The sequence below is a fragment of the Pseudomonas sp. 5Vm1k genome (genome assembly GCF_056161485.1).
Map to the genome: position 1 here is coordinate 1 of NZ_JBSPCZ010000020.1, position 57,671 is coordinate 57,671.

At 59.8% G+C, this 57,671-nt stretch carries 47 protein-coding genes; 8 read left to right on the forward strand and 39 right to left on the reverse strand.

Features of this window, described 5'->3' with window-relative positions:
• Positions 1 to 81: 81 nt before the first annotated feature.
• From ACWIKB_RS28125 to ACWIKB_RS28165, 9 genes are all read right to left on the reverse strand, one after another.
• Positions 82 to 1,110 carry a DUF3322 domain-containing protein gene (locus ACWIKB_RS28125; protein WP_475270761.1) on the reverse strand — a complete coding sequence of 343 codons (1,029 nt, stop codon included), beginning with the start codon at positions 1,108 to 1,110 and terminating at the stop codon, positions 82 to 84.
• Positions 1,107 to 4,469 carry an ATP-binding protein gene (locus ACWIKB_RS28130; RefSeq protein WP_475270763.1) on the reverse strand — a complete coding sequence of 1,121 codons (3,363 nt, stop codon included), beginning with the start codon at positions 4,467 to 4,469 and terminating at the stop codon, positions 1,107 to 1,109. Before ACWIKB_RS28130 ends, ACWIKB_RS28125 begins: the two co-directional genes overlap by 4 nt.
• Before the next feature lie 69 nt (positions 4,470 to 4,538).
• Positions 4,539 to 5,192 carry a DUF4194 domain-containing protein gene (locus ACWIKB_RS28135; protein ID WP_475270764.1) on the reverse strand — a complete coding sequence of 218 codons (654 nt, stop codon included), beginning with the start codon at positions 5,190 to 5,192 and terminating at the stop codon, positions 4,539 to 4,541.
• A gap of 2 nt (positions 5,193 to 5,194) precedes the next feature.
• Complete coding sequence (locus ACWIKB_RS28140) at positions 5,195 to 6,646, reverse strand: DUF3375 domain-containing protein (RefSeq protein ID WP_475270765.1); 1,452 nt, start codon at positions 6,644 to 6,646, stop codon at positions 5,195 to 5,197.
• A 472-nt stretch (positions 6,647 to 7,118) separates the two neighbouring features.
• Entirely contained in the window at positions 7,119 to 7,391 is a 273-nt protein-coding gene (locus tag ACWIKB_RS28145) for a hypothetical protein (protein ID WP_475270766.1), read from the reverse strand.
• A gap of 20 nt (positions 7,392 to 7,411) precedes the next feature.
• Positions 7,412 to 8,035 carry a hypothetical protein gene (locus ACWIKB_RS28150; RefSeq protein ID WP_475270767.1) on the reverse strand — a complete coding sequence of 208 codons (624 nt, stop codon included), beginning with the start codon at positions 8,033 to 8,035 and terminating at the stop codon, positions 7,412 to 7,414.
• A complete protein-coding gene (locus ACWIKB_RS28155) occupies positions 8,032 to 8,613 on the reverse strand; it encodes an RNA polymerase sigma factor (RefSeq protein ID WP_054050248.1) in 582 nt (193 codons plus the stop codon). The genes ACWIKB_RS28150 and ACWIKB_RS28155 overlap by 4 nt, the downstream gene beginning before the upstream one ends.
• A 17-nt stretch (positions 8,614 to 8,630) precedes the next feature.
• Entirely contained in the window at positions 8,631 to 10,349 is a 1,719-nt protein-coding gene (locus ACWIKB_RS28160) for a vWA domain-containing protein (protein ID WP_475270768.1), read from the reverse strand.
• Between the two features lie 89 nt (positions 10,350 to 10,438).
• Positions 10,439 to 10,999: a YbhB/YbcL family Raf kinase inhibitor-like protein gene (locus ACWIKB_RS28165; RefSeq protein ID WP_475270769.1), complete on the reverse strand. Its 561-nt coding sequence runs from the start codon at positions 10,997 to 10,999 to the stop codon at positions 10,439 to 10,441.
• 141 nt (positions 11,000 to 11,140) lie between these two features.
• Here ACWIKB_RS28165 and ACWIKB_RS28170 point away from each other — a divergent pair, with 141 nt between their 5' ends.
• Positions 11,141 to 12,670 carry an FAD-dependent oxidoreductase gene (locus ACWIKB_RS28170; RefSeq protein WP_475270770.1) on the forward strand — a complete coding sequence of 510 codons (1,530 nt, stop codon included), beginning with the start codon at positions 11,141 to 11,143 and terminating at the stop codon, positions 12,668 to 12,670.
• Between the two features lie 93 nt (positions 12,671 to 12,763).
• Here the strand turns inward: ACWIKB_RS28170 and pgaD are convergent, their stop codons facing one another.
• From pgaD to ACWIKB_RS28225, 11 genes are all read right to left on the reverse strand, one after another.
• A complete protein-coding gene (pgaD, locus tag ACWIKB_RS28175) occupies positions 12,764 to 13,291 on the reverse strand; it encodes a poly-beta-1,6-N-acetyl-D-glucosamine biosynthesis protein PgaD (protein ID WP_475270771.1) in 528 nt (175 codons plus the stop codon).
• On the reverse strand, positions 13,288 to 14,640 hold the full coding sequence (gene pgaC / locus ACWIKB_RS28180) for a poly-beta-1,6-N-acetyl-D-glucosamine synthase (RefSeq protein WP_475270772.1): 1,353 nt from the start codon (positions 14,638 to 14,640) through the stop codon (positions 13,288 to 13,290). The genes pgaD and pgaC overlap by 4 nt, the downstream gene beginning before the upstream one ends.
• 1 nt (position 14,641) lies before the next feature.
• Complete coding sequence (gene pgaB, locus ACWIKB_RS28185) at positions 14,642 to 16,639, reverse strand: poly-beta-1,6-N-acetyl-D-glucosamine N-deacetylase PgaB (RefSeq protein WP_475270774.1); 1,998 nt, start codon at positions 16,637 to 16,639, stop codon at positions 14,642 to 14,644.
• Between the two features lie 12 nt (positions 16,640 to 16,651).
• Positions 16,652 to 19,132, reverse strand: coding sequence for a poly-beta-1,6 N-acetyl-D-glucosamine export porin PgaA (gene pgaA / locus ACWIKB_RS28190; RefSeq protein WP_475270775.1), 2,481 nt, complete (start codon positions 19,130 to 19,132; stop codon positions 16,652 to 16,654).
• A gap of 245 nt (positions 19,133 to 19,377) precedes the next feature.
• On the reverse strand, positions 19,378 to 20,883 hold the full coding sequence (locus ACWIKB_RS28195) for a YdgA family protein (protein WP_475270776.1): 1,506 nt from the start codon (positions 20,881 to 20,883) through the stop codon (positions 19,378 to 19,380).
• 310 nt (positions 20,884 to 21,193) lie between these two features.
• On the reverse strand, positions 21,194 to 21,829 hold the full coding sequence (locus tag ACWIKB_RS28200) for an NADH:ubiquinone oxidoreductase subunit N (protein ID WP_475270778.1): 636 nt from the start codon (positions 21,827 to 21,829) through the stop codon (positions 21,194 to 21,196).
• 82 nt (positions 21,830 to 21,911) lie between these two features.
• Entirely contained in the window at positions 21,912 to 23,360 is a 1,449-nt protein-coding gene (locus ACWIKB_RS28205; protein WP_475270779.1) for an efflux transporter outer membrane subunit, read from the reverse strand.
• Positions 23,357 to 24,244: an efflux RND transporter periplasmic adaptor subunit gene (locus ACWIKB_RS28210; RefSeq protein ID WP_123516005.1), complete on the reverse strand. Its 888-nt coding sequence runs from the start codon at positions 24,242 to 24,244 to the stop codon at positions 23,357 to 23,359. The genes ACWIKB_RS28205 and ACWIKB_RS28210 overlap by 4 nt, the downstream gene beginning before the upstream one ends.
• Positions 24,241 to 24,450 carry a DUF1656 domain-containing protein gene (locus ACWIKB_RS28215; RefSeq protein ID WP_475270782.1) on the reverse strand — a complete coding sequence of 70 codons (210 nt, stop codon included), beginning with the start codon at positions 24,448 to 24,450 and terminating at the stop codon, positions 24,241 to 24,243. Before ACWIKB_RS28215 ends, ACWIKB_RS28210 begins: the two co-directional genes overlap by 4 nt.
• Positions 24,447 to 26,519, reverse strand: a complete 2,073-nt coding sequence (locus tag ACWIKB_RS28220) for an FUSC family protein (RefSeq protein WP_475270783.1) — start codon at positions 26,517 to 26,519, stop codon at positions 24,447 to 24,449. The genes ACWIKB_RS28215 and ACWIKB_RS28220 overlap by 4 nt, the downstream gene beginning before the upstream one ends.
• Positions 26,516 to 26,944: a MarR family winged helix-turn-helix transcriptional regulator gene (locus tag ACWIKB_RS28225; RefSeq protein ID WP_475270785.1), complete on the reverse strand. Its 429-nt coding sequence runs from the start codon at positions 26,942 to 26,944 to the stop codon at positions 26,516 to 26,518. Before ACWIKB_RS28225 ends, ACWIKB_RS28220 begins: the two co-directional genes overlap by 4 nt.
• A 241-nt stretch (positions 26,945 to 27,185) precedes the next feature.
• On the opposite strand from ACWIKB_RS28225, the gene ACWIKB_RS28230 reads away from it, so the two are divergent.
• Together ACWIKB_RS28230 and ACWIKB_RS28235 are read left to right on the forward strand one after the other, a co-directional pair.
• Positions 27,186 to 27,488: a type II toxin-antitoxin system HigB family toxin gene (locus tag ACWIKB_RS28230; protein ID WP_054616627.1), complete on the forward strand. Its 303-nt coding sequence runs from the start codon at positions 27,186 to 27,188 to the stop codon at positions 27,486 to 27,488.
• Positions 27,488 to 27,847, forward strand: a complete 360-nt coding sequence (locus ACWIKB_RS28235; protein ID WP_054616594.1) for a helix-turn-helix domain-containing protein — start codon at positions 27,488 to 27,490, stop codon at positions 27,845 to 27,847. Before ACWIKB_RS28230 ends, ACWIKB_RS28235 begins: the two co-directional genes overlap by 1 nt.
• A 56-nt stretch (positions 27,848 to 27,903) precedes the next feature.
• On the opposite strand, the gene ACWIKB_RS28240 is transcribed toward ACWIKB_RS28235, so the two are convergent.
• The 3 genes from ACWIKB_RS28240 to ACWIKB_RS28250 all read right to left on the reverse strand — a co-directional run bounded on the left by ACWIKB_RS28240 (position 27,904) and on the right by ACWIKB_RS28250 (position 28,919).
• Positions 27,904 to 28,077 carry an antitoxin gene (locus ACWIKB_RS28240; protein ID WP_475270826.1) on the reverse strand — a complete coding sequence of 58 codons (174 nt, stop codon included), beginning with the start codon at positions 28,075 to 28,077 and terminating at the stop codon, positions 27,904 to 27,906.
• A gap of 15 nt (positions 28,078 to 28,092) precedes the next feature.
• Positions 28,093 to 28,338 (reverse strand): DUF2789 domain-containing protein, encoded by a 246-nt coding sequence (locus ACWIKB_RS28245; protein ID WP_475270787.1) that lies wholly within the window; start codon positions 28,336 to 28,338, stop codon positions 28,093 to 28,095.
• 119 nt (positions 28,339 to 28,457) lie between these two features.
• Positions 28,458 to 28,919, reverse strand: a complete 462-nt coding sequence (locus tag ACWIKB_RS28250; protein WP_475270788.1) for an aminoacyl-tRNA deacylase — start codon at positions 28,917 to 28,919, stop codon at positions 28,458 to 28,460.
• Positions 28,920 to 29,116: 197 nt separating this feature from the next.
• On the opposite strand from ACWIKB_RS28250, the gene ACWIKB_RS28255 reads away from it, so the two are divergent.
• The 3 genes from ACWIKB_RS28255 to ACWIKB_RS28265 all read left to right on the forward strand — a co-directional run bounded on the left by ACWIKB_RS28255 (position 29,117) and on the right by ACWIKB_RS28265 (position 30,834).
• Positions 29,117 to 29,650, forward strand: a complete 534-nt coding sequence (locus tag ACWIKB_RS28255; protein WP_475270789.1) for an NfeD family protein — start codon at positions 29,117 to 29,119, stop codon at positions 29,648 to 29,650.
• A gap of 2 nt (positions 29,651 to 29,652) precedes the next feature.
• Entirely contained in the window at positions 29,653 to 30,411 is a 759-nt protein-coding gene (locus ACWIKB_RS28260; protein WP_054050285.1) for a slipin family protein, read from the forward strand.
• Between the two features lie 222 nt (positions 30,412 to 30,633).
• On the forward strand, positions 30,634 to 30,834 hold the full coding sequence (locus ACWIKB_RS28265) for a hypothetical protein (protein WP_475270790.1): 201 nt from the start codon (positions 30,634 to 30,636) through the stop codon (positions 30,832 to 30,834).
• Positions 30,835 to 30,963: 129 nt separating this feature from the next.
• On the opposite strand, the gene ACWIKB_RS28270 is transcribed toward ACWIKB_RS28265, so the two are convergent.
• From ACWIKB_RS28270 to ACWIKB_RS28300, 7 genes are all read right to left on the reverse strand, one after another.
• Positions 30,964 to 31,908, reverse strand: coding sequence for a sulfotransferase family protein (locus tag ACWIKB_RS28270; RefSeq protein WP_475270791.1), 945 nt, complete (start codon positions 31,906 to 31,908; stop codon positions 30,964 to 30,966).
• Positions 31,896 to 32,681: an aspartyl/asparaginyl beta-hydroxylase domain-containing protein gene (locus ACWIKB_RS28275; RefSeq protein ID WP_475270827.1), complete on the reverse strand. Its 786-nt coding sequence runs from the start codon at positions 32,679 to 32,681 to the stop codon at positions 31,896 to 31,898. The genes ACWIKB_RS28270 and ACWIKB_RS28275 overlap by 13 nt, the downstream gene beginning before the upstream one ends.
• Complete coding sequence (cysC, locus tag ACWIKB_RS28280) at positions 32,678 to 33,283, reverse strand: adenylyl-sulfate kinase (RefSeq protein WP_475270792.1); 606 nt, start codon at positions 33,281 to 33,283, stop codon at positions 32,678 to 32,680. Before cysC ends, ACWIKB_RS28275 begins: the two co-directional genes overlap by 4 nt.
• Positions 33,267 to 34,784 carry a TolC family protein gene (locus ACWIKB_RS28285; protein WP_475270793.1) on the reverse strand — a complete coding sequence of 506 codons (1,518 nt, stop codon included), beginning with the start codon at positions 34,782 to 34,784 and terminating at the stop codon, positions 33,267 to 33,269. The genes cysC and ACWIKB_RS28285 overlap by 17 nt, the downstream gene beginning before the upstream one ends.
• A 42-nt stretch (positions 34,785 to 34,826) precedes the next feature.
• Positions 34,827 to 42,461 carry an Ig-like domain-containing protein gene (locus tag ACWIKB_RS28290; protein WP_475270794.1) on the reverse strand — a complete coding sequence of 2,545 codons (7,635 nt, stop codon included), beginning with the start codon at positions 42,459 to 42,461 and terminating at the stop codon, positions 34,827 to 34,829.
• Between the two features lie 53 nt (positions 42,462 to 42,514).
• On the reverse strand, positions 42,515 to 43,360 hold the full coding sequence (locus tag ACWIKB_RS28295) for a sulfotransferase family protein (protein ID WP_475270795.1): 846 nt from the start codon (positions 43,358 to 43,360) through the stop codon (positions 42,515 to 42,517).
• A gap of 176 nt (positions 43,361 to 43,536) precedes the next feature.
• Positions 43,537 to 45,129, reverse strand: a complete 1,593-nt coding sequence (locus ACWIKB_RS28300) for a glycosyltransferase family 39 protein (RefSeq protein ID WP_475270796.1) — start codon at positions 45,127 to 45,129, stop codon at positions 43,537 to 43,539.
• A gap of 194 nt (positions 45,130 to 45,323) precedes the next feature.
• Here ACWIKB_RS28300 and ACWIKB_RS28305 point away from each other — a divergent pair, with 194 nt between their 5' ends.
• Positions 45,324 to 45,947 carry a phage tail protein gene (locus tag ACWIKB_RS28305; RefSeq protein ID WP_475270797.1) on the forward strand — a complete coding sequence of 208 codons (624 nt, stop codon included), beginning with the start codon at positions 45,324 to 45,326 and terminating at the stop codon, positions 45,945 to 45,947.
• A gap of 54 nt (positions 45,948 to 46,001) precedes the next feature.
• Positions 46,002 to 46,313 carry a hypothetical protein gene (locus tag ACWIKB_RS28310; RefSeq protein WP_475270799.1) on the forward strand — a complete coding sequence of 104 codons (312 nt, stop codon included), beginning with the start codon at positions 46,002 to 46,004 and terminating at the stop codon, positions 46,311 to 46,313.
• Here ACWIKB_RS28310 and ACWIKB_RS28315 read toward each other — a convergent pair.
• The 9 genes from ACWIKB_RS28315 to ACWIKB_RS28355 form a co-directional block, all read right to left on the reverse strand.
• Complete coding sequence (locus tag ACWIKB_RS28315) at positions 46,306 to 46,824, reverse strand: GNAT family N-acetyltransferase (protein WP_475270801.1); 519 nt, start codon at positions 46,822 to 46,824, stop codon at positions 46,306 to 46,308. The genes ACWIKB_RS28310 and ACWIKB_RS28315 overlap by 8 nt on opposite strands.
• A 17-nt stretch (positions 46,825 to 46,841) precedes the next feature.
• The gene (locus ACWIKB_RS28320) at positions 46,842 to 48,938 is read right to left on the reverse strand and encodes an efflux RND transporter periplasmic adaptor subunit (RefSeq protein WP_475270803.1); all 2,097 of its coding nucleotides are present in this window, start codon (positions 48,936 to 48,938) and stop codon (positions 46,842 to 46,844) included.
• A complete protein-coding gene (locus tag ACWIKB_RS28325) occupies positions 48,939 to 50,258 on the reverse strand; it encodes an efflux RND transporter periplasmic adaptor subunit (protein ID WP_475270804.1) in 1,320 nt (439 codons plus the stop codon). It lies immediately after the preceding gene.
• The gene (locus ACWIKB_RS28330) at positions 50,255 to 51,037 is read right to left on the reverse strand and encodes an efflux RND transporter periplasmic adaptor subunit (protein ID WP_475270805.1); all 783 of its coding nucleotides are present in this window, start codon (positions 51,035 to 51,037) and stop codon (positions 50,255 to 50,257) included. Before ACWIKB_RS28330 ends, ACWIKB_RS28325 begins: the two co-directional genes overlap by 4 nt.
• Before the next feature lie 276 nt (positions 51,038 to 51,313).
• Entirely contained in the window at positions 51,314 to 52,861 is a 1,548-nt protein-coding gene (locus tag ACWIKB_RS28335) for an efflux transporter outer membrane subunit (RefSeq protein WP_475270806.1), read from the reverse strand.
• On the reverse strand, positions 52,858 to 53,922 hold the full coding sequence (locus ACWIKB_RS28340; protein WP_475270807.1) for an HlyD family secretion protein: 1,065 nt from the start codon (positions 53,920 to 53,922) through the stop codon (positions 52,858 to 52,860). The genes ACWIKB_RS28335 and ACWIKB_RS28340 overlap by 4 nt, the downstream gene beginning before the upstream one ends.
• 26 nt (positions 53,923 to 53,948) lie before the next feature.
• A complete protein-coding gene (locus tag ACWIKB_RS28345; protein ID WP_475270808.1) occupies positions 53,949 to 55,484 on the reverse strand; it encodes an MFS transporter in 1,536 nt (511 codons plus the stop codon).
• 221 nt (positions 55,485 to 55,705) lie between these two features.
• A complete protein-coding gene (locus ACWIKB_RS28350; protein ID WP_475270809.1) occupies positions 55,706 to 56,626 on the reverse strand; it encodes a LysR family transcriptional regulator in 921 nt (306 codons plus the stop codon).
• A gap of 168 nt (positions 56,627 to 56,794) precedes the next feature.
• A complete protein-coding gene (locus ACWIKB_RS28355) occupies positions 56,795 to 57,661 on the reverse strand; it encodes an ABC transporter permease (protein WP_475270810.1) in 867 nt (288 codons plus the stop codon).
• Between the last annotated feature and the right edge of the window lie 10 nt (positions 57,662 to 57,671).

Consider the following 57,671-nt stretch of genomic DNA (forward strand, 5'->3'; position numbering starts at 1 on the left):
GCGCAACCGACTCGCTATGTCTGGAACGCCAAAGGCGAAGATATCTTGAACAAAATCCAGCGCGCCCGTGAGGCAATGGGCTCATAGGCTAATGGGTAAATTATTTAGAGAACAGCACACTAGCGTTTTGCGGTCCATCAGAAAAGAATCAACATGATCAAAGCGGCGGCGAAGCTGGTTCAGAATTGCGAAGCCGTGCGTATCGATATCCCCCCAATAATGAATCGTACAGCGCGAAAGCCAACTGGCCCGGCCCACTGCTTCCCAGCCATAACCAGCGCCGAAGATCACAATGGAATTCGATATGGCAGGAAAGGCAAGAAAGTTAGTTTCGTTCTCAGTAATGAACACATGCCCTACGGATAAATCCAGCTTGGCAAAGTTGTCCGAATCCAACGTAATATCGGGCAATATTGAGCCGCGCATTAAAGCAATCCGATCATCAAGCACTCGAAAGCGAATTCGCGCCGGTTTATCTAGAAAGCCATAGCGAGCAGCAAATTTTCCGATGCCCGTTTGCTCAAGAGAAATGGCCTCTTCCGGCAGCGCCAAATCGAATAGCTCACAAAGTACTCCCCTGTACTTTTCCATGAATTTGCTATGAATCCCCGGAATGTCTACCTGCCTGAGGTAAATACCCGGACGTTGATGCTTAGTGATCCAATCAACTATTTTCAGTAAATGAGGCCACTGCGCTGCAAGCTCGATAGCGAGCAATGGTCGTGCACACAACCAATGGACCAATGAAGGTTGTTCTTGGCGTGTAAGAGCGAGCATCTTCACAAAGCTCTTTAAGTCTTCGCTCTTTCCAATCAACGCGGTTGCAGCTTCTAGGGTGTCCACCCAGACCGTGGTCGGGAGGCGTTGGACACCTAAAACCCTGTGATTGACTTCACGCCATTCAATTCGGATATAGGGAATGGCGGTGATACTGGTGAGCCACGACCTTACTGAGTCGAACTCTCCGCTTAATTCCCCAGAGCTTGGTATTTTCAGCGTTAATCGTCGTGGTATCCATGCATCACCCATCACAAGAGGGCGCAGCAAATCGCCACGCTCCCAAAGGCGTCGTAGTTGATGCTTAAAATCGTTTGACGTTGACCAGGTCATGATGAGAAGTCTGACTTATTCAATCGATACTCTTCGATCGAAAGATTGCGCAGTTTGGAGGCCTTACCACCGTCGTTCTGAACAAAACCTACACTGGAGACGAAAGGTTCAATGATATGGATTTTCTGCAAGGGTGTGACGATGAGTAGCTGCAAGTTAAGCTGCTGAAAGAGCCTCAAGCCGTATTGTGCAGACTCATCAGAACCGCGCCCAAATGCTTCATCGATAACTACAAAGCGGAACGAGCGCGAACGCACGGCTCCCCACTCCAAGCCAAATTGATACGCTAGACTCGCCGCTAGAATGGTGTAGGCAAGTTTTTCCTTTTGCCCACCGGACTTGCCGCCGGAGTCGGAGTAATGCTCATGCTCGCGGTCGTCCTCGCGCCAACGTTCACTGGCGGCAAATAAAAACCAATTGCGTACATCAGTGACCTTGGTCGTCCAGCGCCGATCTTGCTCTGAAAGCCCCTCTCGACCACGAAAACGGTCAATGATGGTTTTAACCTGCAGAAATTTAACCTCTGAGTACTGAGCGTCATCGGAACCGGTTAGTGCCCCTTCGGTACAAGCACGCAACTCAGTCTGAAAGTCTCGAATCTCGGCATCGGGACTAACCTGCGACTCAAGTACGATATAGCGCCCAGGATTGTAGTCAATCTGCCCTAAAGACTCGTTAATTCTCGCAATACGCTCCTTGATGGTTTCACGCTCCCGAGCGAGCTGGCCGTTGAAATTAGCAATCTCGTTTATGGTATTGACGTTGAGCAATTCCTTGAATCGCAGCTCAAAGCGCGGCAGATCGTCTCGGTTCAGTTGGTCAAGTAGATCTCGATATTCAGAAGCAGCGTTCAAGTCTGCGTCAAACTCACTGGTTTCGAGTTTGTAAATCTCCTTGTAGGCCGCCATCGCCTTGATGATCTTATCTCTAAGGCGCTCCAGTACCTTTGCTTCGGCGTCTATCCTTTCCTGCAGTGCCTTGCGCATCTCGCTTTCACGGTTGTCACAGGACTCAACAGAAAGCTGGTGATCGCCCAGCACATCCGTACGCAACTCATTTAACCGATTACGAGTTTCGATCAAGATGTCAGTCAGTAGATTGCTCGTTTCGAGGCGCAATGCCGTAGCGGATTCATGTTTCGACTCGATACTGCCGAGATCCTTGTCCATGTTCGATATATCGGTCTCGAGCAAATCCAACTCAGATTGCACTTTTTCGAGCTGGGCACTTAATTGCAACAAAGTGTCATTGGCAGCTTCCAACTGCGCTTTCTCATCTTGTAATCGCGCGACTACGGCAGCGCAGCTGGCCCAGTCAACATCCCGATAGTCATTAAACTCGTTGATCGCGGCCAATGCATCGAGTTGCTGACGCCATTCCTGTCGAAGTTTTTCACCTCCACCAATGTCTGAGCCGATTTTGCCCAGCAGCAACTCAAGAGTGCCTTTCGTAGCCTCCAGCGCGGCTATTTTGGCGGTATTGCTCCAACCCAGGACAAAGCGGCTACGGTCATCCAGTCGATGGCGGTCATCTTTTTCATGACGCTCCCCAGGAGCCTTGATTTGGCCGGATCTGGAGATAGCTCGAGTCTCTCGGCGAAACTGCTCTGATGTCTCACAGCAGACGAAGTTGAAGCGATGAGCGAGCTCGCGCTCTAACCAGCGGTAAAAAACTGAATCGGGTTTGACGCTTAGCCTTCTTACCAATGATTCCGGATGTATGTCTGGCGTATCACCCTGACGTGGCGACCGAACCCTGAAGTACACCAGTCGCCCAGCCAAATGAGTTCGGTCGACCCACTCCGCCACTTGGGCGTAGTGCTCGTCCGGGACCAACAAGGCCAAACCGAAATTATGCAGGACCCGTTCAATAGCACCCTCCCAGCCAAAATGCTCTTCTCGAACCTGTAGCAACTCCCCGACAAAGGGCATAGTTTCTTCATCGAATCCGAGCGCCTCGCACATAGCTGCGCGCATGTTGATCTGGATTGACGGAATATTGCTGCGCCTTGCCTTGAGACTGTTGATCTCGCCTAACAACAGGCCATGCTCACTCTTGCCTTCACGCAGTGACACGCCCCATTCAGTGATCTGATTCTGTAAATCAGCTTCCTGCTGGCTGATCTCTTCGCGGTGAACCGATGTTCGCTGCCTCAGCCGAGTGAATTCATCTTCATCATTGCCGGAAGATTCGCCTATTGCAGAAAGCAGTTGTGCATAACGTTTTGCACGTTGTTGTCGCCGATCACGTTCGCTTTCCTGCTCGCGTATTTCCGCAGCCAGTTCCTCCAGCCGCGCTCCGCCGTGATCTGCAACCGCACGCTTGAGCGACTCCACCTGTTTGCGTAGCCCGTCTCGTTGTTCAGTGCCACGTTCTTTTTTCTTGGCTAATCGCGCCAATTCCTCAGCCAGCGATTGCAACCGCTTATCCAACAAACTGAGCTTGAGCTCCGAGAACCATGGCTTAAGGGCTTCACGGCAGTCACGTAAGCTTTCATGTTCCGCTGCTTGCATTCGGTGTCGCTCACAATCCGTCACAAGAGGCACGAGCAATTCCACTTGATGCTTTGCTTTAAGCACAGCCTCATGGGCCCGACTCAAGTCATCGAAGTGAGTGATCAAAGCACTGATACGTTGCGCGGCATCGAACGGTTCTAGCATATGACTACGTACGAAATCGGTAAGATTGCCTACTGACTTCATCGACACCGTTTGATGAAAAAGTTCCAATGCTTGATCATTGTCTATACCAAGGCGGCGCCGAAACCAAGCGCCGTACTTGGGGAAACTATCCTCGATATCGGCGCCCAGAGTTCGCAGTCTCTTCCGTAGCAATACGAAATCCGAATTGAAGTTAGCAAAGTCCTTGGCGATGGACAGATCGCTTTCAGTTCCAACATAGAAGCGAGCTGGCTGACCTTGAGCCTCCTTCATCCAAAATACTTGGGCTAAGGTGACCGTCTGGTCATATCCAGCATTGCGAAATACGGCAAGAATCACCGAATAGTTGTTGTGATTGCGCAAGGCAACAGGCTTAGCCGTCCCCGTCACCTCATTGCGTTCTGACTTGTAATGTCCAAGTACGTACGAGCGTAGTGTTCGCTCCTTGTTATCGGCACCTGCAGCTTTGTTGTAGGCAATACGATGAGCAGGTACGAGTAACGTTGTAATCGCATCCACTAGGGTGGATTTTCCGGACCCAATATCACCTGTAAGCAAACTGTTTTTGCTATCGGGCGATAACGTCCAGACCCTGTTGTCGAAAGTGCCCCAGTTGAACACCTCCAACCGCTGTAGACGGAAGCCCGACAACGTATCATCGCCTACGAAGTCCAACCCTAATGATTGCGGTTCATTCATTGTGTATCTCCTTAAGTATGTACAGCTATCAGCAGGTGCACTTCCATGTCCCTCTGCACTCTCGCCTTTCTAACCCTTATCTTCCCCCGGTCTCTCGAATTCATCAGCGAGCCGAGCTTGATACTGCGCCAGTCTGTCATCGAATTCCGCCAGCCATTGAGCGTCGACGAAAGCCTTGAGAATGCGGCGTACCTCATAGTTGGCAGATCCGCTTGCCGTCCTAAGACGACGCAAAAAACCCAGTTCAACAATCTTGGTGATATGAGTCTCAATCTGGTCGAAAAGCTTCGCTTCGTTACTGCTGTCAGGCAGGAATACGCGTATTAACTCGATAATGTCGTCATGCGTCAGAATTAGTCGTGTATCACCTCCACTGGCATCGAACTCTGCAAGTTTCTTGCGCAGTAGGGCCAACAGCAGGCTGACAGGGAATGACAAAGGGCGACGAGCGACAAGACGAGGAGTCTTCAGAGCAACGTTTTCTTCGGAGAGTTCGGGGCGGCTTTTGAGAAAAGCGTAGCCCTCAGCCTCGTCGAGCATCAGGTCCAGCCCCAAAACAGCTACGTAGTCACGAATTCGAGCCTGCAATTCGAAAAGCGCCCCCCACCGCCTCTCATCGCCCTCACGGTAAATAACTCCCTTTAGTAGCGAAACCACCAGTGTTGAAAGGTCCATCTGACCAGACTGCATCGGAGTGCCAAGAGCGGCTGGCTCTTCGTTCATTCTCACCTCACAAAAATAATGCGCGGCAGCAGAGCCTGCTTGCTGACTAATGCGCCATCGCGGGCCATCGCATCCCAATCTATAGACTCAGGTGTAGTTTCATCCACCATCGTTTTGAACGAATCACTGCCTAGCTGGAGATAGGCAATTAACTCTGCCAACCCCTGCTGCAATGGCTGTAATTCGGTCAGCTCACGCAGTGTGATTTGTGAACGATCCTGCAATGCGTGACGGATATGGCTAGCTAACTTTGCAGAATCAACCACCCGCTGTGAATACAATGCACCGGCATCAACATCCTCCTCTCCAGCGTGCAGAGCTAATTCAGCAAACACGGGTTTGAGGGCTGGCGTATGCAGAGGCCGCTCCATGGTCAGCTCAATATCAGCAGCCAGTTCAGCGATGGTCATGACCTCACCCTGTGGGGGGTTATCCCGGGCATTCAAGGCTTTTGCTTCAATGCCCCGCAGGATGTCCATGATCCGACGATTCTCCAACCAAACCTGATCGTCCAGAAAGCGTCGCAGTTGTTGTGAAAGCTGTGCGACCGTTCGTTGCGTGTGCTCACCCGCCTCTAGCCAGTCGTAATGTACTCGTCGAGTGCGGATGTCTGGTTTAAGCTCAACTACGGGCGCCAATGCCAGCACCCGATCAAGCAGATCAGTCAATTCTTCTTGACGTCGACTTGACATCAGGAACCCCCAAAAAGCTCTAAAGCTACGCCCTTGATCAGAGTCCGAAATTGCATCTCGTTCTCCCATGATTTCTTCCAACAGGGCGCCTTTAGCTCCGTCCCACAATGCAATACGCTCACGTACATGCCGATCAAGCAACCGGAAGTTATGCTCGACCTCTCGAAAATCAGAGAGTAATTCTCGTGCCAACTGAGTGAACTGCTGAAAACGGTCCTTCAAGGCCGTGTCGTCTAACAACGGGATATTGCCTGCTAGGATTTGGGCAATCTCTGCATCGATATCATCACGTCGCTTTTGCAAATCGGTAATGCGCTTGCCTGGATCAGACTCACTACCTTCGCTCATTTGCTTTAGCAGCTCGAACAATGTCAATAAACGAGACTCAGTCCCTACGAAGCCGCGCTCAGCCAGTGTGTCTAACCATGCAATGGCTTTCTCGGTTGAGGGAGTCAAGTCGAATTGCGGCTCATCAGACCCCTGACGGTAAAATTTGCGCAACCAGCCCTTCTCGGGACTGGCCCATTCATTAAGATAATGCATCGCAGGCTTGGGAAAAGCATCCTCGTCCAATCGTCTGCGCAATAAGTACAGCTCATCCTCTAACGCTTCAGCCAAGTCAGCAGCGGAGATGACACGTACATTGGGAGTTACAAATACTCGGTTCAGAAAGCTAGCCACCAGCGCCGCATGGTCTGAACGCAATAATCGCCACGCTGGATGGTGCGTACGCATGGCATCTAGGGTGGCGTAATCGATCACTGATTGATTCCTGAGCGTTAACTGGCGACTCGACAATGTCGCCCCTCTGCGGAATTTACCAGCGCTGAATTGTTTCACCGTCCGTACGAATGGCGAACCGAACGATTCAAGGCACGTATCGGTTCTTGTTCATCGCCTCACGGCTTCGATTTACGCGTCCTTCCCACATTCGGTCAACCTCATGCAGTTGCGCTTCACTTGGGTCGCTATGGTCAGTTTACGGCGGAACTTCCACCTGCAAGATTGGGCCCATACTGGGCGCGCATGAAAAAGCCCCAAAGCTTAAGCGTCGGGGCCTTTTGGGTTTTAAATGTTTTAGCCTAGTGATCGACGCTGCTCGATTCGAACAGCCTGCCAATATCTCTCGCGCTATGTAGCATCCGCTCGATGTGCACATCGTTAGCGATGACGCAGTAAAAAATCAGATATCGACCATAGCGAAAACAAAAAAACCGCCGAAGCGGTTTTTTTATCATTCAGTCGTCCAATCAAACTCGTCATATTCATCGTCGTCCTCGTCCCCATCCTCCAACACCTCATCCTCAACGGTGTCTTCCTCAGGGGCGACTCCTTCCTGCTTATTCAGCAGAAATTCCTTACGACTCTCGGCAATGGCCCGTCTCAACTCCTCCCCTTTATCAGGGCAGTTGAACATTTGGGCGATGCGATCGATTTTTTTCGCCACGGCTTCCTCCAACGCATCGGCTATGCCCCGATAGTGCGCGCTTTCGGGGGTTGTTGCCAAATTGGCAGAGGCTCTTTGGCTCAGTTTTTCTTCAAGGCGTTGAGTCGCGCGGTGAGGTTTTGGTCAGGGAAACGCTTGTGCAATGTCTTCAACAGCTCATCGGCGGCTTGGGTTTGACCGGTGTTTTGCAGGCGCAGCACTTCGCGTAATTGATCATCAAGGGTTTTCACCGGAGCAGCCGCACGTTTGCTGACCTTGGCTTCGTCTGCCATTTCCGCGCTGATGGATTCGCTCTGGGCGGGCGCGGCGTAATCAGCCATTGGCGCAGCGGGTGAAGGTGCAGATAACGCGCCAGCCGGCGCGGACAACGAACGCGCTATCGGTGCAGGCGCTTCTTTCTTAGCAGCCGCAAAGGATGAAGTTTTAGACGCCGGGGCAGAGTCGAACTGCGGTTCTTGCTCCGGCGTACGCTGCACCAGCGCCAACATCAGTGCCACGCCAACGAGGCTGGCAAACGCAACTTGCCAAAGAGGTTTCTGGCAAGCCTGGACCCAACGCTGCCAAACGCTCGGTTTGCGTATAGGCGTTTCCCGGTGTGCAGCGGCCAGGATGAAGGCATCAAGATGCGTCGGTGGGCCATCGTTGCTGTGTTCACGATAGTGCTTCAACACTTCGTCTTCTTTTGTAGAACGGGCGTCAGTCATGTCAGTACCTCCTCGGCCAGCAGCCGACGCAGTTTTTGCTGGGCGTAGCGCAAGCGGCTTTTGACGGTTTCCAGCGGTGTTTCGGTGAGGGTGGCGATTTGTGGCAGGTCGAGGTCGCCGTGGGCGCGTAGCAGGAAGACTTCGCGTTGATCGGCGGGCAGGGTTTGCAGGGCGGTTTCGAGGCGCTGGGTGTCGCGGCTGAGGCTCAGCAGTTGCTCGGGGTCGGCGGCGTTGTCGATCACGGCGTGGGCCTGTTCGTCGTAGCTGTCGTGCAACGGGTTGTGGATGCCATGTTTGCGCCAGTGGTCGATCAGTCGGTTGCGGGCAATCTGGTACAGCCAGGTACGAAAATTCGCCCGGCCTTGTGGCTGACTGGTGCTGCGGATCAGGCTCAGCCAGGTGTCCTGGTAGACCTCTTCCGCCAGTTCAGCTTTGCCGCTGAGCCCGAGGAGAAATCGATAAAGACCCTGACGATGACGGGCGTACAAGATCTCGAACGCCGGCCCGTCGCCCGAGCGATAACGCGCCAGCAGCGATTCGTCGCTGCTGGCGTCGGTGCTCAATTCAGGAGCAGTCATATCAGCGATGATCCCTTTCACTCGATGCGGTTGGCATTGGACACCTGATTCGATGCCGTGGAAAGCCGCAGGCTCTGGGCCAATTCGACCAATTGCACAAACTCTGCGCGCAGGCCGAAGCGGTCATCGCCACGAGCACCGCGGGCCAGGGCTTCGGTGTCTTTCAGGCTGAAATTGCCGGTGTAGCGACCGTCCTTCAACTGCTGAGAAAACGCTGCCACTGCCGCCGCAAATCGTAGGTCATCACTCGCTTTAGCAACCGAACTGTTGCCAATAGGCCGTTCGATCAAGCGACTATTCCCACCCTCAGGCAACTGATATCGCACGCGCAGCATCGCCATTTCTTCAGACTTTCCACTAGAAACAGCCGTGGAGTCACCATACCGCAACGGCTCCAACCACCCCTTCTCGCCCTTCGGCACAATTTCATACAACGCCGTCACCGTATGCCCCGCGCCAATTTCCCCGGCATCGACCTTGTCGTTGTTGAAATCCTCACGCTTCAACGCGCGATTTTCATACCCCAACAGCCGATATTCACTGACCTGCGCCGGGTTGAACTCCACTTGCAGCTTCACGTTCTTCGCGACCACGTCGAGGGTCGAGCCGAGTTGATCCACCAAGACTTTGCGCGCCTCACGCAGGTTGTCGATGTAGGCGTAGTTACCGTCGCCGGCATCGGCCAGTTGCTCCATCAGGTGTTCATTGTAGTTATCCACACCAAAACCCAGGGTGGTCAGGGAAATGCCGGTCTTGCGTTTATCCACAGCCATTTGCTTGAGGCTGTCGAAGTCGCTGCTGCCGACGTTGAAGTCACCGTCGGTGGCCAGCAGGATGCGGTTGATGCCTTTGGGGATAAACGCCTGTTGCGCCATTTGATAGGCCAGTTCGATGCCTGAGGCTCCGGCAGTCGAGCCGCCCGCCGTCAGTTGGTCGATGGCTGTACGAATCTTCGCTTTTTCACGTCCGGAAGTCGGCTCCAGTACCACACGGGATTCGCCGGCGTAGACCACCAGCGACACCCGATCCTGTTCGCGCAGTTGATCGACCAGCAATTTCAGAGTGCTTTTGACCAGTGGCAATCCTTCACGACGGTCCATCGAACCCGACACGTCCACCAGAAACACCAAATTTGCCGGAGCCAATGACGCCACCGCACGGTCCGAAGCCTTGATGCCGATGCGCAGCAAGCGGGTATGCGGGTTCCATGGCGACGGCGCCAATTCGGTGGTCACGCCGAACGGCGAGCCATCGGTGGGCAAGGCGTAATCGTAGGGGAAGTAATTGACCATCTCTTCAAGTCGCACTGCGCCCTCGGGCGGCAAACGTCCCTGATTCAGCAAACGCCGGACATTGGCGTAGGCGCCGGTATCGACATCGGCGCTGAAGGTGGAAACCGGCGCTTCGGCGACGCTGTGGATCGGGTTGTCTGCCAGCGCTTGATACTGCTCGCGCTGCTCATCCCGATAGCCGGGCGGCGCGGCTTCAGACATCGGCGCGAAGCTGGCCATCGGTGCCGCACGCACACTGCGCTTGGCCATCGCGGTATCCGCCATGACCGCCTCAGGCTGCACCAACACTTCAGTTTTCAACTCACCTTGAGCCGGTGCCGGCGACGGTGGCGCCACGACAGCGGAATCAGGCTTGGACGAAACACCACAACCGGCAACGGCCAGCAGCAGCCCGATGGCGAAACCATGGGCGGCCGGACGGAGGAAATGCAGAGGGAGGGACATGGGGGCTGACCTCAGGAGGAAAATGATCCATTCATCCTCTGAGACGGACAGCCCGCCAGGTTCGGGTTAAACCGCTGTGAAATAAATCTTCAGCGGTGATAACGCCGTACCACGCTGCTGTTGCGCAGCACGTGATCTTTGATCTTTTCCAGCAGTTGCGCGCGGGTCAGGCCGGCCGGCAAGGCGTCCGGTGCCAGGTCCAGGGCGTAAATCTGGATGATGTAGTGGTGCGCGCTGTCGCCGGCCGGCGGGCAAGGGCCGACATAAGTCGTGGTGCCTTTGACGTTCAAGCCACCGACTCCTTCGAGGGCGTTTTTAGCACCGACACCGGCCGGGATCTGGCGGGTGGTCGCCTTGATGCCGTAATGCACCCAGTGATCGACGCCCTGGCCTTTCGCGCCGTCGGGGTCATGCATGACGATGGCGTAGCTGAGGGTGCCTGCCGGGCCGGCGGTCCAGTTCAGGGCTGGGGACTGATTATGCCCGCCACAATTGGGCGCATCGCTGGCAGCCGCCGAAGTAAACAGTCGATCGTCCGTGACACCTGGGATGTTGAGGGTGAAACGTTCCTGGGCCTGCACGGGCAATTGCACGCAAAGGGCGACTGCAACGGCCGCCAGCCAAGGGTTCAGAGAGGTCAATCGGGTCATTACCGGAGCACCTTGTGCGGGTTGGGCCGTCGTCGGCTGGCAGACTATAGCCGGACCGTTCGCGCGGTGGCAGTGGCAATTGAGCTGAACCTCGGGATAAGCGCCAAACTCAATAGAGAAACACCTGCCTGGAGAGCGCTCATGGCACTTCACCGCGTTGCCCGTTTCGCCGATGTGCCGGAAAACCGAGGCCTTGAGGTCCGGATCGATGACACCAAAATTCTCCTGCTGCGGGTCGGTGAGCAATTGCGCGCCTTCCAGGGCGAATGTCCCCACGCCGGGGCACCGCTGGCCGACGGCGCGCTGTGTCACGGACGGCTGATTTGTCCGTGGCACAAGGCTGCCTACCGAATCGAGGACGGCGCGCTGTGCGAACCGCCGTCCCTCGACAGCCTCAAGCGCTACCGGCTGGAAATACGCGAAGACGAAGTCTGGGTCGACGATCAGCCCATGTCAGATCCCCACACGCCGCCAGCGGACGATGAGCGAACCTTTTTGATCGTCGGGGCCGGGGCCGCAGGCACCGCAGCGGCGGCAGCGTTACGCGAGAAAGGCTTCGGCGGCCGGGTGCTGCTGATTGATCGAGAAAACGACGCTGGTTACGACCGCACCGTACTGAGCAAATTCGTAATCGCCGGGGAGATGCCGCCGGAAGAAGTCCCGCCCCTGCGCGAAGAGGCGTTTTATGGCGAACAACGCATAGAACGCATCCGCGGCGAAGTGGCGAGCCTCAATGCGCAGGACAAAACTTTAAAACTGGCCGACGGACAAACCCTGAGCTACGACGCCGCGTTGCTGGCTACTGGCGGCATTCCCAAGCCTCTGGAGCTGCTCGGCGCCAACCTGCCGCAAGTCTTCCTGCTGCGCTCGAAGGATCAGGCGCAGCGAATTCTCGACGCCGCCAAACCCGGTCAGCGGGCGGTAATCATCGGTGACAGTTTCATTGCCCTGGAATCGGCTTCGTCCCTGCGCCAGTTCGGGCTGGAGGTCACCGTGCTGGCCCGCCATGCCGTGCCCTTCGCGGTTCAGTTCGGCGAAGCCGTCGGCAAGGCGATTCGCGCCTTGCATGAGGCCCATGGCGTGATCTTTCACACCGACGGCGAAGCAGCATCCATTGAAGGTTCGGCCAAGGTCGAAGCGGTGCTTCTGGACAATGGCCAACGGTTACCGGCGGATTTGGTGCTGGTTGGCATTGGCGTCAGTCCGGCCACCGCGGTGTTTGCCGACCTGCCGAAGGAAAAAGACCAATCGCTGAAAGTCGATGGCGGGATGCGCGTGGCCGAAGGCCTGTGGGCGGTCGGCGATATCGCCACCTTCCCGCTCAACGGCCAGCCGCAACGGATCGAACACTGGCGCCTGGCGCAGCAACAGGCGCGGATCGCTGCCTCGAATATGCTCGGCGGCGATGAGCATTATCTCGACGTGCCGTATTTCTGGACGTGGCACTTCGGTAAAAACTACGACTATCTGGGTCATGCCGAGAGTTGGGATGAGGTGGAATTCAAGGGTGATCCTGACCATCCGCCGTTTATCGGGCTGTTCGGCAAGCACGGGGTGGTGGTGGCTGCGGTGGCTTGTGAAGAAGAGCGGGCGATGGCGATGCTGGCGGAGCGGATGAAACAGCCGCTGCCGGTGGATGAGGCGTGGCGGCTGGTTCGGGATATTGGATGAATTTGAATGTGTAGGAGCGAGGCTTGCCCGCGAAGGCGATCTTACGGGCACCTTCGCGGGCAAGCCTCGCTCCTACAGGGATCTGTGTCGAGTTTAGAGATGGCTCAACGGTTCTCTGTTGTCATCATCCTCAGCCGGCAACCGAATCACCAACGGATGCTCCAGCGGTGCCAACGGCAACGCTCGCTGTGCCTGATCAATAGGAAAATAGTGCGTAATCACATGGCTGACGTCGCCGTCCTGGTTGTTGTGAATGGTCATCGAGCCCGGTGTGCGCAATTTTTCCAGTCGATCGCCCGTCAACTTGAAGCTTTTGCTCAACCCATGATCATCCACCACCGGCGCCGGCAGGCGACGCTGGGCGAAGCTTTTGCTTTTGCGATGTTGATAACGCGCCCAGGAAATCAGGATCACCGCGTTCAACAGCGCCACCCACAAGTAAATCTGCAAAGTGCCAAGGGCGTCGAACACTGACGCATCAATACGCGGGCCGTCGTGGGTATCGATCAGCGGCCAAAGTCCGCGCACCAGTAAATAGAGCAGACCCACCCAGGCCAAAACGGTGAAAAAGACATCGAGCAGTACCAGAAAGGGCCGCTGCCGGGTTCTGATGATTTTCATTTGATGACTTCCTCCTCATCGTCCAACGGCTTGATGCCCCGGTCTGGACTGACCCAACGGGCGCGCTTCTGATGTTGGCCGAACAGCACTTTGGGGAAACTGACCAGGGTGGTGAGCAAACTGACGAACCAGAACACCAGCGGATACCAGACCACCCAGAACATGGTCTTGCCCAAGCCCTGCTCATAGCGCCGGTCGATCATGATGCTAACCGCGAACTGCAACAGGCAAACCAGTGCCAGCAACAAACCGGTAAAGGCCGGCGGCAACAGGTGATGCACGGCGATGGCATCGGGCATTTCGACAAACTTGCCCACGCCCCAGAAGATCACCGACAGCAGGAAGGTGAAGGCCCAACCGGTGGACAGGCAGTATTCGAACAGCAGCGGCCACAGGTAGCGATGGCGGTACTGCCAGATGCCGCGAATGTTCTTGAACAGCACTTCGGCACCGCCCTGGGCCCAGCGCAGACGCTGCTTCCACAGGCCGCCGAGGGTTTCCGGCATCAGAATCCAGCACAGGGCGCGGGGCTCATAGAAGATGCTCCAGTGGTCCAGTTGCAGTTTCCAGCTGATGTCGATGTCTTCGGTGATCATGTCCGGGCTCCAGTAGCCGACCCGGTTCAGCGCCGTGCGCCGGAACGCCACGATCACCCCGGAGACGGTAAAGATCCGCCCAAACACCCGTTGCGTACGCTTGATCAAACCAATGATCGACGAGAACTCGCCGACCTGCACCCGACCCACCAGCGTCGAACGAGTGCGGATGCGCGGGTTGCCGGTCACGGCGCCGAGGCGCGCGTTATCGAGCATTGGCGCCACCAGATAGGCCGCCGTGTTCGGCGCCAACAGCGCGTCACCGTCGATGCACACCAGGTATTCGCTATGCGCCGCGATGGCACCCATGCGCAGGGCCACGGCTTTGCCCTGGTTTTCCGCCAGGTGCAGCACCCGCAGGCGTGGGTCTTGCGCTGCCAGTGCGTCGAGCACGGCGGCGGTGTTGTCTTTGGAGCCGTCGTTGATCGCGATCACTTCGATGTTCGGGTAATGCTGGGCCAGCGCCGCGTGAATGGTGTCGGCGGCGTTGTCACCTTCGTTGTAGCAAGGGATCAGGATCGAAATCAGCGGCTCGCCGGCCAACGGCGGCGGCAAGGTGTCGTCCTTCCACGGCCAGTGGCGCTCCCAGTGCAGCCAGAAATACAGGCCGCCGGCGATCCACAGCCCGGACATGAACAGCGGATAAAAGAACACGAAGTCCATCAGGAATTGCCCGGTCACCAGGAAGATCAGCCCGAGGGGTATCCCGAGGACGATCGCCAGTACCAGCAGGGCCAGCAGTCTATCCAGCATGTTATGGATTCCACTTGTTGGAGAGCGCGGGCCGCACGGTGTTCAGGTCCGGCTGGTTCTCGAGGAAATTGTCCGGGTAGTAGCCGAAACTGGTGGCGCCCTGACGCTTGAGGCGGCCCATCCAGTCGCTCAGCTGCGCGCCATCGATGTCGGAATCGGTTTTTTTCGTCCAGTCCTTGGCCTGCAATTCGAACACCGTGCGGTCGAGCGCACCGGGACGCGCCTTGACCGTGGCCACCAACGCTTCGAGCCATGGCCCCGATTGCGCGTTGCTTTGTTTTTCCATCAGCGGCATGGCCATCGGCGCCGTCCAGTCGTAGGCGGCGAGGAAGTCGTCGAGGTTCTGCGCGAACCAGGCTTCGCTCTGGGGATTGAGCATCGGTTCGGCAAAGATATTGCGTGCGGTCAGCACCTGCGGACCGCGAATGGCGCGGACTTTGGCGGTGAGTTCGTTGGTGAAGTCGATCAGGTAGCGGCTTTTGAACCGCGTCCAGCGTTGCAACGTGGCCGGATCGTCCCGCAGCGCCGCAATTGAGCCCGGTAAACCGTTGGCCGCGTAGACCTTGAGCGCTTCGGGGCTGGCGTCTTCGAAATCCGAGAGCACCGCGTCATCGTGATAGAGGATGCCGTCGACCGAGGTCAGGCGCGCCACGTCTTCGTAGATTTCCCCGATGATGCGCCGCACGTTCGGGTCAAAGGGCGACAGGCGTTTGTACTGATCCGGGTCCACCGACGTGGTGCCGGTTTTCGGGTCCCAACGCGTCACGCGGGGCAGATTCGAATCCAGTGCGAAACTCAGCACTGGCATCCAGGCGAAGACTTTGACGTGAGCCCGAGTGCGTAGCTGCCAGGCCACGCGATCGAAGATGTCGGCGCGCACCGGCAAATGGCGGTTGGGGAAATACAACGAGTGCACCAGGCCATCGCCTTGGGGATCGGCGAAGGCTTGCAGGAACACCGTGTTCGCGCCCATGTCGGCCATGCGCTGGATCAGTTTGCCGAGGTTGATTTCCTGCTGGGCCGGGTCGGCGTCGTAGACGTTATCCAGGTCCACATGCACCACGCGCATCGGCGATTCGGCTTGCACCGAAACGATGCTGTTGGCGAAGTGCTCGCCGTCCGGGTCCGAAGCCACCAGGAAGCGCGGGCTGCTCATCAGGTTGTCGAGGGCATCGAGGCCATCGTCCAGGGTCAGGGCCATTTGGTAGCCCTGCTCGCTGACCACTTGCAGCGACGTGCCGTCCGCCGCGCCGTAGGGCCAGACCCAGATGCGCGGCTTGTAACCGGTGACTTTGCGGATTTTCTCGGTGATCGTTGCGACGTCGCTGCGCATCCGCGCCTGGAACTCGGCCTCGGTTTCGTAGCGCCCGTTGAGCGCATCGTAGCGACGGGTCGCGGCGGCCGGTTGCAGGTTACCTTGCGGGTTGGCCAACACGCCTTTGTGGCTGGCATCGGTGTGCGCGGCGATTTCCACCAGCCCCGATTTCGAGATCTCGCGAATCTGATCCCAGGTCAGGAAGTCTGAACGCTGACGCGGTGTGCCGGCGAAATCCACCGGTTGGTTCAGCGGCGTGTCGATCCACACCCCGACCGGCGCCAGCAAGGCGTGCCAGTTGTAGGCGCGCAGCACCGGCAACACGCGGGTGTAGAAGCTTGAATAGCCGTCGTCGAAACTCAGCAGAATCGCCTTGGGCGGCAGTTCCGGACCACCGTTGCGAGCGGCGATAATCTGGTCGACGGTGACCGGTTTGTAGTTGTTCTCTCTTAACCAGGCAAGCTGCTCGATCATGCGCTCGGTGCGCACGGCCACCACCGCTTGATCGGGGTCGCGGTCTTCGACGTCGTGGTAGGCAATTCCGAGTACGTGGTTTTTCGGCCACGGCTTTTCGTTAGCCTGCACGGGGCGCTCGGCGGGCGGCGTAAACGCCGGGGCTTGCTGGGCGCAGGCGCTGACCAGCAGCGCTCCCAGCAGAAGGATGAAACGCGAGATAAAAGGCATCTTCAAACTCTTCTAGAAGCGGTAAGTGAGGTCGACGAGCAGGCGCAGATCGGTTTCGCGGTCGCCGTCGTAAGGCCGGTTGATCACGGTCAACAAGCCGCCCACCTCGAAGACGTCGTTCCAGCTGTAGCGCTGTCCGTAGCCCAGCAAGCCGATGCCGCCGGTGCCGTGATCACGCTGGCTATAGGTGCCCGCGCCGGCCTGGAATTGCTGGCTCCAGGAGGTTTCGTAGCGGCGATAAAGCACGTGGTTGACGTTGACTGTCGGCAACACGCTGAAATCGGATTTTGGATTGAAGTACGGCACGTCCTCGGACGCAGAGTTGTGGCTGGTGCCGACTTCCAGGCCCAGATCGACTTGCACTTTCGGCGCGGTATAAACACCCTCGCGCCCGGTGAGCAAGGCTTCGACACGGTTGTTGCCGTCGCTGAAATGCGACGGGCTGACCGCCAGTTTCCATTCGCGGCTTTCATTGGCGCGCCAGCGAATGAAACCGCTACCACCGTTGGACGTGACATCGCTGTTCAATGCGCGCAACGGTGTGTCGGCCGAGAGGTAAGCGAAGCTGCCGCCGTACTGCCAGTGATCGTCGATGTCCCGGGCAATTGCCAGGCGTGCGCCCTGTTTGTCGCCGTAACCGAAGTTGTGATTGGAGACTTCCGCTTCCAGGGTCATGTCCCGGGTGCGACGCTCAACGCCGAGGCGTTGTGTGCGATCGCGACCGGTGCCTTCCTGGAAATCACCGGTGGCGTAACCGACACCAGCGAACACTCGCCAGTCTTCGTCGATGGGCGGGCTGTAGAGCACGGTTTCGATCCCGAAATCCTTGCTGCCAGCCACCGCACCGGCGCCGCTGTCGCCGCCGCCATAACTTTTGCCGCCGTAGCTCTGCACCCGCAGCTCGGCCATGTCATGCACCTCGCGCTGGCGCTGCAAACGCTGGACCTGACGGTTGTCCGGGAAACGCGCGGCCACGTCGTCGGTCAGCGCATCCATCTGCCGCCATTCCTGCAAATCCATGGCGGTGTGGGCCTGGGCGACTTCGAGGCCCATGTCCCGTGGGACCATGCTTTCGGTTTCCTTGAGCTGCAATTCCGCGCGGCGTGGCCAGTCCCGTGCCAGGTACAAATCGGCCTGGGCCAGGCGCAAGCCGATGTTGCCCGGCGCCTGATCGACCAAGGTCTGCAAACGCTGCTCGCCGGATGGCAGATCGGCCCCGTAGGTCCCGGCCTGGGCGGCGAGTTGTTGCGCGTCCATCCATTCATCGTTGGGGTTGCCCACCGGCAAGCCCTTGAGTTCGACCCGTGGTTTCTGGGTTTTTGCCAGATCCTCGGCAACTTTGCGGGCTTCGTCGGCCTTGTCGCTTTCGAGCAGCGCGTAATAGAGCTCGGTGCTGTCTTCGAGGCGATCACCGACGTCGGCGTCCGGCGCGACCAGCACCTGGCGATAGAGGTCGGTGGCGATTTCCGGCTGACGCTGGTCCAGGTAGGACGACGCCACCCAACGCAGGGCGTAAGTCGGAATCTTCACCCCTTCGCCGATCAGCTTCTGGTATTCGCTGATCACATCAGCGGTGCGCGCACGGGCCTTGAGGGCGCCCATGCGGTCGATGCGCCAACGGGTGACGTCATCCTGGGCCGCCGGGTCCGGGGTCCAGGTGGCGATCAATTGGTCGTAGTCGGCCAGCGCCCGATCAGCGATCACATAACGTTCTTTTTCGCTGCGGGTGGCCAGTTCTGCCAGGCGCACGCGTTCGGCGGCGAGGTCGCCTTCGATGCGGCGCATCTGCACCGGATCAATCAGCCCCGGCCGTTGATGGGCCAGGCGCAGGGCCGGTTCCGGCAGACGTGCGCGTTGCAGGGCAAACACGTATTCCCGGGCGACTTCCGGTTTGTTGCCGGCGCGGATAAAGGCCTGGTCGTATTCGAACAACGCGTCGTAGTTATTGCCGGCGCGGGTCAACGCGTAGGCCAGCGCCAGGCGACGGGACGGATCGTCCGGTTTGGCGGCTACCAGGGCTTTGCTGCGGATGACGGATTCGTCGGGTTTGCCAGCGTCAGCCTGAGTCATGGCCAGACCGAGCTGCAGGTCCGGGTTCTGTGGTTCCAGCGCCAAGGCCTTGTTGTAGACCTCGGTCGCCGAATCCCAGCGCTTGAGATTGCGATAGGCCCGCGCCGTGGCGGTCAATGCCTGTACCGGCAGCACACGGTTGCGGCCCTGGGTTTCATAGACCTGCACCACTTCGGCGTCCAGGCCGGCCCAACTGGCGATCTGCAAATGATCGCTGACCTGGCCAGTGGTGGCCTGGCTCTCCGGCACCTGACGCAGCACGGTCAGTGCCGACGCGTAGTTCCCCGCCCGGGCATCGCGGACCATCTGGTCGTAAGGCGTGTCGGCAAACGCCAGCGCTGGCCAGAGCAACTGACTGCACAGCGCAACGCGAAACAACGGGCGTAAGCCACGATGAATAGATGGACCTGCAAAACGCGGCATTCGTCAGCATCCTTACATGGCCAGCCGGGTCGCAATGCCCCCCTTGCCCATTCGTAGAAACCGGGTCCACAGGACCCAGCCAGCGTGTCGGGGCGCAGTCTTGCACGCGAATGTGGTCAGCTATTCAGAACACAATATTTATTCAGATTCGTGACATTGGGCCCCTTACGTCCGGGCGATGTTCAAACACCAGACAGCAAAACGCCCGGCGTCTGAGGCCGGGCGTTGGTGTGTAACCCTTGGTTTTACTGGACTTGCCCAGCGCCGCCGAGTTTGCCCATCACGAAACCGACAAACTGCTCGACGGTCATTTTCTGGCCGTTGAATTCCACCTGATTGTTGGCGTAATGCAGTTTTGTGACGACGTCAGTGCCGTCCAGCTTGGCCAGTTGTGTACCCACGGCCATGCTGCTGAACATGTCGCTGGTGGCAGTTGCCTGATCGACGATGGTCTTGGCGTCGGTCTGGCCGTCCGCTTGCGCCTGAATGCTGAGCAGGTCAACCAGCATTGGCTTGGACACTTTCACGTTGATGTCCAACAGGGCGATCAACTGACGGACCAATTGGTCTGGCGGCAAGTCCATGGAGGCCGGTTTGGTCAGGTCGACCACCAGGTTGGCGCGGCTTTCACCATTGGCCGTGTTGAACGACAGGTTTTCCAGGGCGAACTGGGGACCAGCGGCCAGCAGTTTTTCCAGACCAGCCTTGACCTGCGCCTCTTCGGCCGGGGTGAGGTTCAGCTCGGGTGCTGGCTCACCGGCGGCAGCGGCTTCAGTAGCGGCTTTCTCGTACGGTTGCAATTTGGTCTGGTAAATCTCCATCAGCGCCATGGTTGACGGGATGTCGAGGTTCTTCAGGCTCATGGCCATCTGGGCCGAACCGACGGTTTTACCGTTGAACGACACTTCGCCGACCTTGTAATCGGCACGCCCGGAAGCGCTGGTGCCGGATTCTTCGGTCTGGTTCTTCATTTCGAATTTGTTGACGCCGACGATAGACTGCTTGGCGCCGAACGTGGTTTTGCTGCTGGTCAGCTCGACGGTGTTTTCGCCGGTGTAGTAGCCGTAGGTGCTTTTGACCAGGTTGCTGGCCAGGGTCAGGCCATTCAGCTCGACCGACACCGGCGCCTGATCTTCAGACACTGTGGTCAGCTTGAGGCTGTCCATATAACCGTCGGCCTTGACCTTCTGGGCCTGGGCGCTGGCGGCGATGTCCATGTTCAGACCGGAAAACTTCAGGCTGGACTTGTCATCCAGTGCCACTTCCAGCGGCAGCAATTCGAAAGCGCCGTTGGTGGAATTATCGTAACCAATGTTGACCACGCCTTTGACCGGCGACTGGCCGTTGGCAGCGGCGAACCATTTTTCCGTGGTTGGGGTCTTTTCCAGTTCGAAATGGTTGGTGGCCATGACCGGCAACCATTTCAACGACGCCAGACGCGAGAACGGCAGCGGGCCGTGTTCGACACGATCGACAAAGAGCAATTCGACCGGAGCTTCACCGAACATCTCGCCTTCGCCCTTGAGGCGGTAGTGGGCGGTGCTGCTGAACACCCCACGCTCCACGGACACCAGTTCCAGGGACGCTGTGCCGTTGGAACCAACCAGCGCGGCTTGCAGTTCTTTATTGGCGTCTACGACGGAGGCGTTGAGCACGCCTTCCAGTTTAGTGCCGGTGTACCAGGCACCGCCGGCGCTGATTGCACCGATGGCAACGACAATTCCAAGAAGCACGCCTGCTGATTTATTCATGAATTACCCGATCAATGTCCGTTGTTGAAAATGTGGTCGTCTTCCCTGAACCCATGACGGGTTGTGGTCACGACTGCGCAAAAGTGCGATGGAGATTAGCATTTGCGGGGCGAGAGGGCTTAATGATTAAAGGTGAAAGAGTGTCTATGGACAGGTGGCGGGGGTTGAGAGTTTCAGCGGCCATGAAATCGCCTTCGCGAGCAAGCCCGCTCCCACAGGGGAACGGTGGTGAACACAGGATTTATGCACACCAGAGATCCACTGTGGGAGCGGGCTTGCTCGCGAAGGCGTCAGTTCAAACACCAACGAATCAGGAATACTGCATTTCAATCTCATCCAACTGATGATCAAAGCTTTTAAGCCGCGCCGTCCACGTATAGACCAGCACTTCAAAATCCCGATTGATCACCGCCCCGCCCGTCACTTCCGCGCGCGGGTCGCAGAAGTCCAGTTGATAGCGCTCGCGGGCCATGGCGTTGGCGACATCGGAGAGTTCGCGGGCGTTGTTGAGCCAGTGCCAGCCTTCTTCGGTGACTTGCTTGTCGAGGGCCAGGCATTGGGTTTTCAAGGCTTCGAGGCTTTTTTCCAGCGGCGTGCCGGTCAGTTCGCCCATGACTTCCTGGAACGTGCGCCCCGGTTGCCAGTAGCTGCCCCAGAAATATCGGTCGAATACCGTTTCGACACGACGCAGCGCCACCTTGGTGTCCCAGATCAGCACCAGGGTCTTGCCTTGTTCGAGGTGTCTTCTTTTGATGCGCGTGCCCTGAACCGAAGCCCAGGCGACCACCACGATGGACATCACGGCAATCAGTGCTGACGCGCTGTCGAGGAACACCAGCGCCTTGTCGATCTGGTGGGCGAGCATGATGCCGTAGAAATAGGTGGCCGACAGCAACACCAATGCCGCAATAGCGCACCAGAAGCCGGGAGCATAAGGGTTTTTCATTATTAGAGTCCCCATGACCAACGCGAGCCTTGATTGACGGGATCGTCGCGCGACCCCGTCAAATCAAAGCATAGCAACGGCCTCAGGGTTTGCCGGGCTGTGACGCTTGCGTTCGTCCGCTTTCCCAACCGCCGCCCAGGGCGAGGAACAAATCGATCTGGCTCATCGCGACCTGGGTGTTGGCCGACGCCAGTTGCGCCGTGACATCGGTGTAGGTGCGGGTGGCTTGCAGGTCCGCCAGGAACGACGCGCGGCCAGCCTGGAAGAAGCGGTGGGTCTGGTCCGCCGCCAGTTGTGCCGACTGCTCGGCATCGGCCAAAGCATCGCGGCGTTGCAACAACGCGGAGTACTGGGCGAGGCCGGTCTGGGTCTCGCGGATCGCGTTGAGCACCACGCCATCGAAGTGCGCCAGCGCGCCTTGGGTCGAAGCTTCGGCTTCGCGGATTCGCGCGCGGGAGCCGTTGGACGGCACGGTCCAGCTCAGCAACGGGCCAAAGCCCCAGCGATTGGTCTGCGGTTTTCCGAGGTTTTCCAGGGTGCCGACGGTGCCGATGGACGCGCCGATGCTGATGTCCGGGTACAACTCGCCGGTGGCGATGCCGATACCAGCGGTCGCAGCCGCCAAACGGCGCTCGGCCTGACGTACATCGGGACGGCGTTTGAGCAGCGTGGCGCCGTCACCCACTGGCAACAATTGCGCAATCTTCGGCAGTTCGGCGCAACTGGCAGTGCCGGCCGGCAATTGATCCAGCGGCTTGGCCAGCAGCATCGACAAGCGGAACAGCCCGGCCTGACGCGACGCCTCATAACGCGGCATGTCGGCGCGCAAGGATTTGAATTGGGTTTGCGAACGGGTGACCTGAGTTTCATCGCCACGCCCGGCATCGCGCAGACGCTGGGTCAACGTAGTGCTCTGGGCTTGCAGATCGAGGGAATGCTGGGCGATTTCCCGTTCTTCGTTGGCCGCACAGACTTGGGTGTAAGCCCGAACCACGTCGGCTACCAGGGTAATGCGCGCCGTGTCCGCCGCCGCTTGGGTCGCATCGGCATTGGCCTTGGCCGCCTCGATACCGCGCTGCAAGGTGCCGAACAGGTCGAATTGATAAGACGTGGTAATGCCGATGTCACCGACGTTGGCCACTGGCACTTTTTCAGGCAACAGGAAGGCTTCGCCGGACTCCTGCAAACGCTGGGCGCCCATCTTCACGCCGCCGCTCCAGCCGCCTGCCGCTTGCGCTTCATCGACTTGCGCACGGGCCCGGGACAGATTCGCCGCCGCCACGCGCAGATCGGTGTTGGAGGCCATGGCCTGCTGCACCAATTGGTCGAGACGCGGGTCCTGATACAAGCGCCACCAATCGCTGGGCACTGGCGCCGAGACGACATCCTTGTCGTTCGCCGCCAAGTTGCCTTGAAAGTCATCACGGTGAACGGCAGCTTCGTCCGGCAAGTGATAATCCGGCCCGACCACCTGACACGCCGACAGCAACAGGCCTAACCCGGCCACCGCCAAAGCCGAGGCTTTGCTCATTTCGCGGGCTCCTCGGTTTTATCGTCAATGATCGACACCGTCGCGGTGCGCCCGGCAATCATGCGGAAATCTGCCGGCACATCGTCGAAGGCGATCCGCACCGGAATCCGCTGAGCCAGTCGCACCCAACTGAACGCCGGGTTGACGTTGGGCAGCAGGTTACTGCCGCTGCTACGGTCGCGGTCTTCGATGCCGGCGACGATGCTTTCCACATGCCCGCGCAAGCGAGCGCGGTCGCCAATCACCCGAATATCCACACCTTGGCCGACGTGAATGCCGTCCAGTTTGGTTTCTTCAAAATAACCGTCGATGTGGAACGAATTGCTGTCCACCACCGACAACACCGGACGCCCGGCGGTGACGAATTCCTGGGCACGGGGCGCACGGTCATTGATGTAGCCGTCCACCGGGCTGCGGATGGTCGAGCGGTCGAGGTTGAGCTGAGCGCTGTCCACCGTCACCAGGGCTTCGGACAAGGCCGATTGCGCACGGGCGACTTTCGACAGGCTTTCTTCCAGTTGCTCGCCGGGCACCAGATTGCCGAGGCCGCGGTTACGCTTGGCCTCGCGCTGAGCCTGGGCCAGGGTTTCTTCACGGTCGGCTACGGCGGCTTTCGCCTGGCGCAGGGCCAGTTTGAAACGGTCCTGGTCGATGCTGAACAGCACTTGGCCACGCTGCACCAACTGGTTGTCGCGCACTTGCACTTGCTGGATCAGGCCGGACACGTCCGGGGCGATCTGCACGATGTCGGCACGGATGTGCCCGTCCCGGGTCCAGGGCGCGAACATGTAATACATCACCATGCGCCAGACCACGACGACGGCGAAGGACACGATCAGCAGGGTCAGCAGCACGCGACCAATGGTCAAAAAAGGTTTTTTCATGTCATCAGGTATCGACTGAGTGAGTCCACGGCGCCGAGCAGCAAAGCGTAGAGAGCCACGTTGAACAATGCCCGGTGCCAGACCAGACGGTAAAAGTGCAGGCGCGTGAGCACCACGTGCACCAACAGGTAAAACACATACGTAATGCCCATCAGCACCAGCAGCGTGGGCAGGAACACCCCGCTGATATCCAGATCACCGATCATAAAGGCGCTCCATCGATGCCATGGGGAAGCGGTTCTTCGAGTTCACTTGTGCCGACGAATTCAACGCCGGGCAGCAAGGCCAGGCGCAGACCGCTCAAGGCGTGCAGCAAATGTAGCCGGGCCTCGCCATCGCACTCGGTGTTGAGGGCGCGGCGAGTGCGGTCGAGGGTCATCAACAACGGACTCGGCGCGGGTAAACGTTCACCAGCCTTGAGGCATGCCTTGAAGTATTCGCCGACTTCCGCCACCACTTGATGCAACAACACTTGCGGCACGCCGAGCACGCGCGGGGTATAGGCCAGCAGGTCGAGCAGGTTCAGGGCCACGCGCACTTCGCGCAGGGCAACACCGGTGTCCTGACCGATCAGGCCCAGACGCGGCAAGTGCTGCATCAACCGGTCGAGCATCTGCACACCCAACTTGCGGTGTTCAGACAACGTGGCCGGTTCGGTGAGGCTGACAATGTCGCGCCAGCTGAAACGAGTCAGACGCTTAGCCGCCAGTTCCGCACCGAATGGGCGGGCAATCAGCGTCCAGACAAAGGCAAACAGCAAGCCAATCGGCCCGGCCAGGTTGGAGTTGGAGAAGCTGAGGAAATCCGCATCGTAGGCGCCCTGAATGCTGATGAATGACGAGGTGTTCACCAGCGTCAGCAGCATGCCGAGGTAAAACTGCGGCTTGACCGTCAGGGTGCCGATGCAGATAAACGGCACGGCAAACGCCAGCACCAGCATCGGGAAGTCATGCAGGTTCGGCAGGACCAGAAACAGGTAGAGACTGGCGAACAACACCGACATCGCGGTCCAGAAAAAGAACCGGAAAATCTGCGGCGCCGGGTCATCCATCGAGGCGAAGAAGCTGCACGCCACCGCCGCCAGAATCACCGCGCTGCCGCCGTCGGTCCAGCCGAGCAAAATCCACAGCACCGAAGCGACGATGATCGCGCTGACCGTGGACATTGCCGAATAAAACATCAGCCCACGATCAAGAAATGGTGTCAGGCGACCGAGACGCCAGTGGCGATAGACCGCGCGCCAGCTGTCCTGGCTTTCGCACTGGATGGCGTATTGCAGGCTGCGGCAGTCCTGCCACAAATCGATCCACTCGCCGAGGCGATACAGGGCGTTGGAGAACAGCAACTGCTTGCGATCCTCCAGCGCTTCGGCACTGGGTTGCAGCGCTTCGAGTTGATCTTTCAGCGCTTGCCAGCGCTCGAGGTCGGCGTCTTTGTGCTTGAGCCATTCGGTGGTCGCGGCCAGCAGAGGCGCGAACTTATCTACAAGCTCCGGGGTGCGACGTTCGAGCGCGTAAAGCGCGTCGTCGAGGGCGTCGATCACCGGCAGCAAGTGAATCATCCGCCCGCGCAGCTCCTTGGTATTACGCACCGTTTGCGGCCGCGCGCCTTCGTGGGGCAGTTGGCCGATCATCAGCTCCAGGCTGTTGAAGGTCGTGACCATCGCCGAGCGCAGAGCACTGACTTCATTCGGCTGCACAGTGCGACTGAGGAAACGCAGGCTGTAGGTCGAAGCGTCGGTGAACCATTTATTCACCGAATCGTTGAACACCGGCGCCAGCCGTCGAGGCCAGAACATCGCACCGACCACCGCTGCCACGGCGATGCCAAGGAAGATTTCTTCAGTGCGCGCTTCAGCGATGTCCCACACCGCCAGCGGGTTATCCAGCACCGGCAGGGCAATCAGCGGCAAGGTGTAACCGGCGAGCATCAAGGCATAGCTGTTGGCGGTACGCAGGTGCAAGGACAGGAACAGCAAGGTCCCGGTCCACAACGCGATGATCACCACAAGTACCCACGGGCTCTGGACAAACATCGGTACAAAAAACACCGCCGCCGCCGCGCCCATGAACGTACCGACCGCGCGGTACAACGCCTTGGAACTGGTCGGGCCGACAAACGGGCTGGAAACGATGTACACCGTGGCCATCGCCCAATACGGACGCGGCATCTGCATGAGCATCGCGATGTACAGCGCGGTCATCGAGGCCGCGAACGTGCGCACACCGTAGAACCAGTCCCGCGCCGGGGGAACGCCCGTCCAGAAACCGCTCAAGGCTGGATCACCGACGGATGGTTGGCGCCTTCAAAAGCTCTTAGCACACGCAGCGCCGCTTCAAGATCACTCTGGTCGATGCCTTCAAGCACTTCATGACGCAAGCGCACCAGCTCGACTTCAACCGCTTGCACCAGCTCGCGACCGGTGTCGGTCAGACTCAAGCATTTGGCACGGCGATCATGGGCGTCTTCAGTCCGTCGCACGTAACCGGCATGGCACAACTGATCGAGCAAACGCACCAGGGACGGACTCTCCATCCCCGCCGCCTGCGCCACCGTCACCTGCCGCACACCCTCCCCCAAACGCCCGATCATCAACAACGGGACGGCGCAGGCTTCGGAGATTCCATAATTGACCAGCGTGGTCTGGCAGATCTTCCGCCAATGCCTGGCGGCCACCACCATGGCACTGCTGATATTCATCTGGAGAGCGTCGAGGTTTTTCGGCACGGGGGAATGACACACTGTTAGTTTGCTAACTATCAATATCGCATTCGTGGGAAAGGGTGGTCAAGTTTTGAAACAATTTGGCGATCAACGACAGCGCAGCTACCTTCCAATAGATCTCATTCAGAAATGTCTTCATACGTGTTTGGCACAATGGGTGGGTTGTGAATCCTGAGTCTCGCGCCTAGAATCTCCCAAAATGGGAGAATTTCGATTCGTGCGAATAATTGCCAAAGGGACATTGAAAATTTTCTGGGAAAGTAGCCCGGCCTACGCCGACGCGGTCACTCCTCTCTCAGAGTGGTATCGACACATGGAGAAGTCGTCATATCGCACACCCCAGGAAGTAAAAGCCGAGCTGAGAACCGCCAGCGTTCTAAAGGGTGGACGTGTGGTATTCAATATTGCCGGCAACAAGTATCGAGTGATCCTGGCAATTGACTACGAACGGCAGTTGGGTTTTGTGCGCTTCGTCGGCACGCATGCCCAATACGATCAGATCAATGCGGAGACTGTGTAATGAACATCAAACCCATCCGAACCGATGAGGACCTCACCAATGCGCTTTTGCGTATTGAGCAACTGTGGGGGGCGGCTTTGGACTCACCTGAGGGTGACGAACTCGAGATACTGGCCCTGCTGGTAGAAAAGTATGAAGACGAGCACTTTCCGATTCCGGCTTCCGACCCCATTGAGGCGATCAAATTTCGCATGGACCAGCAAGGTTTGACTGCCCGAGACCTGGAAGCCTTTATCGGTCCCAGCGGTCGAGTATCAGAAGTGCTGAACCGTAAGCGCCCGCTGAGCTTGAAAATGATCAAGCGCCTGCACGACGGATTGCGAATTCCTTATGAATGTTTGTTTGCAGAGATAGTTTGAAATTAACTGGGCTCACCCTCCTTTGAACGAAGGAGGGCAGAAGTGGGAAATAGAGCCTATAGGTCATCCAGACTTACCGGGATCGGTGTTTCATGCCTGCGTGAGCGAACAATTTCAACCAACTCAAGATCATCAAGACGTTCGATCATGCACTTGGAAACATCGGCAGGAACCTCGACTGCAGTCCCGCCATGAGCCTCATCTAGTACCACTGAAGGATTTTTCTTCATCTCAGACACGATTTTTTACACCCCCCGCCCCTTCCTCATCAACACATCCAACTGATCCACCACCTCCGCCCAATCCGCATCATCCAGAATCTCATCCCGCAAAAAAGCGGCCTGGCTCTTGGTCCAGAAAAACGCGTCCGCCAGGTGCAGTTCGGGTTTGAGCGGTGAATGGGTGGCGATGAATTGGTCGATGCTGACCGGGTCGTTGGCCAGGCCGAGTTGTTTGAACAGGGAGGGTAGGTTGTGGGTTGGGGATTCCATGTTGGGCTCCTGGGTGATTGGGAAAATTGTTCGCGGGCAAGCCTCGCTCCTACAGGAGAACGCGATCCCTTGTAGGAGCGAGGCTTGCCCGCGAAGGCGGTATCACTAACACCGTAAACCTAATGACTCAACTCGCAAACCTCCGCATGCGGCACCATTTTCAAAAACTCCGGCATGCTCATGTGCAGCAGGTTGTTGTGGTTGCCCGCCTCCAGATAGATGTCTTTCTGCCGCGTCAGCAGCGGGTCGATGACCATGTCCAGGCCATAGGATTCACCCAGCGCCGGCACCGCGCCGCGTTCGCAGTCGTTGAACAGGTGCGCCAGGGTGCTTTCCCGGGTGATCTGCCATTCGCCGCTGCCGCGTACTTTGCTCAGGTCCAGGTGACGACTGGCAGGGAGCACGGCCATCAGAAAATGCCCGTGGTGGTCGTCGAGGATCACCGATTTGGCCACCCGTTCGGCAGGAATGCCCGACACGCGAGCCGTTTCAAGGCTGCTGGCCGAGTGCGGGTGGGTGACGATGTCGAATTCGCATTGAGCCCGATTGAGGCTGTCCTGCACGGTTCTTGCCATACGCATGATGCACCTCGGTGTCCGCTGCAAGGACAAACGGACGATGATTAAAGCTGTTTTCTTCCACTAAAAGTCTAGGCCCGTCGACGCCTTCGCGTGGGAAATCTGCCCGTCGGAATCACGGCAAAAACTGGTCAAAATTCGTACAACTCACAGCTCAGCTAGACTCTATACAGAACCACCCGACTCTCGCGGAGGGTCACGTGAACATTCGTTGCTGTGCTGTAGCGCTGTTGTTGGCCTTGAGCGGATCTGTGTTCGCGGCGGACAACGTTGTGCTGTTCATTGCCGACCCTCTTGGCCTTTGGCTGATTGCGTTTGGCATCGCTTTCCTGGTGGCCGAGGTCACCGTGCCCAATTACGGCGTGATCGGTCTCGGCGGCCTGGTGATGTTTATCGCTGGCGCGGTGATTCTGACCAACACCGAGGTGCCCGTGCCGTTGATGATCGGTCTGGGGCTGATCAGCGTTCTGCTGCTGGTCTTCCTGGTGATTCACGCGCTGAAAACCCGCCCGCGCCGCATCGTCAGCGGCGATGCCGGACTGGTGGGCAGTGTGACACCGGTGATGTCGTTGCAGGCCAACAGCGCCTACAACGGCTGGGTGCATTTGCAAGGCGAAAAGTGGCAAGTGCTGAGCGCTACGCCGCTACAACCCGGGCAGAACGTCCGGGTCGTGGGGCGCAAGGGATTACTGCTACAAGTGGCCGCGGCTGACGCGGCGCCGGTTGGAGAATAACCATGGGCCTGCAATTGGGTTTTGCCGCGCTGCTGCTGTTGGTGATTGCACTGGCGGGGTCGACCTTTCGCATCCTGCGCGAATACGAGCGCGGCGTGGTGTTCCAGCTCGGGCGCTTCTGGCAGGTCAAGGGCCCCGGCCTGATCCTGCTGATTCCGGCGGTGCAGCAAATGGTCCGCGTCGACCTGCGGACCATCGTCCTCGACGTCCCGCCCCAAGATGTGATCACCCGCGACAACGTTTCGGTGAAGGTCAACGCCGTGCTGTACTTCCGCGTGCTAGACCCGCAGAAGGCGATCATTCAGGTCGAAGACTTCCTCATGGCCACCAGCCAACTGGCGCAGACCACGTTGCGTGCGGTGCTGGGTAAACATGAATTGGATGAACTGCTGGCCGAACGGGAACGGTTGAACGTCGATATCCAGCAAGTGCTCGACGCTCAGACGGACAACTGGGGGATCAAGGTTGCCAACGTCGAAATCAAGCACGTGGACCTTAACGAATCGATGGTGCGCGCCATCGCCAAACAGGCCGAAGCCGAACGGGAGCGGCGGGCCAAGGTGATTCACGCCGAAGGCGAATTGCAGGCGTCGGAAAAATTGATGCAAGCGGCGGAAATGCTCGGGCGTCAGCCGGGGGCGATGCAGTTGCGGTATATGCAGACGTTGAGTTCGATTGCCGGGGACAAAAGTTCGACGATTGTCTTTCCGTTGCCGATTGAGTTGCTTAAGGGGATGGCGGATTTGTCTTCGAAACCTTGAAAACGCTAAAAGATCGCAGCCTTCGGCGGCGCCCACAGGCGCGTAGGAGCTGCCGAAGGCTGCGATCTTTTGATCTTCCCCACAAACGCCAACGTCCGGCAATCCCATCGGAGATTTCCTTCAAGTTGTAGCGGCATTGGTGAACTTGTTCCGGCCCGGAGCCAGGTCTAGTCTGGCCTTGTCACTGAATAAGCGGTGACACGGACGTGCAATGAGCATTTATTGGCTCGCTGCTTTATGGCGGCTGCGCGCAGGAGATCCTCGGATCTGCTGGGTGTCCTAAACCGTCCCGGTCTTGCACACCTGTGCTCGGCCGCCACCCCATTCGCGTGCAAGGCGATCAGCCGTTTGAGTGACGGTGTGCAGTTGTTGGTGGCGCGGGTGCTGGATCACCATGAGGCGATGGCTGAGGCCAAGGTCTAGCCATTAGTTTTGTGGTGAATTGAAGGCCGCCTTCGCGGGCAAGCCTCGCTCCTACAAGGGATTCAGGCCGGACACACAATTTGTATTCACCGAATATCACCTGTGGGAGCGGGCTTGCCCGCGAAGGCGTCAGACCTGCCGACTATTTTCCAGCGTTTCATACGGCCCTCGCGCCCAACGCTCAACCTGTTCATACAAAATCGCCGAGGCCTCGCGGCGCTTGCCGTCACTGTCCCCGACAAACACTTCCGACGGCTGTTTGGCATGTCGCCCAACCGCCGCAAACACCTGTTCACGCTGCACATCATCCAACCCAAAAAACCCGGACAACCGCCCGGCCATGGCCCCCGGCAATTCGCTGTAATTCACCGCCAACCCACCAAACTCGCGGCATTGCGCCAACCCCAAACCCAGCAACCGCCCTAACCGCCGCGCAATGAAATCCTCGCGACTGTCGAATGGCTGATCATCGTCCAACCCACTCGCCCCAATCATCCCCGGCACCATATGCATGCCTGGCCGACGCAAATGTGAAACGGCAATTTCCAACGGATCGCGGTACACAAACAGCCAAGGCGTATCAGGAAAACACTCGCGCAAGAGGGGCAGTTCAGCGATGTTCCACGCATCGAGTTTGATCACCAACCGTTGCTCCAAGCCAGCGCGACGCTGGCCATAAGCGGACAGCAATCCCTCAATCGCCCTACGCCGCGAAGCCGCTGGCAAACCACTGCGCAGCAGGGCGTCCAGCGGCGGCGGTTCGCTTATGACAATGTGATCATCAAGCCGTGCAAGCATCTGACTGATCAACGTCGACCCACACCGCGATGCGTGAAAGATAAACGCGCTCGGCGCCAATCCCGGACTTATCCCCTGCCAGTCGCTTAGCACAGCCAACGGCGTTTGCCGACGAAACGCCTGGTTGAACGGCAGGCGCAGCGCATCGTCCACAGCTTCGCGGAAAAACGGCTGATGCAGCGGCGTATCGCCAAACCAGCACCAATCCACAAGCCACTCGCCAGCCTGCTGCCAGACCCGAATCGGCAACCAACCTTCCAGGTTCAGGCGTTCCATTGTTCATTCCATTGGCGACGGCCATTGCGCATCGCGGCACGCAACTCTTCGCGGGAAAACTCCAGGCCTCGCTCGGCCGCGATCTCTAAAACACGGACGACGAAAACCTCAGCGTCCACCAGGCCCTGCAAGGTTTTTGAAAGCTGCGGATCACTGGCCACCAAACGCTGAAACTGCAGCAAAGCCCCTTCCCCACCATCAGGCGCAGGCGTGGTCGGCAAACCATCGACAATCGCCTGTTCCAGCCAGGCACCAGGACGGCAATCAAGCACCAGATGAACCCGCGCCGATTGATCGCGATTGCCCACACGATGAGGTCTCGACAAATCGAGAAACCAGCACTCTCCCGCCGCCATCGGCATACGTTGGCCATCGAGCATAAAGTCCACGTGAGGCGGACTCAGCAGCGGAATGTGCAGGCGCAAATCGGCGTCCGGCTCGCCCAGGTCATAGTCGCGATGTTCATGAATTTGCCCGCCGGGCCCAAGCCGCAACAGACGCGCCGAGACGATGTCCAGCGGCAGGTCGCGCAAGGCTTGCTGCCACCGAATATCTCGCCGCCACGGCGCACGCAATAGCGGCTCACCCAGGCCCGGCGACAGTTCGGTCAGCGCATCCGCTGCCGAAATCAGCGCCACGCCACTCCACTCGCCAGCGTAATAAGCCGTGTTGAAATGACCGTGCCACTCGTCCTCGGTAATCGCCGCCAACGCTTGCAACAGCAACGGTAAATCCACCGTCACCGGCAAGCGAGAGAACGCCGCTCGGCTCATCGTTTCGGTAGCACCGAGCACTCGCCGAGCCAGGTCAGCAAACGGTCGAGACACGCCTCTACCGACTGCACGCCGGTGTCGAGCACCAGTGACGCGCACGGCGGCGATTCGTAAGGCGCGGAGACCCCGGTGAAACCCGCCATATCGCCACGACGGGCGCGGGCGTAGTGACCTTTCGGGTCGCGCTGTTCGCACACCGCCAGGGAGGCGCTGCACCAGACTTCGCGATAATCCTCGCCCAACCGTTGAGCAAATATCTCCCGCAGTTCCACCAGCGGCGCAATCATCGCCAGGATCACAATCTGCCCGTTCTCGACCAGCAACGCGGCCAGTTCACTGGCACGGCGGATGTTTTCCTGACGATCGCTGTCGGTAAACCCCAGATCGCGATTGAGCCCGACCCGCAGCCCGTCGCCATCGAGCACCACACTCTGCACGCCGCGCTCAAACAACGCGGCGTGCAGCGCCTGGGCCAGGGTCGATTTACCCGCCGCCGGCAAACCGGTCAGCAACATCGCCGTGCCGCGATGGCCGTTACGGGCCTCGCGTTGCTCACGGCTGATGCTGGCGGTCGGCGCCAACAAATTATTGGGCAGTGGCATGAGCCGTCACCGGCACCGCAATGTTGCCCGACGCCCACGCGGCTTCACGATTGGCCAACGCCGTGGCGATGGACTGGACTTCGGTGGATTGCACTTCATCCGGCATCGGGTCGAGCCCGGCGCTGGCGAAGATCTGGCCGTAGGCGTTGCGCAGATCGGCGTAGGACAGGTCCCGACGCAAATCCGCCTGCAAGGTGTTCAGTTCACCCTGGATCAGATCCAGTTCGCCGAGGCCGGCCGCCTGATGACGGTTACGCAACTGGCCGAGAATCTGCCCGTCGATGCTCGACAGTTCCTGGTTGGTCTGGAACTGATGCAGCGCTTCCTGATAGTTGGCGTTGGCCACGTAGAGCTGGGCCAACACCGCAATGGACATCGCCTGACGGCGAGCCTTGGCCACTTCTTCGCCGGCCTTGGCGACGTTGATTGCCGCGGGTGCGGAGATCACGTTGAACAGATTCCAGGTCAGCTTGACCCCGTAGTCGGCCCACTTGTCGTTGACCAGAAACGAGTTGCTGTCGTAATGCCCGCCGGCCGAAAACTCCAGCCCCGGCAACAGCCGCAGCATCGCTTTGCGGGTTTCGGCGGTGCTGATGCGGGTTTGGTAATCCTGTTCACGCAGTTCCGGACGGCTGGCCAGTGCTTCGTGTTCCAGGCTGGCCATGCCGACTTTCAACTGTGGAATCGTGTAGTCATCCGGAGTCGCCAATTTCAGGTCGGTGCCCATCGGCAGGTTGATCAAAGTCGACAGCTCGGTTTTGGCCAGGGACAACGCGCGCCGCTGCTCTTGCAACTGGCGGGTCGCCTCAATCAGCGAGCGCTGATAACCCAGCGCCACGACCGGATCGCCGATGCGTTGCTCGCTCATGCTCTGGCTGTTGCTGCGCGCCGTATCGACCCGCGCCATCAGGCTGTCGATCTGCGTGAGCAGGCGTTCGGCGGCCACGGCGCGCCAATAGGCCGAGCGCACGTCCTGGACGATGGTGTTGATCACCTTGCGCCGGCGTTCCTGAACGATCAGGCGCTGGTCGCCCTGCTGCTTGGCGCTGATGTAACTGACGCCGAAGTCGAGGACGTTCCAGACCATGGTCAGGTCAGCGACTTTACGATCACGGTCCTGTGAAGTCGAAGGTTCCAGGGATTGGGTGCCGGTCAGTACACTCTGGCTGCTGGAGGCCCCCTGGTTGTTACGCCCGACATAGCCTGCATCGAGGGCCATGCGCGGCAGCATATCGAAACTGGCCAGGTCGAGTTGGCGCTTGGCCAAGGCTTCTTCCATGATCTTGAGCCGGCCTTCGAGGTTGTATTTCACCGCGCGGGCCATGGCCTGGTGCAAGGTCAATGGGCCGTTGAGCGGTTCCTGACCGGAGTACATGGTCTTCATATCGCTGTTGGCACGTTGCTCACTGACGCTGCGTTCAATCGGTTCACTTTTAACTGCACATCCGCTGATCGCCAGCGCCAACAGGCTTGCGCCGAATAACTTATGACTTCTTTTCATCCTTGGATTGCCCCTGGGTGCCGCACTGAATTATGTGTGTGTTCAAGCCTGCATTTCGCTGATGCCGACGTGTTGCAAAGCGGCGGCCAGGCGATTGACCTGCCGTTGCTCGGTGTCTTTGAGTTCTTGTAATTGTTGGACCAGCGACGGCGCGCCAAACACTCCGCGTAGCCCTTGGGAAGCATCCCCACCCCGAATCGAATGACTGCCGAAGGAATTCAGCGAGTCGCGCTCGGCGCTGGTGTCCTGATTGAACAGACTCGACAGCGTACTGGTGCTGAACACCCCGCCATCGCCGCCGCCAAAACCGAGGAAACCGTGGCCCGTGCCATCGCCACCGCTCTCGCTGCTGCTGAATACTTGGGCGATAAAACTCGGCGACAGCGCCCCGCGGTTGATGAAAATGTCGCCCAGTGGCCGGATGCCGTCGCCGATGATCCGGTCTTCGAACAACGGAGCAAAGGTCAGTGGCGAGGCCAGTGTGCCGGTTGGCGCGGCGAAGATGACCGGTTGCAGCGGCAGGTGCGGTTGATCGATGACGATCACCGGTTGCGAGACGCGAAACTCCGGATCCGGCGGCACCACCACGATCGGCGAAGTCGGTACCGACACGGTGTTGATCGCATAGCCGTTCGACTGGCTGGTGCCGCTACCGGCATTGCCCGAACCGTCCGTGACGCCCGCGATGTTCAGACTGATCGCGTTGTTGCCGTTGCTGACATTGCTGGTCGGCGTCAGCAGCGCGGTCCAGGTTTTGCCACCGTCGTTGCTCGACAGGTTGGACAAGGTGCCATTGGCCACGCTGACGTCCGACAGGTCGAAACCGCTCACCGCCTCATTGAACGTGAAGGTCACCAGTGACGTCTGGCCGACACCCAGGTTCGGGTTGGCCACCACCACCGTGGCGGTCGGCCGCTCGCCGTCGATCACATAGTTATTGGAAACCGCCACACCATCGCCGGTGTTGCCTGCCAGGTCGGTGACGTTGCTGGTGTCCAGGGCAATGAAGTTGCTCGGGTCGGTGATGTTCGCGGTCGGCGTGAAGGTGCCGGTCCAGGTTTTGCCGCCGTCGCTGCTGGCCAGGTTGGTCAGCTCGCCGTTGGTCACGCTGAGGTCCGACAGGTCGAAGTTGTTCACCGCTTCGCTGAAGGTAATCGTTACCAGTGTGGTCTGGCCCATGCCCAGGTTCGGGTTGGCGACCACGATGGTTGCCGTCGGCCGCGTGGCATCGAGCGCGTAGTTGTTGGAAATCGCGATCCCGGCGCCGGCATTGCCTGCGGCGTCCGTCACGTTGCTGTTGTCGAGCAGGATCAGGTTGGTGGTGTCGTTGATGTTGGCCGTCGGGGTCAGGGTCGCCGTCCAGGTTTTGCCGCCGTCACTGCTGAGCAGGTTGGACAGGGTGCCATTGGCGACGCTGAGGTCCGACAAGTCGAAACCCGAAACCGTCTCTGTGAAGGTGATGGTGACCGTAGTCGTTTCGCCGATGCCCAAGCGGTTATCTGCCACGACAATGGTCGCGGTCGGCCGTGCGGTGTCGATGGCGTAGTTGTTGGAATCGGTCACGCCCACGCCACTGTTGCCCGATGCGTTGGTCACACCGCTGTTGTCGAGGCTGATCAGGTTGGTGGTGTCCGTCACATTGACGGTTGGCGTGAAGGTCGCGGTCCAGGTGATACCGCCGTCACTGCTGCTGACGTTGCTCAACGTGCCGTTGGCGATGGTCAGGTCGGCGTTGGTGAAACCGCTCACGGCTTCGCTGAAGGTGATGGTCACCCCTGAAGTTTCACCGGCCTTGAGGGCGGTGTCAGCGATCACGATAGTCGCGGTCGGCACCTCGGTATCGACCGCGTAGTTGGCCGAGTTGGTCACACCCGTCCCGGCGTTGCCGGCAATGTCCGTAACGCCGGCATTGTTCAGGGTGATCAGGTTAGTCGCATCGGTCACGCCCACTGTCGGAGTGAAGGTCCCGGTCCAGGTAATGCCGCCGTCACTGCTGCTGACGTTGCTCAATGTGCCGTTGGCGACGCTCAAATCACTGTTATCGAAACCGCTGACGGCTTCGCTGAAGGTGATGGTCACCAGCGACGTTTCCCCGGGCCGCAGATCGGTATCGGACATGACGATGGTGGCGGTCGGACGTTGGCTGTCGATCACATAGTTATTGGAATCGGTGGTGCCGCTGCCGGCGTTGCCCGCCAGATCGGCCACGCCGGTATTGTCCAGGCGCACGATGTTGCTGGTGTCGGTAATGCCAGCCAACGGCGTCAAGGTGGCGGTCCAGGTGATCCCGCCGTCGCTGCTGGTGACGTTGCTCAGGGTGGCGTTATCGATGGTCAGATCGCTGTTATCGAAACCGCTGACTGCCTCACTGAAGGTGATAGTCACTTGGGTCGTCTGACCAACCCCCAGGGCAGCGTCGGCCACGACGATGGTCGCGGTTGGGCGCACGGTGTCGATGGCGTAGTTGTTCGAATCGGTGGTGCCGGAGCCTGAGTTGCCCGAGGCGTTTTGCACGCCGCTGTTATCCAGGGTGATCAGGTTGGTGGTGTCGGTGATGGCGTTGGTCGGCGTAAACGTCGCCGTCCAGGTAATGCCGCCATCGCTGCTGGTCAGCGCGCCCAACGTGCCGTTGGCAATCGTCAGGTCGGCATTGCTAAAGCCTGTCACCGCTTCAGAGAAGGTGATGGTTACCAGCGAGGTTTCGCCGATCTTCAGCGCGTTGTCGGCGACCACGATGGTGGCCGTCGGTAGCACGGTGTCGATGGTGAAGTTGGCCGAATTGGTGATGCCGCTGCCCGCGTTACCGGCAAGGTCGGCCACACCGGCGTTGCTCAGGCTGATCAGGTTGGTGGTGTCCTTGACGCCGACTGTCGGTGTGAAGGTCGCAGTCCAGGTGATGCCGCCGTCGCTGCTGCTCACCGCGCTCAACGTGCCGTTGGGAATGCTCAGGTCGGCGTTGGTGAAACCGCTCACCGCCTCGCTGAAGGTGATGGTCACCAGCGACGTTTCGCCCGCACTCAGGGTCGGGTCGGCGACCACGATAGTGGCGGTCGGGCGCAGGCTGTCGATCACGTAGTTGTTGGAATCGGTGGTACCCGCGCCCGCATTGCCGGCCACGTCGGTGATCCCGGTGTTGTTCAGCGTGATGAGGTTAGTCGCGTCGTTGATGCTCGCGTTCGGCGTGAACGTCGCGGTGTAGGTGATGTTGTCGCTGGTGGTCAAACCGGTGAGGTTGCCGTTCTCGACCGTAAAGTCGGCGAGGGTCAGGCCGGTCACCGCTTCGCTGAACGTGATGGTCACCAGCGAGTTTTGGCCCAGCGCCAATGTCGGGTCGGCCACGACGACGGTCGCGGTTGGGCGCACGGTGTCGATGGCGTAGTTGTTCGAGTCGGTGCTGCCGCTGCCGACGTTACCGGAAGAGACGCCCTGAACACCCGTGTTGTCCAGGGTGATCAGGTTAGTGCCATCAGTAATGGCGTTGGTCGGCGTGAAGGTCGCCGTCCAGGTAATGCCACCGTCGCTGGAGCTGACGGCGGTCAACGTACCGTTGGCGATGGTCAGGTCAGCGTTGGTGAAACCGGTCACCGCCTCGCTGAAGGTGATGGTTACCAGCGAGGTTTCGCCGATGTTCAGCGCATTGTCAGCGACCACGATGGTCGCCGTCGGCGCCACGGTGTCGATGGTGTAGTTGCCGGAGTTGGTGGTGCCCGCGCCCGCGTTACCGGCCAGGTCAGCCACGCCGGCATTGGCCAGGGTGATGACGTTGGTCGCGTCATTGATGCCGGCGGTCGGGGTGAAGGTCGCGGTCCAGGTGATGCCACCGTCGCTGGAGCTGACGGCGGTCAACGTGCCGTTGGCGATGCTCAGGTCAGCGTTGGTGAAACCGCTCACTGCTTCACTGAAGGTGATGGTCACCAGCGAGGTTTCGCCGGCACTCAGGGTCGGGTCGGCCAGGACGATGGTTGCCGTCGGGCGGACCGTGTCGATCGCGTAGTTATTGGAATCGGTGGTGCCGCTGCCGGCGTTGCCCGCCGTGTCGCTGACCCCAGTGTTGTCCAGGGTGATCAGGTTGGTCGCGTCGTTGGTGCTGGCGCTTGGGGTAAAGGTTGCCGTCCAGGTGATGCCGCCGTCGCTGCTGCTCACCGCCGTCAACGTGCCGTTGGCAATGGTGAGGTCAGCGTTGGTGAAACCGGTCACGGCTTCGCTGAAGGTGATGGTCACCAGCGAGGTTTCGCCGATTTTCAGAGCATTGTCCGCCACCACGATGGAGGCAGTCGGCCGCACGGTGTCGATGGCATAGTTGTTGGAGTTGGTCGAGCCGCTGCCGGCATTGCCTGACAGGTCCTGCACGCCGGTGTTGTCCAGGGTGATCAGGTTCGTCGCGTCATTGGTGCTGGCGCTTGGGGTAAAGGTCGCCGTCCAGGTGATGCCGCCGTCGCTGCTGCTCACCGCGGTGAGTGTGCCGTTGGCGATGGTCAGGTCGGCGTTGGTAAAACCGGTCACGGCCTCGCTGAAGGTGATGGTCACCAGCGAGGTTTCGCCGATTTTCAGCGCGTTGTCGGCCACCACGATGGTCGCGGTCGGACGCAGGGTGTCGATGGCGTAGTTGTTCGAGTTGGTCGAGCCGGCCCCGGCATTGCCGGACAGATCCTGCACGCCGGTGTTGTCCAGGGTGATCAGATTGGTGGTGTCATTGGTGCTGGCAGTTGGGGTAAAGGTCGCCGTCCAGGTGATACCGCCGTCGCTGCTGCTCACGGCGGTGAGTGTGCCGTTGGCGATGGTCAGGTCGGCGTTGGTGAAACCGCTCACGGCTTCGCTGAAGGTAATGGTCACCAGCGACGTTTCGCCAATGCTCAACGCGGTGTCGGCCACGACGATGGTCGCGGTCGGGCGCACGGTATCGATGGCGTAATTGTTGGAATCGGTGGTGCCGGTGCCCGCGTTGCCTGCCGTGTCGCTGACCCCGGTGTTGGCCAGGGTGATCAGGTTGGTCGTGTCAGTGATGCTGGCGGTTGGCGTGAAGGTTGCCGTCCAGGTGATGCCGCCGTCGCTGCTGCTCACGGCCGTGAGTGTGCCGTTGGCGATGGTCAGGTCGGCGTTGGTGAAACCGGTCACGGCTTCGCTGAAGGTGAAGGTCACGAGCGAGGTTTCGCCGATTTTCAGCGCGGTGTCCGCCACCACGATGGTCGCCGTCGGGCGCTGGGTGTCGATGGCATAGTTGTTGGAGTTGATCACACCGAGCCCGGCATTGCCGGACAGGTCCTGCACGCCGGTCTTGTCCAGGGTGATCAGGTTGGTGGTGTCAGTGATGCCGGCGGTTGGCGTGAAGGTCGCGGTCCAGGTGATGCCGCCGTCGCTGCTGCTCACCGCCGTCAACGTGCCGTTGGCGATGGTCAGGTCAGCGTTGGTGAAACCGGTCACGGCTTCACTGAAGGTGATGGTCACCAGCGAGGTTTCGCTGCCGTTCAGCGCGGTGTCCGCGACCACGATGGTCGCCGTCGGCGCCACGGTATCGTGGATCACGTAGTTGTTGGAGGTGCCGGAACCGGTGCCGACGTTACCCGCCAAATCCTGCACACCGGTGGTGTCGAGGGTGATGGCGTTGGTCGGTGCGTTGATATTGCCCGCCGCCGTCAGGGTCGCGGTCCAGGTGATGCCGCCATCGCTGCTGCTGAGCCCGCTGACCGAACCGTTGGCCACGGTCAGGTCGGCAGTGGTGAAACCGGTCACGGCTTCACTGAAAGTGATGGTCACCAGCGACGTGCCGCCGGAGTTCAATGATGTGGTGCCGACTACGATGCTGGACACGGTCGGCGGGGTCACGTCCGGTGCGTAGTTGGTATTGACCACACCGCCGTCGTTGAAGATGTTGCTGACAGCGGCCGGAGAGCTGCCTGTCGCGCCTCCGCCCGATGCCGGTCCGCCTGCACCGCTGCCGCCAGCGTTGCCGGCCATGGCGCCGAAGTTGGCCGCCGTCATCAGCAGGGTGCCTTTGTTCCAGATCGCGCCGACGCCTTTGCCGCCCGCGCCGCCCGGGTCGGACGAACCGCCCAGGCCACCGCCACCGCCGCCACCGCCACCAGCCGCGACGTTGTTGGAGATGACGGACGTACCGACGACCGTCAGGGTGCCGGTCGATGCGTTGTAGATACCGCCGGATGCCGAAGAACCGGCCCGGCCGGGATGGTCCCAACCGGAGCCACCGCCACCACCGCCGATGGACACGGTGCCGTTGGTCGCCGTGCCACCGTTGCCGCCGCTACTGTAATTGGAAGCGCCGATGCCGCCGGCGCCGCCAGTGGTAGTCCCCCCTTTGCCGCCCATGTAATTGGAGTTGTAGGTGCCCCCATTGCCACCACTGCCCGCCCCGCCGCCCGTACCGGCATAAACGCCAGTGCCGAAACCGGCGGTGCCGCCATGACCACCGGTTTGACCACCCAGCGCACCGCCACCACCACCGCCACCGCCGACCGCACCACCGACGTAAGGAGCGGTGACACCACCGCCGCCACCGCCGCCCGAGGCCGCGTTATCAGTCACGGTGACGTTTTTGAGGGTCAGGTTGCCGGAGTTGAAAATACCACCGCCCATCGCCCCGGCGCCGTCCGTCCCTGCCGCCGCGCCCACACCGGCCACCATGCCTTGCTTGATGACCAAACCGTCGAAGGTCGCTGTGACGCCGGAGTTGACCTGTACCACACGGGTTTTGTACTGGCCGTTAAGGGTGACATCGGCAATGCCGTCGTTATTGAGATCACCATCAATGGTGACGTTCTTGGTGATGGTCAGTTGCGAGTTCAGGCTGACGATCATGCTGCTACTGAAGGTGACGGTGTCGCCGGCCACAGCAGTGGACAGAGCAGTACGCAAAGAACCCACGCCGCTGTCGCTGTTGTTGAGTACGGTCAGCGTCGCCAGGCTGTACTGGTAACCGGCCATGGACTCGGACGACAGCACACTGCGGCTTTCAATACTGCCGGTAGCGATTTCCAGGTTCCAGTCACCGCCCACACCGGTACGGTTGGTGGACGCGGCGATATCGCGGCCGGTGAGTTGCGCCAGCGAGTCGACAAAACTCACGCCGCGTTCGCCGGCGGCGGTATTACAGGCGTAAATCAGAATATCGCCACCAACGTTCATGTCCTTGCCGATCTGGGCCAGCACGTCGCTGCGGGCGGCGACGTTGTCAGCCGACAGGTAGCTGTTGCCCAGCCACAGGTCGCCGGCGTTGCCGTGGGCGATGATCTGCACCGAACTGACACCCTGATGGGTATCGAGGTAAGCGGCAATCTGCTGCAAGCCGTCCTTGGTGGCGTCCAGCGTCACCACTTGGGTGCCTGGTGCCACGCCTTTGAGCAAGCTGTCGGTATCTTTGATTCGCGAATCGACGAACACCACGCTTTGGCCGGGCACGGCAGTGGGAGTTGCCGCCGGTGCGGGTGTGGCTGCCGAGGCGTTGTCCGCCTGGCCATGGGTGTCTTTGCTGGCAGCCGGGTGATCGGCCGCCGGCGCCTTGGCGGCGTCAGCCGTTGGGTGACTGTCAGGCTGGGCAGCGTCGGCCACCGTGGCCGCGACCGCGCCGTCGAACAGCATTCGCGGTTCCAGGGACATGATCATCGGCGATGCCAGTACGCGAGCGCCCTGGGCCTTTTGCGATTTGCCGTTGCTCCACCACATGCTGCTCACCCGAACTCGAACTTTTATGACGGCCAAGAAAAAGCCGCGATCAATTAATTGATCGCGGCGTCGGATTTCATACGAATGACATTGGCGGCGCTGGAGGACCCATCGTGCCAAAAAGACAGTTCTGCATATTTGTCGAACAGGTCCGGCGGCAGGATCGTGCGCCGTGATTCCAGCGCCACTTGGCGTTTGACCCGATGCAACCCCGAAACACCCAGCGCCTGGTCAAACTCCGGCGCGTCGTAGACGAGGTTGTTGAAGTCATGCTCGAACCACGGCTCGCCGATAAATTCGTACACCAGCCGCAATACTCGCTCCGGCGCCTGGCTGAGCAGGTCGTAATCGACAATCAGCAACGAGTCGGCGTTTTCACCGTAATAAGCTTCTTTGAGCGCCGTCCAGGCAAAACCCACCAGGCGATTGCGCTGGGCCAGGGTTTCACAACGGCTGTAGACGGTGTTGCGCTCGACTTCGTCGTTGAACAGCTTGGTGTTCTCGAACGGGTTGGCGCGGTAAAGGCGCTCGAGGCTGTCCATCACCCAGGCGACGTTGCGCACACAGGCAATGGTTTTGGCCTTGGGAAACAAGTCCTGCAGCGCAGGCAGACGCGAGCACCATTGGCGGTTGGTATCGAAGATGACGGGCTTGTCGGCCTGGTCGGCGTAGTAGGAGTCAAACAACCCGCGCAGCAGACGGCGACGCATAGGTTTGTCGATCACCGCGCCGAACTCGCTGCCGGCGCTGCATTGTTCCAGGACGCTGGTAAAGAGGGTGCCAACGGGGCTGCTCATGCCGGCATGAAAGCGCGGGTTTTGCAGCAATATGGCGGCCAGCAGGGTCGACCCTGAGCGTGGCAAACCGGAGATAAAGTGGAACTGCTGCAATCCCTTCACCCTAAACTAAGTCCTTTTGTAGGACAGAGCGTAGTTCATGGATCACGGTTCAACTAGTGGTGTTTTGATATCAATTCGAAGCTAAAAACTACTGAGCTCCTCTCAAAGCATTGAACCAGATGTGTTGAAACGTTTAAGCGGATTCTGCAATCCACGGTCAGGGGTGCGAGGTCCGCTCAGCGCTTGCCGGTTGCCATCAAAAACAACCGCGCACGGTTATTGCCTGCGGCCATTTCACTGACTTTTTGCCAGCCTGCGGGTAACGGGGCGAATTCATCTGGCTGGTCGGCGGTACTGATCAACCACACACGCCCCGTCCCTGGCGGCAGTTCACTGAGGTGGTCGAGGTAGATTTTTTCGGCGTTGTCATCAACGAGTGTGCCGAACCCGTAGGCATTCGGACGGCTGGAAGCACCATTGGCCAGTGGCGGCGTATAGAGCAACGGAGCGGCGTCGGTGCGGTTGTAATAGACATAGGGCATGTACCAGAGCAAGTCGCTGATAACGATCTGGTCGCCATCGACGTAATGCTGATTGACGAACTCCACCATCACACTGGTCTGGTCGTTCACATCGACCGTGGCGTTGGTTTTCAGGCCCACTAGCTCGGTGCCGACCAGCAGCACCAGCAATGCCAGCGCCAGCACGCGAAAGCCGTCCCACAACCGGTCGATGGCCAGCGCCATGATCAGCGGCAAGCCCAGCGCAAAAGCGGTCAGGTAGCGTTCGATAAACACCGGCGAAATAAACGACACGCCGTACACCGTCAGCAGCGGCAGCACGGTGTAGATGGCAAGCAAGGCACTCCAGCGAAAGAGGCTGCGATCTCGCACAACCGTCACCCCGATCACCACCAGCAACAGCAGTGGCAGGGCAATGAAGATTGGCCACGGCAAGGCATCGCCATCGTCCTGGATCAGGTAATCCCAGACCATCGATGGCAACGAGCCCAAGGTAACGGGCATCTCCCAGCCCACATCACCGTTGGCCTTGAGCTGATCCAGGTGCTGAACCAGATCGACCAGGCCAGGCAGCCAGGGGAGGAACAGCACCACAATCGCAACGTTGGTCAGCCACCAGGCCGGGCGAGTGATGAGTTTCATCGGATGGGCTGGATGCAGGCGCAGGACCAACAGATAAGTCCAATGGGCGATCACGCACAGGGCCGTGAAGTAGTGGGTGTAGAACCCCGCGGTCATCAGCAACGCGTAGATCGCCAGATAACGCGTGCGCCGGGGTTGCTTGACCCAGTACACCAACGCAATCGTCGCGCCGAGCAACCACAGCCCAAGCAGCGAATACATCCGCACTTCCTGGCTGTAGCGAACCGCCGTGGGCAACAGTGCCAGCAACAAACCGGCGAGTAAGGCGGCACGGGGATTGGCGATCAACCGGACCAGCCAGACGCCCAGCGCTACGGTAGCGATACCAGGCAACGCGCTTAAGCTGCGGATAGAGAAAATGCCGTCACCGAACCATTCGATCCAGCCATGCAACACCATGAAATACAGTGGCGGATGCACGTCATGGGCGGCGTGAAACCAGATCTCGCCCAGCGAGTACTGGCTCATCAACAGGCTTGAACCTTCGTCGCCCCAAATAGCGGCTGCCGTGAGGTCGTAAAAACGCACCAACGCGGCCAACAACAGAATCAGCCAGAACCCGTAGTCAGCCAGCCATTGCGGCAGAGGCGAGAACGCCGTGGCCCGAGTGCGTCCGGGACGCCCGTCAGGCTTGCCGGCAAGTTCTGTTTCCCTGCGGTACTCCATCAATCTCACCCTCCCGCTCGAAAAAATCCCAATCACTTAGAGCACGCTCAGGAGTTGTCGTTCGATGCTGCCCCCATCTTCGCAAGAACGCAATCCGGCGACATTTGCACCAGCGTCTACGCTGAGTACTGGCCCAGGCAGTAGCGTCGGGCCAGTACGGCACCCTCCAAAAAACCACATGGATAAAAAAAACTATGGACGTTTTTCTCGGAACCATTCTTCCCTTTGGCTTCTCGTATGCTCCCAGCGGCTGGATGCAAGCTAACGGGCAGACGCTGCCAGTCAACCAGTACAACGCGTTGTTTGCCTTGCTAGGGATAACCTATGGCGGCAATGGCTCGCAAACCTTCATGCTGCCCAACCTGTGCGGGCGCCTGCCCATGCACCAGGGACAAGGCGTCAATCTGACGAACCGGGTCATCGGTGAAGTCATTGGCACCGAAAATACCAGTGTGCTGCTGACCAACCTGCCACCCCATGCCCCAGTCATCACGGCCACCGCGACCTCGGCCCTGACCGCCGCCACCACGGTCAACCTGGCCAGCGTCGCCAGCACTCCTACCACCGCGCCGTCGAATGACAATGCCTACATTGGCGCCTCTATCGCGTCGGGGCCAACCTCCGCCGCGATCTTCTCGACCGCGCAGGGCGCCAACCCGATAGCGCTCAAGGGTGTCAACAGCACCGTAGGCGGCACCGTCAACGTGACCGCCACCGCGCAGACCATCGGCAGCGGCACGCCACTGGGCATTATCAACCCGGTCCTGGTGTTGAACTTCTGTGTGGCCCTGCAGGGTCTTTTCCCTTCACGCAACTGACCTTGGTGTCGGGGCCGATGGCCCCGACCCTCCATTTTTTCAGGGAGCAGATTCATGCTTGATCAGATTACCGGCGACCATTTCCGCCAGTTGCTCGGCACTTCCAAGCCGCTTTACCTCAGCGATGGCAGCGAGATACCCGTAGTGATCGTGTCCGTGGTGGATAAGCCTAATGCACGCATGTCCGCCACCGGGCGCATGCCGTTTGGGGTGGAACTGAGCAGCCCGGCGCAGACCACCTTCATTGACGGGCCCTGCGCCATCGAGCTGCCGGAGCTGGGCCGGATCGAAGGCATTGTGGTCTCTCGCACTCCGGAGCTGGGGCGCGACGCCAACCACACCTACTTCGATATCACCGTCAACTGACTACCGCCGACTGCGGCTGGCCCGGATACCAGACCAGCCGCTCGGCCGCCACGTTGCTTTCCTCGACCTGAAACCCCAGCGCCAGATAATGCCGACGCGCATGGGGATTGTTGGCCCAAACCACCGTTGCCACCGGGCAACGCACCTGCTCGGCGGCTTTCTGTACACCTTGCAACACCGTGCGGCCATAGCCCTTGCCCCGCGCCGCTGGAATAAACGCCAGGTACAGCACGCGAATTTCGTTGGTGCCGAAATCGGCGGTAAGCGCGCCAATCGGCGTGCCGAGTTTTTCCACCACAAAGTGCATGGCATTGGGATAAGACTCCCCGGTGCCCTGCTCTTGCACTTTGAATTGCTGGGCGATCACTTCTTCCACCAGCTCTTGCTCGCCATCGATCCATTGCAGATCGGGCCGCGCGGCGTGGTAAAGGTTGTGCAAAAACGGCCCGTCGGTGGCACCGGACGGACGCACCACCAGATCACCCACGTCATTGGAATTGTTATTCAGCATTGCGATCTCTCCCTGCGCTAAAAACCACTCTCCCTCACACCCAGCGCCGCCATTCGGCGCCAGGCCGTTCCCAGCAATGACTCACTGTGGCCTTGCACGACCACCACACCACGTAACGGCTGCATGGGCGTCGCGATGTTTTCCAGCGTCGTCAGGCGTACCGCGTATTGCGCCTGGACCGGCTCCGGTCGCTGGTTTTGATCGCGACGAACAGCGATGGGGCCGTGGTGATCGGACGTCAGGGCTTCCAGATCGATGAAGCCGGCACCGTTGGCATCGATTTCACTCAATTGCACGGCGACAGCCGGGTGCATCGGGTCCTCGGCGATAAAACGCCCTTTGGCACCGGGGGCGACCCGCCACAATTCCGCCTCGGCCAGATAGCCACGCAATCGCGCGCCTTCTTCGACTACCCGGGCCAAGGCGTCTTTAGGCGACAGCCAACGGCCCGCGATCAATTGCGGCAACAGGTCCCGCACCTTTCCGGCCTGCGGTGCCCGAATCAGCAAGCGCTCTCGTTGCGCCGCCAAACCACGGTATTCGGCCACGGCCTCGGCCAGACGCTGCTCGACAATCCCGGCATCAGCAACGGTTTCACTGCGGCTGGCCTGACGGCGCATCTGCAATTGCTGGATCTGGATTTCCCGCCGGACGATGGCCTGGCGCGAATCGAGATCGGGCGATTCCAGCTCAATCAAAACGTCACCTTGGGCCACTAATTGACCATCGCTGACATTTACCTGTTTGACCCGCGCCGCCACCGGCGCATGCAACGTGCTCACGCGGCCCGCCTCCAGCATCGATGGCAACTCCACCGCACTGCGCCACGGCACGGCCAGCAGCAAGACAATCGCCACCAGCCCCAAGGTACTCAGCAACACCCGCGGTGCGTGGGCCTGATCGCGACGGGTCCACCACTCGCGCCATTCGCGCACGATCGGCAGGAAGATGAACCACACCAGTTCCACCATCATCAAGAAGATGCCCAACAGCTTGAAGAACAGGTGATACACCGCCAGCGCAATCCCGAAAAACAGCACCGCGCGCCACAGCCACGAGCCGTAACCCCAGATCAGCAAACGCCGTTGCATCGACGGCGACCAAGGCTCCGGTGCCGGCGCACCATAGCCAAACAAGGCTTCACGCAATCGCCAGCGGCACAAGGCGAAGGCCCGGCCCTGAAGGTTGTCGACTTCCCAGAAATCGCTGAGCAAAAAGTAACCATCGAAACGCATGAAAGGGTTGAGGTTGATCACCAGTGTGGTGATCCAGGTCGCACTGGCGAGCATGAATGCCGCCGTGCGTCCGGGACCATCGGGTAGAAACGACCAGGCCAGCAAAGCGATGCTGGCCAGCAGCAGTTCCGCCAACACGCCGCCGGCACCGATCAGCAAGCGTGCACGCCGATCATTGACCCGCCAGGCGTCACTGACGTCGGTGTAGAACATCGGCAGCATCACCATGAACGCCACACCCATGCTTTGCACCCGGCAACCAGCGCGCTTGGCCATGAAGGCATGGCCGAATTCGTGGCACAGCTTGGCGAAAAATAGCGCCACGCCGAACGCCAGCGCGCCGCCGAGGCTGAACAAGTGTGGGAAGGTCGCGATAAAGCGCTGCCAGTCCCGGGACACCAGAAACACCCCGAGGCCCAGGGTGGCCGGCAACCCATAGCGCAATGCCCGCGGACCGAAACGCTCCAGCCAAGGCCAGGCGCGATTAAGAAACGCGTCCGGGCGCCACAGCGGAATGCGGAAAAACAGGTATTGATGCAACAGGATCTGCCACAACGACTGGCGCTGGGCGGCGGCTTTAAGGCTGTAACTGGCGCGCTGTTGCGGGTCGAGGGCGGTGATCAGGTCATGGCCGCGCAGGAAATTCAGCAGTTGATCAAGCTCGGCACCGTCCAGTGGCAAACCCGGCTCGCGGTTCGCCGCTTGCAAGACCTTTTCGGGGTCGCCCAGAGACCAGTGGCGCAACAGACGCATGGCCGCCGCGCCGAGTTTGAAATAGCGACCGCGTACCGGGTCAGCCAAGGTCCAGCGCGGCGAGCCGTCGAGAGCTGGAGCCGCCGCCGACAGTTGCAGGTCTGCCCGCAGGCTCGGCAGGCTCATCTACAGGCCCACGCTTTGACGCAACCCGGCCAGCGGTCGGCGCAACAGGTATAACGCCAGCGGCGCGCGGTCGCCGAAAATTTTCGCGGTGCCGCGCAAGCCGATACGCGGGGGCGCCGCATCGAAATTCGCGTCCAGTCGGTAAGCCAATTGTCCACCGGCGGTGGGCTGCGCTTCGTAGGCCGAGCGTTCGAGTTTGGCCTGGTGCCGTTGCAACGGATCGCTGTCGAGAAACAGTGAAACCTGCGCGCCCGGTTCCAGGGCAATCGCATCACCGACCGCCAGTTCGATGCGTAATTCGGCCTGGTTAGGATCGGCGATTTCCATCAGCCGCTCGCCGGTCTGCACCGGTTTGCCGGTCCAGCGTTCGGCGTCGGCAAACACCGCGATGCCGTCCCGCTCGGCGCGCACTTCGCTGCGTTTGAGCAGCTCGCGGGCGTAATCCCGTTCGGCGCGTTTCTGTTCGACCCGTGCCGCCAGCAAATCGATTTTCGAGCTGGATTCAGCGTCGGCGAAGGAGCGCTGGGAATTGGCCTTGAGTTCGGCCTCGGCCACGCCCAAGGCGCGCTGGGACACATCGGCCTGGGCCGTGAGGGTGGTGTTTTCGAAGCGCAGCAGCAGGTCGCCGGTTTTCACCGTTTGATTGGGTTTAACCAGGAACTCTGAAATCACCCCGTCCAGCGGTGCGGCGACCACTCGGCCACCCAGCGGTACCACTTCGGCGGGCGCCAGCACCGATTGGCGCACCGGGATCAAAAGCGCGATCAGTGCCGCTGCCACCAGCAGCACCTGACGCTTACGGGTCCAGCGCAGTCGCCACGGTTTTCGCGGTTGCAGCGCCAGCCAGGCATGGCTGTAGGTATCGTCGAGTTGCGAGAGCAAAACTTGTTCGGAAGGATTCCAGGGATTGTCCCGGGCCAGCCACAAACCACCAAAGACTTCGCCTTGATGATCCACCAGCGGCAACCAGAACACCTGTGCGGCGGAAAGGCTTTGCCAATCCGCGCGGATCGACTCGCTAAGCACATCATGCGGGATCACTCGCGCCTGCTTCAGGACGTCGAGCTTGAACAACTGCGCCACCGCGTGCTCGACGAACGCCACAAACGGTGCATTCGGGTCCACCGCGCTCACGCCGGTCACGGCTTGCACCTTGCCGGCAATCAACAACGCCGCATGGCGAAAGCCGAACAGTGCCTGGCTGTCATTGACCAGGCTGTAGGCCAGTTGCGCCGGGGTGCGAGCCGCACGGGTCAGGCGTTCGAGGTCGAGAAAGCGGGCGAACACCTGTTCAGCGCCGCCCGGCAGCGGGGCGTTCACTTAAGCTCCGCGAAGCGCGCCGTTCCGCTCATGCCGGCCAACAGGCCGGTAGCATTAGGCAGTGTCGCCACCAGCAACAAGGTCTGGCTGCCTTCATCGATCCGCGCACCGAGGCGCTTGACCGTGGCATCCAGCGGCTGACCGGTCTCATCGGGAACAAAACTGAAGGTCTGGCCGGGTTTGAGCTTGCCCATCCAGCGCGACGGAATCAGCAGATGAATTTCCAGGGTGCGGTTATCGACCACATCCAGCAACGGCGCACCGGCAGCCACACTTTCATAGCGCTGGACCTTACGTTCGACGACCTGACCGTCAAACGGCGCCAGCACGCTGCAGCGCTTGACCTGCACCTGATAGACCTGGGATTGCGCCTGGGTTTCGCTGACCTTGGCCTCGGCCCGCGCCACTTCAAAACGCCCGACCGAATTCAACGCCGCCAGTTGCCTGTTGTGCGCCAGTTCTTCACTGGCCCCACGGCTGGCGGCCTGGGCCGCATTGAGCTGAGCTTGAAACCCCGAACAATCGAACTTGGCCAGGGTATCGCCCTTCTTGAACGACTCACCCTCGCTGAACGGCAACTCGACAACCCGCCCCGGTAATTCGCTGGCGAGCACCGCCTGGTCCCGAGCCCGCAGCACACCACGAGCCTCGCTGCTGGCCTGGGCAGCGCCACCGGCGGAATTGTTTTCCAGCAGCGGATCGTCTGGCGCAGGGGTTTGCGCCTGTACTGCACACGATACAAAGGCTAATCCTATAACCCAACTTCCAAGACGCTGCATAACCGTGACTCCCTGACGGATGGTCGGAGTCTACGACAGCGGGGGTTTGCGTCAAGCGAATAGCCATCATTGCTGAAAGAGAGCGATAAGCGACCGGTGTTTATTTACTTACAAGCTGCCAGGAAGCGTCCTACGGACTGCTCGGAATGCAGTCCATTGTTGGTATGACTGGATCACATTAATCTTTACCCACCCTTGTACGCAGCGATTAAGTTCGGCTGGCCGTTAGGGGCGCAAAAACCGGCTTCGGCCGGTTTTTCAATTTTTGCGAACTGACTAACGCTGCGCAGTCTCCGCTACCGGATAAACCGACTCCCATCCCCCACCCAACGCCTTGTACAACCCCACCATCGCCAACGACACGCCCGTCGAGCTCTCGACCCATTGCTGCTGAGTCGCCAGCAACTCGCCCTGCACGGTCAGTACGTTGACGAAATCCACCACGCCTTCGACGTATTGCTGTTGCGCGGTGCGCAGGGCGATCTGGTTCTGGCGCACGGCTTCGGCGAGGCTGTCGCGGCGAAGTTGGCTGGCGTTGTAGGCGGTCAGTTGGTCGTCGATCTCATGCCAGGCACGCAGCACGGTTTGTTGGTAGGCAATGGCGGCTTCCTGTTGCTGGGCTTCGCGCAGGTTGAGCATGCCGCGCAGGCGGCCGCCGTCGAACAGCGGCAGGCTGAATTGCGGGCCGATGCCAAACGAGCGCGAGCCCCAGGAGCCAAAATCGCTCAGTTGCATGGCTTGGGAACCGATGTTGCCGGACAGGGTGATTCGCGGATAAAAATCGCCCTTGGCCACGCCGATGCTGGCCGTCGCGGCATGCAGGCGGGCTTCGGCCTGACGGATGTCGGGGCGGCGTTCGGCCAATTGCGACGGCAGGCCGATCGCGACTTGGCGCGGGGTCTGTGGCACCGGGGCGTCTGTGGATAACTCGGCTAGCAGCGCTTGCGGCCGCTCGCCCATCAACAGGCTCAGGGCATTGATCAGTTGCGACTGACGCTGCTCCAACGCCGGCAGGCGCGATTCGATGGCAGCCACTTGCGCGGCGGCTTCGGCGACGTCCAGATCCGTGGCAACGCCGTCTGCCAGACGTAGTTGCGAGAGCTTCAGGCTATGGCGGGCGACGTCGAGGTTCTGCTCGGTGACGGCCCGAGTGTTCTGCACGCCGCGTAACTGGATGTAGTCCTGAGCGGTTTCGGCCAATACCGACAGCAGCACGCCACGACGATCGTTTTCGGCGCCTTCAAGGGTCGCATCGGCGGCTTCGGTTTCGCGGCGCACGCGGCCCCAGAAGTCCAGTTCCCAGGACGCGGAGAAACCGGCGTCCCAGAGATTGAAGGCCGAGCGGCCATTTTTGCCCGAGGGATCGCTCAGGCCTTCGCCACTGTTGCGTTCGCGTCCATAGCTGCCCGTGGCGGCGGTCGTCGGGTAGCGGTCAGCGGTGATCACCTGACGTGCGGCGCGACTTTGCTGCAAGCGGCTGCTGGCGAGTTTCAGGTCGAGGTTATCGGTCAGGGCACGTTGGCTCAGAGCTGAGAGTTTTGGGTCGTGAAAAACTTCCCACCAGCGTTCGTCCATCGTCTGTGTCGTTGCTTGGCTTTGCGCAGCTTTGGCTGGTTTTGACCAGTCGGTGATTTGTTGCGGCTGGGGTTTGTGGAAGTCTGGGCCGACGGTGCAAGCGGACATCCCCATGACGAGCAAGGCGCAGAAACTCAGTTGCGGCCACTGGCCTCTTCGCGAGCAAGCCCGCTCCCACATTGAAATGCGGTCCCCTGTGGGAGCGGGCTTGCTCGCGAAGGCGCCAGACAGATCAACAAAAATCTTCATCGTTGAACCACCTCATGCTTATCCACGCTGGCGGTATCAATCCGCGCATCCACCGACATCCCCACCCGCAACCGCTCAGCCAACGGCTGTCCCGGATCCAGCACAATCTTCACCGGAATCCGCTGCACCACTTTGGTGAAGTTGCCCGTGGCGTTGTCCGGTTTAACCGAGGCAAAGGTCACCCCGGTGGCCGGTGCGATGCTTTCGACGCGACCGCTCAACACCTCGCCGCCAAGGCTGTCGACACGCACCTGCACGTCCTGCCCCTGCTGCACATCCCTCAGTTGAGTCTCCTGGAAATTGGCGACCACAAAAGCCTGGGCCAACGGCACCACAGCCAGAATCTTGCTCCCCGGCGTGACATAAGCGCCCACCCGCACCGCCCGCTCACCGACCATGCCGTCCTGCGGCGCGACGATCCGCGTGTAGGACAGCTCGTAACTGGCAATCTCCAGCGCCGCTTGCGCGCGTTTCAGCCCACCTTCGGCGGCATCGCGCTGGGCGGTGAGAATGTCCACCTGCTTGCGTTCCGCCGCCAGCACCGCCGTGGCGTTGGCCAATCGAGCGGTCGCCTGATCGATGCGGGTTCGCGCCTGTTGCGCGTTCTGCACCGTACCGGCACCGACACCCGCGAGGTGGTCGTAGCGGTTCAATTCATGCTCGGCGAAGGCCATTTCAGCCTTGGCCGAGACCACGGTGGCCTGGGCCTGGGCGATCACAGACGCCTGGCGCTCAAGAGTCGCACGGGCGTTTTGCAGCTGCGCCCTGGCCACCAGGGTTTCGGCATCGGCAGCCTGGGCAGCGGCGCGCAGGTCGCGATCATCGATCAACGCCAGCAGTTGCCCGGCCTTGACCTGCTGGTTGTCCTCCACCAACACCTCTTTGATAAACCCGGCAACCCGTGGCACGACCAGGGTGAAATCCGCCGAGATAAAGGCGTCGTTGGTGCTCTGTTGCGTGCGTTTGCCGAACAGGCCTGGCGCGACCAGATAAATCAGCACGCCGACCGCGATCGCTGCGGCGACGCCGACAGCCACTTTTTGCTTGGTAAAAGTCGTCATAAAAACCTTCTGGTTCAGTGAAGCGTTCAAGTCGGTGCCCGCGGTGGATACATCCGCGTCGGCAGCCAGAAAATCAGCAGGATCAGCGCCGCAGCGACGCCCGCCATGCACAGATAAAGATCAGAAGCCGTCAGCACCACGGCTTGCTCATGCAGTCGATGGGCAAGGCCGGCGCTGTCGCTATCGGCCAGGGGCGAGTTGCCGAGGTTGTCCACCAACATGGTCGAGTGGAAATGCAGGCGTGCAGTGGTCAATGCATCCAGCACGCCGGTGGCGACCACTGCGGACAGGCCTTTCACCGTGTTGAACCACGCCGAGGCGAACGGCCCTTCCATCGGCGTGATGCTGCCGGTGGCGAGCATCAACAGCGGCAACACCGCCATGGGCTGACCGAAGATTTGCAGCAGTTGCAGCACGTAGAAATCGTCGCGAATCCATGCCGACGTCAGTTGCGAGCCGCCGAGGCAGGACAACGCCAGCATGCTCAGGCCAATCCCCAGCACCCAGCGACAATCGACCCAACGAAAGTTGCACAACGCCGCCACCAACGGCAGCGCGATCAATTGCGGCAACGCCGCGAGCAGCATGATCGGCGCGGTCTGGATCGGCCGATAACCCTGGACTTGCGCCAGGTAGCTGGACGGAATGATCACCACTGCCAACAGCACCACCAACACGCCGGCGAGGGTCATCAAGGCGAACGACAGGTTTCGAATCCCGAGCATCTGCAACTTGAAGAACGGAATCGGCTGCGACCATTCGTTGATCAAAAACAGCACCAGCAACAGCAACCCGCCACCGAGCAAAAAGCAGATGAGGCTCGATTCAAACCAGTCCAGCCGATTGCCCTGCAGAATGCCGATCACCAGCATGCAAATCGCCGGAAAACCCAGGAGCAAACCGCGCCAGTTGAACTGCTTGAGACGCTCAAGACGCAGCGGGTCCTGGGGCAAACCGTAAGCCACCGCCGCCATGGCAATCAGGCACGGCACGATGATCTGCCAGAAGGTCCATTGCCAGCCGACGTACTCGGTCCATAACCCGGCCAACGGCGTACCGAGACCAGGGCCGAAGGTTGCGGTCAGGGCATATCCGGCCAGGCCATAAAGCTTGACGTTGGCCGGCAGGAAACGCAGGGCGACAGTCATCAGCATCGGCGGCAACGCCCCACCCGCCAGGCCTTGCACGATGCGCATCAGCAACAGGCTTTCGTAGTTCGGGGCAAACGGGCACAACACGCCCAGTAGCGTGAAAACGCCGATGGCATAGAGGGTGAAACGCCGCAGCGAGAACGTCACCGAGCACCACGGCGCGAACGCCATGGCGGCCACCGAGGTCGCGGTGTAACTGGCGACCAGCCACGTACCTTCGTCGTAACCGATGGCCAACGCGCCGCGAATGTCGGCCAGGGCGACTTTGGTCACCATCTCGTTCAGGCCGGACACCAGCACCGCCAGCAACACGCCTACCAGACCGATGATGATCCGCAGACCGAAGACCGGTGGCGCAGCGGCGGCAGGGCTGGCTACGCCGAGAGGGGCCGGGGCCGTGAGGGAAGTCATGTACTGCAAGCTCCGGGAGGGGAATACCGGGGCATTTTATGGAGGGTTGGGCGTTACGAAAATTGACTTGTTGGCAGGTTATAAGTGCGTCAGACGCAGCAATCCAAAACCCCTTGTGGGAGCGGGCTTGCTCGCGAAAGCGGTGGGTCAGTCAATATGGATGTTGAATGAGCTGGCCTCTTCGCGAGCAAGCCCGCTCCCACAGGGGATTTGTGTTGGCTTCAAGTGGGTTGCGCGGCCAGCCAGGTCTCGTCGCAACACGCCTTGAGCATCTCGCGCATCCAGCGGTGGGCCGGATCCTTGTCGTAGCGAGGGTGCCAGGCCTGGGTCAACATCAGCGTTGGCAACGGAATCGGCAAGGTGAACGAGCGCAGCTTCAGGCCCAAACGCCGCACGCTCAGCAGTGCTTCTTTCGGCACCGGCAGCAGCAGATCGGAATCGGGCAGCGCAAACATCGCCGCATGGAAACTCGGCGCAATCACCGCCACTCGCCGCTCCAGCCCCAAGGCATTGAGCGCCGTGTCGATCGGCCCACGGGCAATCCCGCGACGGGACATGCTGATATGAGAAAAACCGGCATAACGTTCGGCGGTGATCTCTTCGGCAAACAGCGGATGATCTTCCCGGGCCAAGCCGACGAAATGAGTGGCAAACAGGTTCTGGATCTTCACTTCCGGCATCAACGGGCGATTGTTGCTGATGCTCAGATCGATCCTTCCTTCGCGCAACGCCTCATCGTCGCCATCGCCTTCCGGGACGAAACGCAGCTCACAATGCGGTGCCTGACGCTCCATGGTGTCGAACAGCTTGCCGCCATACACACCGACGAAAAAATCATTGGCGCGAATGCTGAAGCGACGCCGCAAACTGCCCAGTTCCACCGCATCGGCGGAGCGGAACAGCAGCGCAGCTTGCTCGACCACGTCGCGCACCTGTTCGCGCAGCGCCAATGCTTTGGGGGTTGGCACCAGGCCACGACCGGCGCGCACCAGGATCGGGTCGCCGATGGCCTCACGAATTCGAGTCAGGGTGCGGCTCATGGCCGCTGGGCTGAGGTTCATCCGCCGCGCGGCGCCCACCACACTGCCCTCGTCGAGCAAAGCGTCGAGGGCGACCAGCAGGTTCATGTCCGGGAGTTGCATGCTGAGCACTCGTGGCTGATCAGGATTGATTCAGACGCAATGCTAGCAAACATCCTGAATTATTGGGTTGGCTGGGCCATTCGCGAGCAGGCTCGCTCCCACAGGGGAATGCATTTCAATGTGGGAGCGGGCTTGCTCGCGAAGAGGCCCGCCCAGACAACAAAGAATTTAGCGCTGCATCCCCCACCGCTTCACCGTCACCCGCTCCAGTGTGTCGAACACCAGGTTCTCCACCAGCAACCCAATCAAAATCACCACCGCCAACCCGGCAAACACTTTGTCGGTGTACAGCTCATTACGATTCTGAAAAATATACCAACCCAAACCACCCTTGCCGCTGGTCGCACCAAACACCAGTTCCGCCGCGATCAATGTGCGCCAGGCAAACGCCCAACCGATTTTCAACCCCGCAAGGATCGACGGCAGCGCCGCCGGAATCAGGATAAACAACACAAAGCGCATGCCCTTGAGGCCATAGTTGCGCCCGGCCATGCGCAGGGTTTCCGAGACGCCGAGAAACCCGGCATAGGTGTTCAACGCCAAGGCCCAGAGCACCGAATGCACCAGCACAAAAATCAGACTGTTCTGCCCCAGGCCAAACCACAGCAGCGCCAGCGGCAACAACGCGATTGCCGGCAGCGGGTTGAACATCGAGGTCAGCGTGCTCAGCAGATCACGACCGAATTGCGTCGAGACCGCTAGCGTGGTCAAGGCAAAGGCCAGAACGATGCCGATCAGGTAACCCTTGAGCAACACGATCAGGGAAATCCATACCTTGCTCAGCAATTCACCACTGAGCAGGCCGTCGTACAGCGCACTGCTGGTTTGCAGAAAACTCGGCAGCAGCAGGTCGTTGTTCTGGATGCGGGCAACCACTTCCCACAGCACCGCGAGCAAAATCAGGATTAGGCTTTTGCGAACCCAGCCCTGTTGCCAGACACGCTGGCCGAGGGGTAACTCTCGCTCCAGCGGTACGCTCGTCAGGGGCTCTAATACGGTTTCGAATTCTTTACGTGCAGATGAAAACTGGCTCATCGGGCAATCC

Excerpts from the sequence above, each read along its gene's own strand:
- ACWIKB_RS28125 (WP_475270761.1), bottom strand. The coding sequence starts at position 1,110 with ATGACCTGGTCAACGTCAAACGATTTTAAGCATCAACTACGACGCCTT.
- ACWIKB_RS28130 (WP_475270763.1), bottom strand. The coding sequence starts at position 4,469 with ATGAATGAACCGCAATCATTAGGGTTGGACTTCGTAGGCGATGATACG.
- ACWIKB_RS28135 (WP_475270764.1), bottom strand. The coding sequence starts at position 5,192 with ATGAACGAAGAGCCAGCCGCTCTTGGCACTCCGATGCAGTCTGGTCAG.
- ACWIKB_RS28150 (WP_475270767.1), bottom strand. The coding sequence starts at position 8,035 with ATGACTGACGCCCGTTCTACAAAAGAAGACGAAGTGTTGAAGCACTAT.
- ACWIKB_RS28155 (WP_054050248.1), bottom strand. The coding sequence starts at position 8,613 with ATGACTGCTCCTGAATTGAGCACCGACGCCAGCAGCGACGAATCGCTG.
- ACWIKB_RS28160 (WP_475270768.1), bottom strand. The coding sequence starts at position 10,349 with ATGTCCCTCCCTCTGCATTTCCTCCGTCCGGCCGCCCATGGTTTCGCC.
- ACWIKB_RS28165 (WP_475270769.1), bottom strand. The coding sequence starts at position 10,999 with ATGACCCGATTGACCTCTCTGAACCCTTGGCTGGCGGCCGTTGCAGTC.
- ACWIKB_RS28170 (WP_475270770.1), top strand. The coding sequence starts at position 11,141 with ATGGCACTTCACCGCGTTGCCCGTTTCGCCGATGTGCCGGAAAACCGA.
- pgaD (WP_475270771.1), bottom strand. The coding sequence starts at position 13,291 with ATGAAAATCATCAGAACCCGGCAGCGGCCCTTTCTGGTACTGCTCGAT.
- pgaC (WP_475270772.1), bottom strand. The coding sequence starts at position 14,640 with ATGCTGGATAGACTGCTGGCCCTGCTGGTACTGGCGATCGTCCTCGGG.
- pgaB (WP_475270774.1), bottom strand. The coding sequence starts at position 16,639 with ATGCCTTTTATCTCGCGTTTCATCCTTCTGCTGGGAGCGCTGCTGGTC.
- pgaA (WP_475270775.1), bottom strand. The coding sequence starts at position 19,132 with ATGCCGCGTTTTGCAGGTCCATCTATTCATCGTGGCTTACGCCCGTTG.
- ACWIKB_RS28195 (WP_475270776.1), bottom strand. The coding sequence starts at position 20,883 with ATGAATAAATCAGCAGGCGTGCTTCTTGGAATTGTCGTTGCCATCGGT.
- ACWIKB_RS28200 (WP_475270778.1), bottom strand. The coding sequence starts at position 21,829 with ATGAAAAACCCTTATGCTCCCGGCTTCTGGTGCGCTATTGCGGCATTG.
- ACWIKB_RS28205 (WP_475270779.1), bottom strand. The coding sequence starts at position 23,360 with ATGAGCAAAGCCTCGGCTTTGGCGGTGGCCGGGTTAGGCCTGTTGCTG.
- ACWIKB_RS28210 (WP_123516005.1), bottom strand. The coding sequence starts at position 24,244 with ATGAAAAAACCTTTTTTGACCATTGGTCGCGTGCTGCTGACCCTGCTG.
- ACWIKB_RS28215 (WP_475270782.1), bottom strand. The coding sequence starts at position 24,450 with ATGATCGGTGATCTGGATATCAGCGGGGTGTTCCTGCCCACGCTGCTG.
- ACWIKB_RS28225 (WP_475270785.1), bottom strand. The coding sequence starts at position 26,944 with ATGAATATCAGCAGTGCCATGGTGGTGGCCGCCAGGCATTGGCGGAAG.
- ACWIKB_RS28235 (WP_054616594.1), top strand. The coding sequence starts at position 27,488 with ATGAACATCAAACCCATCCGAACCGATGAGGACCTCACCAATGCGCTT.
- ACWIKB_RS28240 (WP_475270826.1), bottom strand. The coding sequence starts at position 28,077 with ATGAAGAAAAATCCTTCAGTGGTACTAGATGAGGCTCATGGCGGGACT.
- ACWIKB_RS28245 (WP_475270787.1), bottom strand. The coding sequence starts at position 28,338 with ATGGAATCCCCAACCCACAACCTACCCTCCCTGTTCAAACAACTCGGC.
- ACWIKB_RS28250 (WP_475270788.1), bottom strand. The coding sequence starts at position 28,919 with ATGCGTATGGCAAGAACCGTGCAGGACAGCCTCAATCGGGCTCAATGC.
- ACWIKB_RS28260 (WP_054050285.1), top strand. The coding sequence starts at position 29,653 with ATGGGCCTGCAATTGGGTTTTGCCGCGCTGCTGCTGTTGGTGATTGCA.
- ACWIKB_RS28270 (WP_475270791.1), bottom strand. The coding sequence starts at position 31,908 with ATGGAACGCCTGAACCTGGAAGGTTGGTTGCCGATTCGGGTCTGGCAG.
- ACWIKB_RS28275 (WP_475270827.1), bottom strand. The coding sequence starts at position 32,681 with ATGAGCCGAGCGGCGTTCTCTCGCTTGCCGGTGACGGTGGATTTACCG.
- cysC (WP_475270792.1), bottom strand. The coding sequence starts at position 33,283 with ATGCCACTGCCCAATAATTTGTTGGCGCCGACCGCCAGCATCAGCCGT.
- ACWIKB_RS28285 (WP_475270793.1), bottom strand. The coding sequence starts at position 34,784 with ATGAAAAGAAGTCATAAGTTATTCGGCGCAAGCCTGTTGGCGCTGGCG.
- ACWIKB_RS28290 (WP_475270794.1), bottom strand. The coding sequence starts at position 42,461 with ATGTGGTGGAGCAACGGCAAATCGCAAAAGGCCCAGGGCGCTCGCGTA.
- ACWIKB_RS28300 (WP_475270796.1), bottom strand. The coding sequence starts at position 45,129 with ATGGAGTACCGCAGGGAAACAGAACTTGCCGGCAAGCCTGACGGGCGT.
- ACWIKB_RS28305 (WP_475270797.1), top strand. The coding sequence starts at position 45,324 with ATGGACGTTTTTCTCGGAACCATTCTTCCCTTTGGCTTCTCGTATGCT.
- ACWIKB_RS28310 (WP_475270799.1), top strand. The coding sequence starts at position 46,002 with ATGCTTGATCAGATTACCGGCGACCATTTCCGCCAGTTGCTCGGCACT.
- ACWIKB_RS28315 (WP_475270801.1), bottom strand. The coding sequence starts at position 46,824 with ATGCTGAATAACAATTCCAATGACGTGGGTGATCTGGTGGTGCGTCCG.
- ACWIKB_RS28320 (WP_475270803.1), bottom strand. The coding sequence starts at position 48,938 with ATGAGCCTGCCGAGCCTGCGGGCAGACCTGCAACTGTCGGCGGCGGCT.
- ACWIKB_RS28330 (WP_475270805.1), bottom strand. The coding sequence starts at position 51,037 with ATGCAGCGTCTTGGAAGTTGGGTTATAGGATTAGCCTTTGTATCGTGT.
- ACWIKB_RS28335 (WP_475270806.1), bottom strand. The coding sequence starts at position 52,861 with ATGAAGATTTTTGTTGATCTGTCTGGCGCCTTCGCGAGCAAGCCCGCT.
- ACWIKB_RS28340 (WP_475270807.1), bottom strand. The coding sequence starts at position 53,922 with ATGACGACTTTTACCAAGCAAAAAGTGGCTGTCGGCGTCGCCGCAGCG.
- ACWIKB_RS28345 (WP_475270808.1), bottom strand. The coding sequence starts at position 55,484 with ATGACTTCCCTCACGGCCCCGGCCCCTCTCGGCGTAGCCAGCCCTGCC.
- ACWIKB_RS28350 (WP_475270809.1), bottom strand. The coding sequence starts at position 56,626 with ATGCAACTCCCGGACATGAACCTGCTGGTCGCCCTCGACGCTTTGCTC.
- ACWIKB_RS28355 (WP_475270810.1), bottom strand. The coding sequence starts at position 57,661 with ATGAGCCAGTTTTCATCTGCACGTAAAGAATTCGAAACCGTATTAGAG.